The 54,658-nt window shown below is 73.3% G+C and carries 52 protein-coding genes and 1 pseudogene (2 of these 53 only partly in view); 17 read left to right on the forward strand and 36 right to left on the reverse strand.

The annotated features are described in order from the left end of the window. Positions 1-241, forward strand: partial view of a serine/threonine-protein kinase gene (locus tag ABD371_RS30190; RefSeq protein WP_344483864.1) — the 3' portion only. Its footprint begins 971 nt before the window's first position; 241 of the gene's 1,212 nt are visible here — the last part of the coding sequence; its start codon lies beyond the left edge, outside the window; its stop codon occupies positions 239-241. Between the two features lie 53 nt (positions 242-294). On the opposite strand, the gene ABD371_RS30195 is transcribed toward ABD371_RS30190, so the two are convergent. From ABD371_RS30195 to ABD371_RS30230, 8 genes are all read right to left on the reverse strand, one after another. Beyond that, entirely contained in the window at positions 295-1,113 is an 819-nt protein-coding gene (locus ABD371_RS30195; RefSeq protein WP_344483867.1) for a TrmH family RNA methyltransferase, read from the reverse strand. Between the two features lie 79 nt (positions 1,114-1,192). Next, positions 1,193-2,473 carry a uroporphyrinogen-III C-methyltransferase gene (gene cobA, locus ABD371_RS30200; RefSeq protein ID WP_344483869.1) on the reverse strand — a complete coding sequence of 427 codons (1,281 nt, stop codon included), beginning with the start codon at positions 2,471-2,473 and terminating at the stop codon, positions 1,193-1,195. 708 nt (positions 2,474-3,181) lie between these two features. Continuing rightward, positions 3,182-6,757 (reverse strand): nicotinate-nucleotide--dimethylbenzimidazole phosphoribosyltransferase, encoded by a 3,576-nt coding sequence (cobT, locus tag ABD371_RS30205; protein WP_344483872.1) that lies wholly within the window; start codon positions 6,755-6,757, stop codon positions 3,182-3,184. A 320-nt stretch (positions 6,758-7,077) separates the two neighbouring features. Beyond that, the gene (gene cbiE / locus ABD371_RS30210; protein WP_344483875.1) at positions 7,078-8,325 is read right to left on the reverse strand and encodes a precorrin-6y C5,15-methyltransferase (decarboxylating) subunit CbiE; all 1,248 of its coding nucleotides are present in this window, start codon (positions 8,323-8,325) and stop codon (positions 7,078-7,080) included. A gap of 155 nt (positions 8,326-8,480) precedes the next feature. After that, positions 8,481-9,116: a GNAT family N-acetyltransferase gene (locus ABD371_RS30215; RefSeq protein ID WP_344483878.1), complete on the reverse strand. Its 636-nt coding sequence runs from the start codon at positions 9,114-9,116 to the stop codon at positions 8,481-8,483. Between the two features lie 150 nt (positions 9,117-9,266). After that, the gene (locus ABD371_RS30220) at positions 9,267-10,103 is read right to left on the reverse strand and encodes a MetQ/NlpA family ABC transporter substrate-binding protein (protein WP_190124361.1); all 837 of its coding nucleotides are present in this window, start codon (positions 10,101-10,103) and stop codon (positions 9,267-9,269) included. A 54-nt stretch (positions 10,104-10,157) separates the two neighbouring features. Continuing rightward, entirely contained in the window at positions 10,158-10,901 is a 744-nt protein-coding gene (locus ABD371_RS30225; protein WP_344483883.1) for a methionine ABC transporter permease, read from the reverse strand. Next, complete coding sequence (locus ABD371_RS30230) at positions 10,898-11,977, reverse strand: methionine ABC transporter ATP-binding protein (protein ID WP_344483886.1); 1,080 nt, start codon at positions 11,975-11,977, stop codon at positions 10,898-10,900. The genes ABD371_RS30225 and ABD371_RS30230 overlap by 4 nt, the downstream gene beginning before the upstream one ends. Before the next feature lie 577 nt (positions 11,978-12,554). Here ABD371_RS30230 and ABD371_RS30235 point away from each other — a divergent pair. After that, the gene (locus ABD371_RS30235; protein ID WP_344483889.1) at positions 12,555-12,914 is read left to right on the forward strand and encodes a hypothetical protein; all 360 of its coding nucleotides are present in this window, start codon (positions 12,555-12,557) and stop codon (positions 12,912-12,914) included. Positions 12,915-12,916: 2 nt separating this feature from the next. Then, on the forward strand, positions 12,917-13,396 hold the full coding sequence (locus ABD371_RS30240) for a hypothetical protein (protein ID WP_344483892.1): 480 nt from the start codon (positions 12,917-12,919) through the stop codon (positions 13,394-13,396). Positions 13,397-13,436: 40 nt separating this feature from the next. Here the strand turns inward: ABD371_RS30240 and ABD371_RS30245 are convergent, their stop codons facing one another. The 3 genes and pseudogenes from ABD371_RS30245 to ABD371_RS30255 all read right to left on the reverse strand — a co-directional run bounded on the left by ABD371_RS30245 (position 13,437) and on the right by ABD371_RS30255 (position 15,472). Beyond that, positions 13,437-13,943, reverse strand: coding sequence for a GNAT family N-acetyltransferase (locus ABD371_RS30245; RefSeq protein ID WP_344483895.1), 507 nt, complete (start codon positions 13,941-13,943; stop codon positions 13,437-13,439). Positions 13,944-13,983: 40 nt separating this feature from the next. Then, positions 13,984-14,109: pseudogene (locus tag ABD371_RS30250) on the reverse strand (sigma-70 family RNA polymerase sigma factor); the annotation flags it as partial. 151 nt (positions 14,110-14,260) lie between these two features. After that, positions 14,261-15,472 carry a glycerophosphodiester phosphodiesterase gene (locus tag ABD371_RS30255; RefSeq protein ID WP_344483898.1) on the reverse strand — a complete coding sequence of 404 codons (1,212 nt, stop codon included), beginning with the start codon at positions 15,470-15,472 and terminating at the stop codon, positions 14,261-14,263. A 256-nt stretch (positions 15,473-15,728) separates the two neighbouring features. Between ABD371_RS30255 and ABD371_RS30260 the strand changes: the two genes are divergently transcribed. Further along, positions 15,729-16,391, forward strand: coding sequence for a lysophospholipid acyltransferase family protein (locus ABD371_RS30260; protein WP_190124515.1), 663 nt, complete (start codon positions 15,729-15,731; stop codon positions 16,389-16,391). A 51-nt stretch (positions 16,392-16,442) separates the two neighbouring features. Here the strand turns inward: ABD371_RS30260 and ABD371_RS30265 are convergent, their stop codons facing one another. From ABD371_RS30265 to ABD371_RS30280, 4 genes are all read right to left on the reverse strand, one after another. Beyond that, on the reverse strand, positions 16,443-17,981 hold the full coding sequence (locus tag ABD371_RS30265; RefSeq protein ID WP_344483916.1) for an MFS transporter: 1,539 nt from the start codon (positions 17,979-17,981) through the stop codon (positions 16,443-16,445). Next, positions 17,978-18,532: a TetR/AcrR family transcriptional regulator gene (locus ABD371_RS30270; protein WP_344483919.1), complete on the reverse strand. Its 555-nt coding sequence runs from the start codon at positions 18,530-18,532 to the stop codon at positions 17,978-17,980. The genes ABD371_RS30265 and ABD371_RS30270 overlap by 4 nt, the downstream gene beginning before the upstream one ends. A 118-nt stretch (positions 18,533-18,650) precedes the next feature. Next, positions 18,651-20,078: an argininosuccinate lyase gene (gene argH / locus ABD371_RS30275; protein ID WP_344483922.1), complete on the reverse strand. Its 1,428-nt coding sequence runs from the start codon at positions 20,076-20,078 to the stop codon at positions 18,651-18,653. A 111-nt stretch (positions 20,079-20,189) separates the two neighbouring features. After that, the gene (locus ABD371_RS30280; RefSeq protein WP_344483925.1) at positions 20,190-21,383 is read right to left on the reverse strand and encodes an argininosuccinate synthase; all 1,194 of its coding nucleotides are present in this window, start codon (positions 21,381-21,383) and stop codon (positions 20,190-20,192) included. Between the two features lie 154 nt (positions 21,384-21,537). Between ABD371_RS30280 and ABD371_RS30285 the strand changes: the two genes are divergently transcribed. After that, a complete protein-coding gene (locus ABD371_RS30285) occupies positions 21,538-22,125 on the forward strand; it encodes a pyridoxamine 5'-phosphate oxidase family protein (protein ID WP_344483928.1) in 588 nt (195 codons plus the stop codon). Positions 22,126-22,213: 88 nt separating this feature from the next. On the opposite strand, the gene ABD371_RS30290 is transcribed toward ABD371_RS30285, so the two are convergent. From ABD371_RS30290 to ABD371_RS30320, 7 genes are all read right to left on the reverse strand, one after another. After that, positions 22,214-22,750, reverse strand: a complete 537-nt coding sequence (locus ABD371_RS30290) for an arginine repressor (protein ID WP_190124373.1) — start codon at positions 22,748-22,750, stop codon at positions 22,214-22,216. Between the two features lie 7 nt (positions 22,751-22,757). Beyond that, positions 22,758-23,960, reverse strand: coding sequence for an acetylornithine transaminase (locus ABD371_RS30295; RefSeq protein WP_344483933.1), 1,203 nt, complete (start codon positions 23,958-23,960; stop codon positions 22,758-22,760). Further along, positions 23,960-24,883 (reverse strand): acetylglutamate kinase, encoded by a 924-nt coding sequence (gene argB, locus ABD371_RS30300; protein WP_344483936.1) that lies wholly within the window; start codon positions 24,881-24,883, stop codon positions 23,960-23,962. Before argB ends, ABD371_RS30295 begins: the two co-directional genes overlap by 1 nt. After that, on the reverse strand, positions 24,880-26,034 hold the full coding sequence (gene argJ / locus ABD371_RS30305; protein ID WP_344483939.1) for a bifunctional glutamate N-acetyltransferase/amino-acid acetyltransferase ArgJ: 1,155 nt from the start codon (positions 26,032-26,034) through the stop codon (positions 24,880-24,882). Before argJ ends, argB begins: the two co-directional genes overlap by 4 nt. After that, positions 26,031-27,059 carry an N-acetyl-gamma-glutamyl-phosphate reductase gene (argC, locus tag ABD371_RS30310; protein ID WP_344483942.1) on the reverse strand — a complete coding sequence of 343 codons (1,029 nt, stop codon included), beginning with the start codon at positions 27,057-27,059 and terminating at the stop codon, positions 26,031-26,033. Before argC ends, argJ begins: the two co-directional genes overlap by 4 nt. Before the next feature lie 90 nt (positions 27,060-27,149). Then, positions 27,150-28,154, reverse strand: a complete 1,005-nt coding sequence (locus ABD371_RS30315; RefSeq protein WP_344483945.1) for a MerR family transcriptional regulator — start codon at positions 28,152-28,154, stop codon at positions 27,150-27,152. A 7-nt stretch (positions 28,155-28,161) separates the two neighbouring features. Further along, the gene (locus tag ABD371_RS30320) at positions 28,162-28,848 is read right to left on the reverse strand and encodes a HEAT repeat domain-containing protein (RefSeq protein ID WP_344483948.1); all 687 of its coding nucleotides are present in this window, start codon (positions 28,846-28,848) and stop codon (positions 28,162-28,164) included. 139 nt (positions 28,849-28,987) lie between these two features. On the opposite strand from ABD371_RS30320, the gene ABD371_RS30325 reads away from it, so the two are divergent. After that, positions 28,988-29,317: a deoxyxylulose-5-phosphate synthase gene (locus ABD371_RS30325; protein ID WP_344483951.1), complete on the forward strand. Its 330-nt coding sequence runs from the start codon at positions 28,988-28,990 to the stop codon at positions 29,315-29,317. A gap of 169 nt (positions 29,318-29,486) precedes the next feature. Here ABD371_RS30325 and ABD371_RS30330 read toward each other — a convergent pair whose 3' ends face one another. Then, the gene (locus tag ABD371_RS30330; protein WP_344483954.1) at positions 29,487-29,891 is read right to left on the reverse strand and encodes a DUF5997 family protein; all 405 of its coding nucleotides are present in this window, start codon (positions 29,889-29,891) and stop codon (positions 29,487-29,489) included. A gap of 59 nt (positions 29,892-29,950) precedes the next feature. Between ABD371_RS30330 and ABD371_RS30335 the strand changes: the two genes are divergently transcribed. Both ABD371_RS30335 and ABD371_RS30340 read left to right on the forward strand, forming a co-directional pair. Next, positions 29,951-30,760 carry a LysR substrate-binding domain-containing protein gene (locus ABD371_RS30335; RefSeq protein WP_344483957.1) on the forward strand — a complete coding sequence of 270 codons (810 nt, stop codon included), beginning with the start codon at positions 29,951-29,953 and terminating at the stop codon, positions 30,758-30,760. A gap of 151 nt (positions 30,761-30,911) precedes the next feature. Further along, positions 30,912-31,766, forward strand: coding sequence for an isocitrate lyase/PEP mutase family protein (locus ABD371_RS30340; RefSeq protein ID WP_344483959.1), 855 nt, complete (start codon positions 30,912-30,914; stop codon positions 31,764-31,766). Positions 31,767-31,785: 19 nt separating this feature from the next. On the opposite strand, the gene ABD371_RS30345 is transcribed toward ABD371_RS30340, so the two are convergent. After that, positions 31,786-32,049, reverse strand: coding sequence for a DUF6225 family protein (locus ABD371_RS30345; RefSeq protein WP_190124381.1), 264 nt, complete (start codon positions 32,047-32,049; stop codon positions 31,786-31,788). A gap of 235 nt (positions 32,050-32,284) precedes the next feature. On the opposite strand from ABD371_RS30345, the gene ABD371_RS30350 reads away from it, so the two are divergent. Next, positions 32,285-32,641: a YciI family protein gene (locus ABD371_RS30350; protein WP_344483964.1), complete on the forward strand. Its 357-nt coding sequence runs from the start codon at positions 32,285-32,287 to the stop codon at positions 32,639-32,641. Positions 32,642-32,749: 108 nt separating this feature from the next. On the opposite strand, the gene ABD371_RS30355 is transcribed toward ABD371_RS30350, so the two are convergent. Further along, entirely contained in the window at positions 32,750-33,655 is a 906-nt protein-coding gene (locus tag ABD371_RS30355; protein ID WP_344483967.1) for an LLM class F420-dependent oxidoreductase, read from the reverse strand. Positions 33,656-33,903: 248 nt separating this feature from the next. Here ABD371_RS30355 and ABD371_RS30360 point away from each other — a divergent pair, with 248 nt between their 5' ends. The 3 genes from ABD371_RS30360 to ABD371_RS30370 are packed head-to-tail and all read left to right on the forward strand — an operon-like array spanning position 33,904 to position 36,807. Further along, entirely contained in the window at positions 33,904-35,127 is a 1,224-nt protein-coding gene (locus ABD371_RS30360; RefSeq protein WP_344483970.1) for an MAB_1171c family putative transporter, read from the forward strand. Between the two features lie 14 nt (positions 35,128-35,141). Beyond that, positions 35,142-35,357, forward strand: coding sequence for a hypothetical protein (locus ABD371_RS30365; protein WP_344483973.1), 216 nt, complete (start codon positions 35,142-35,144; stop codon positions 35,355-35,357). A gap of 13 nt (positions 35,358-35,370) precedes the next feature. After that, positions 35,371-36,807, forward strand: a complete 1,437-nt coding sequence (locus tag ABD371_RS30370) for an NAD(P)/FAD-dependent oxidoreductase (protein WP_344483976.1) — start codon at positions 35,371-35,373, stop codon at positions 36,805-36,807. A 53-nt stretch (positions 36,808-36,860) separates the two neighbouring features. Here ABD371_RS30370 and ABD371_RS30375 read toward each other — a convergent pair whose 3' ends face one another. The 4 genes from ABD371_RS30375 to ABD371_RS30390 form a co-directional block, all read right to left on the reverse strand. Beyond that, complete coding sequence (locus ABD371_RS30375) at positions 36,861-37,496, reverse strand: NADPH-dependent F420 reductase (protein ID WP_344483978.1); 636 nt, start codon at positions 37,494-37,496, stop codon at positions 36,861-36,863. A 200-nt stretch (positions 37,497-37,696) separates the two neighbouring features. Further along, positions 37,697-39,916, reverse strand: coding sequence for an NADP-dependent isocitrate dehydrogenase (locus tag ABD371_RS30380; RefSeq protein ID WP_344483980.1), 2,220 nt, complete (start codon positions 39,914-39,916; stop codon positions 37,697-37,699). A 156-nt stretch (positions 39,917-40,072) separates the two neighbouring features. Next, positions 40,073-40,501, reverse strand: a complete 429-nt coding sequence (locus tag ABD371_RS30385) for a hypothetical protein (protein ID WP_344483982.1) — start codon at positions 40,499-40,501, stop codon at positions 40,073-40,075. After that, positions 40,488-41,705 (reverse strand): MFS transporter, encoded by a 1,218-nt coding sequence (locus ABD371_RS30390; RefSeq protein ID WP_344483984.1) that lies wholly within the window; start codon positions 41,703-41,705, stop codon positions 40,488-40,490. Before ABD371_RS30390 ends, ABD371_RS30385 begins: the two co-directional genes overlap by 14 nt. A 56-nt stretch (positions 41,706-41,761) precedes the next feature. On the opposite strand from ABD371_RS30390, the gene ABD371_RS30395 reads away from it, so the two are divergent. Further along, entirely contained in the window at positions 41,762-42,406 is a 645-nt protein-coding gene (locus tag ABD371_RS30395; protein ID WP_344483986.1) for a CGNR zinc finger domain-containing protein, read from the forward strand. Between the two features lie 9 nt (positions 42,407-42,415). Further along, the gene (locus tag ABD371_RS30400; RefSeq protein ID WP_344483988.1) at positions 42,416-42,823 is read left to right on the forward strand and encodes a PPOX class F420-dependent oxidoreductase; all 408 of its coding nucleotides are present in this window, start codon (positions 42,416-42,418) and stop codon (positions 42,821-42,823) included. A gap of 23 nt (positions 42,824-42,846) precedes the next feature. Here ABD371_RS30400 and ABD371_RS30405 read toward each other — a convergent pair whose 3' ends face one another. Both ABD371_RS30405 and ABD371_RS30410 read right to left on the reverse strand, forming a co-directional pair. Beyond that, positions 42,847-43,422: a histidine phosphatase family protein gene (locus ABD371_RS30405; RefSeq protein WP_344483991.1), complete on the reverse strand. Its 576-nt coding sequence runs from the start codon at positions 43,420-43,422 to the stop codon at positions 42,847-42,849. Positions 43,423-43,498: 76 nt separating this feature from the next. Then, entirely contained in the window at positions 43,499-44,986 is a 1,488-nt protein-coding gene (locus ABD371_RS30410; protein WP_344483994.1) for an aminotransferase-like domain-containing protein, read from the reverse strand. On the opposite strand from ABD371_RS30410, the gene ABD371_RS30415 reads away from it, so the two are divergent. Together ABD371_RS30415 and ABD371_RS30420 are read left to right on the forward strand one after the other, a co-directional pair. Beyond that, positions 44,985-45,896 (forward strand): DMT family transporter, encoded by a 912-nt coding sequence (locus ABD371_RS30415; protein WP_344483997.1) that lies wholly within the window; start codon positions 44,985-44,987, stop codon positions 45,894-45,896. The genes ABD371_RS30410 and ABD371_RS30415 overlap by 2 nt on opposite strands. Positions 45,897-45,986: 90 nt before the next feature. Continuing rightward, complete coding sequence (locus tag ABD371_RS30420; RefSeq protein WP_190124392.1) at positions 45,987-46,181, forward strand: DUF1918 domain-containing protein; 195 nt, start codon at positions 45,987-45,989, stop codon at positions 46,179-46,181. A gap of 38 nt (positions 46,182-46,219) precedes the next feature. Here ABD371_RS30420 and ABD371_RS30425 read toward each other — a convergent pair whose 3' ends face one another. Beyond that, a complete protein-coding gene (locus ABD371_RS30425; protein WP_344484001.1) occupies positions 46,220-47,470 on the reverse strand; it encodes a glycoside hydrolase family 10-like protein in 1,251 nt (416 codons plus the stop codon). A gap of 172 nt (positions 47,471-47,642) precedes the next feature. Here ABD371_RS30425 and ABD371_RS30430 point away from each other — a divergent pair, with 172 nt between their 5' ends. Further along, positions 47,643-48,503, forward strand: a complete 861-nt coding sequence (locus tag ABD371_RS30430; RefSeq protein ID WP_344484003.1) for a 3-hydroxybutyryl-CoA dehydrogenase — start codon at positions 47,643-47,645, stop codon at positions 48,501-48,503. 51 nt (positions 48,504-48,554) lie between these two features. Here ABD371_RS30430 and ABD371_RS30435 read toward each other — a convergent pair whose 3' ends face one another. From ABD371_RS30435 to pheT, 4 genes are all read right to left on the reverse strand, one after another. After that, the gene (locus tag ABD371_RS30435) at positions 48,555-49,085 is read right to left on the reverse strand and encodes an NUDIX domain-containing protein (protein WP_344484006.1); all 531 of its coding nucleotides are present in this window, start codon (positions 49,083-49,085) and stop codon (positions 48,555-48,557) included. Between the two features lie 120 nt (positions 49,086-49,205). After that, positions 49,206-50,555, reverse strand: a complete 1,350-nt coding sequence (locus ABD371_RS30440) for an NsdA family TPR-like regulatory protein (RefSeq protein WP_344484009.1) — start codon at positions 50,553-50,555, stop codon at positions 49,206-49,208. 287 nt (positions 50,556-50,842) lie between these two features. Continuing rightward, positions 50,843-51,991: a PP2C family protein-serine/threonine phosphatase gene (locus ABD371_RS30445; RefSeq protein ID WP_344484012.1), complete on the reverse strand. Its 1,149-nt coding sequence runs from the start codon at positions 51,989-51,991 to the stop codon at positions 50,843-50,845. A gap of 228 nt (positions 51,992-52,219) precedes the next feature. Beyond that, on the reverse strand, positions 52,220-54,658 hold the 3' portion of the coding sequence (gene pheT / locus ABD371_RS30450) for a phenylalanine--tRNA ligase subunit beta (RefSeq protein ID WP_344484015.1). It continues 90 nt past the right edge of the window; only the last 2,439 of its 2,529 coding nucleotides appear in the window; its start codon lies beyond the right edge, outside the window; the stop codon is at positions 52,220-52,222.

Genomic DNA, 54,658 nt, shown 5'->3' on the forward strand with positions numbered 1-54,658 from the left:
CTCACAGCCCTCGCGGCCCGGTGGGGCGCGTACCGACGGAGGGCGCGCGGGCGGATCGCGGCCGCCCCGGCCGCGTGGGTCCGGCCGGGTGACCGGCCGTCAGGGCCCCGGGTCCGGGGTGCGCACCACCTCGACCGGACGGCGGCCCGCCAACCCCAGGCTGCTGCGGCAGCGGCTCGTCGTCTTCATCGTGGTCACCCTGATCGTGGCGCTGGGGATCGCCGCCGCCCAGCAGCTGTAGCGAGCGCGGGCCCCGGCGGGCCGGGCCGCCGAGCCGCCGGGCAGGGCCCGGGTTCAGGCTCCGGGGCGGCCGGTGGCGACGGCGTAGAAGGCCACGGCTGCGGCAGCGCCCACATTGAGCGAGTCCACACCGTGCGCCATCGGGATCCGGACCCACTCGTCCGCCGCCCGCAGCGCCCGGGTAGAGAGCCCCTCGCCCTCCGCGCCGAGCATCAGCGCGACCCGGTCGAGCCGGTGCGGCCGGGCGTCGTCGATCACGGTGGCCTTCTCGTCCGGGGTGAGGGCGAGCAGCCTGAAGCCCGCCTCCCGTACCGTCTCCAGCCCCTTCGGCCAGCCCTCCAGCCGGGCGTACGGCACGGAGAACACCGCGCCCATCGACACCTTCACCGAACGGCGGTAGAGCGGGTCCGCGCAGTCCGGCGAGAGCAGGACGGCGTCCATGCCCAGCGCGGCGGCGCTGCGGAAGATCGCGCCGATGTTGGTGTGGTCGTTGACCGACTCCATGACGGCGACCCGGCGGGCGGACGTGAGCAGTTCGGCGGCGGTCGGCAGCGGCTTGCGCTGCATCGAGGCGAGCGCGCCCCGGTGCACGTGGTAGCCGGTGACGCGCTCGGCCAGCTCGGGGCTGACCGCGTACACCGGTGCGGGAAGTTCGTCGATGACGTCCCGCATGGTGTCGATCCACTTGGCGGAGAGCAGCATCGACCGCATCGCGTAGCCGGCGTCCCTGGCGCGTCTGATGACCTTCTCGCCCTCGGCGATGAACAGGCCCTCGGCGGGCTCGCGCCTGCGGCGCAGCTCGACGTCGGTGAGACCGGTGTAGTCGCTCAGCCGGGGGTCGTCGGGGTCCTCGACGGTGATGAGATCAGCCACAGGGTGATACTGCCTTCTCCTGGGTGTGGTGCCAACGTCTGGGAGACGGTTGGTTACCGGGGGGTACGGAATTCTGCGGTCACCGGGTTCGCCCGGGGCACCGGGTCACCGGGTCGGCCGTCGGCCGGGCGGCGGCGGCACGGGCTCCCACCTCGACCACCTCGCCGATGACGATGACGGCCGGCGGGCGGACGTCCTCGGCCACGACGGTCTCGGCGACGGTCGCCAGGGTGGCGTCCACCCGGCGCTGGGAGGCGGTGGTGCCCTCCTGGATCAGGGCGACCGGGGTGTGCGGGGCACGGCCGCCCGCGACCAGGGCGCGGGCGATCGCGCCGATCTTGTCCACGCCCATCAGCACCACGAGGGTGCCGCGCAGCCGGGCGAGCGCGTCCCAGTCCACCAGGGAACGCTCGTCCTCGGGGGCCACATGGCCGCTGACCACCGTGAACTCATGGGCGACACCCCGGTGCGTGACGGGGATGCCGGCCGCGCCGGGCACGCTGATGGAGCTGGAGATGCCGGGCACCACGGTGCAGGGGATGCCCGCCTCGGCGAGCGCCTCCAGCTCCTCCATGCCCCGGCCGAAGACATAGGGGTCGCCGCCCTTGAGCCGGACGACGGCCCTGCCCGCCCTGGCGTGCTCGATCAGCGCCGCGTTGATCGCCTCCTGGGCCATGAACCGGCCGTACGGGATCTTCGCCGCGTCGATCACCTCGACGTGCGGGGGGAGTTCCGCGAGGAGGTCGCGGGGGCCCAGCCGGTCCGCGATGACGACATCGGCCTCGGCGAGGAGCCGGCGTCCCCGGACGGTGATCAGGTCCGGGTCGCCGGGGCCGCCGCCGACGAGGGCGACGCCGGGGGTTCTCGTACGGTGGTGGGGGGCCGCGATGGTCCCGTTGTGCAGGCCCTCCACGATGGCGTCGCGGACGGCGGCCGAGCGGCGGGGGTCGCGGCCCTGCGGGCCCGCGGTGAGGACGGCGACGGTGACGCCCTCCGAGCGGCCGGTGGCCGGGGTCCAGGCGGTGGCCGCGTCGGCGTCGTCGGAGCGTACGCACCAGACGCGGGCGCGCTCGGCCTCGGCGGAGGCCCGGGCGTTGGCCTCGGGGTCGGTGGTGGCGATCAGGACGTACCAGGTCTCGGCGAGGTCGCCCTCGGCGTACCGGCGGCGCTCCCAGCGGATCTCCCCGGCGGTGACCATGGCCTCCACGGAGGCGGTCGCGGACGGCGACACCAGTGTGATGTCCGCGCCGGCTGCGATGAGCGCCGGGAGCCGGCGCTGGGCGACCTGTCCTCCGCCGATGACGACGACACGACGCCCGGAGAGACGGAGACCGACGGGGTAGGCGGGGTGATCGACCATGGCGGTGGGGCTCCTCGGGCGGGTACGACGCGCTGCGTGGTGCGGGGTGATGGTGCGGGGTGCGTGCGGCGGGGTGCCGCCGCGTCCGCGAAGCGGCAGGTGGGGACGGGTCTCTGCCTGCCTCGGCAAACTTTACGGTGCGGTCCCCGGGGGCGTGCGGGGGGCTTGGCGCGGGCCGCGCCGCAGGGGGGCGGCCCGCCGTGCCCGGGGCTCCGGGCCGGCCGGGCACCCCGGACCGGCCCGACCGGTGCGTACCGGAACCGTCCCGGCCGCTCGGGTCCGGCGTCCGCCGGGCCCTTTCCGGGCCGATCCCGGGGAGGTCGGGGGCTGTCGACGGATACCGGCGTCCGTCCGTCGGGCGGGGCCGGGGAGTGCCCGAAGGGCGGGGCGAGTGCGGGGCCCGGGGATATTCCCCCTGGCTCCGCCGGGGACTCCGTCCCTCGTTCAAGCCGGGCGATCCCCGTCCCTGACTCCGGCGGAGGTCGCACCGCCCTGACTCCACCGGACAGAACACCGCCCTTGGCCCTGCCTGAGGCAGCACCGCCGGCTCGCCGGGCCCCCCACCGGTGGTGGCGGTGGGGGGTCGTCGTGCACTGGGTGGCATGGGCCGGACAGGCCCCGGGGGCCTGGTGCCGGGCAGGTGTCCGGCACCATGGTTCCCGCGCGGCGGGAGCGGCCCGGGGGCCGGGCCCCGCCGGGCGGGAGGGGCTACTTCTCGGTGACTCCGGCGGAGTCGAAGGTGGCCACCTCGTGCATCGCCCGGGCCGCGCTCTGCACGACCGGGAGTGCCAGCAGCGCGCCCGTCCCCTCCCCCAGCCTCAGGTCCAGGTCCATCAGCGGACGGAGCCCGAGGGTGTTGAGCGCGGCCACGTGGCCCGGCTCCGCGCCCCGGTGCCCGGCGATGCAGGCGGCCAGCGACTCGGGCGCGATCGCGCGCGCCACCAGGGCGGCGGCCCCGGCGGAGACGCCGTCGAGGATCACCGGCGTACGCAGGGAGGCACCGCCGAGGATCAGTCCGACCAGGGCCGCGTGCTCCAGCCCGCCGATCGCGGCGAGCACTCCGATCGGGTCGGTGGTGTCCGGCTTGTGGAGTTCGAGCGCGCGGCGCACGACATCCACCTTGCGGGCGTGCATCTCGTCGTTGATGCCGGTGCCCCGGCCGGTGATCTCCCCCGGGTCCACCCCGGTGAAGACGGAGATCAGCGCGGCGGAGACGGTCGTGTTGGCGATGCCCATCTCACCGGTGAGCAGCGCCTTGTTCCCCGCCGCCACCAGGTCGCGGGCGGTCTCGATGCCGACCTCGATCGCCTGGAGGACCTCCTCGCGGCTGAGGGCGGGACCGGTGGTGAAGTCCGAGGTGCCGGCGCGGACCTTGCGCGGCAGCAGACCGGGGGTGGCGGGCAGGTCGGCGGCGACGCCGACGTCGATGACGCAGACCTCGGCCCCGACCTGGTTGGCGAAGGCGTTGCAGACCGCGCCGCCGCCGAGGAAGTTGGCGACCATCTGGCCGGTAACCTCCTGGGGCCAGGCGGTGACCCCCTGCGCGTGGACCCCGTGGTCCCCGGCGAAGATCGCGACCGCCGCGGGCTCCGGGATCGGCGGCGGGCACATCCGGGAGAGACCGCTGAGCTGCGCGGAGATGATCTCCAGCATGCCGAGCGCCCCGGCGGGCTTGGTCATCCGCTTCTGCCGCTCCCAGGCCTCGCCGAGCGCCTTGGCGTCCAGCGGGCGGATCCCGGCGACGGTCTCCTGGAGCAGGTCGTGCGGCTCCTCGCCGGGCAGCGCGCGGCGGCCGTAGGTCTCCTCGTGGACGACCCAGGCCAGCGGGCGGCGCTGGGACCAGCCCGCCTGCATCAGCTCGGGCTCCTCGGGGAACTCGTCGACGTATCCGACGCACAGATAGGCCACGACCTCCAGGTGCTCCGGGAGTCCGAGCGCGCGGACCATCTCACGCTCGTCGAAGAAGCTGACCCAGCCCACGCCCAGGCCCTCCGCGCGGGCGGCGAGCCAGAGGTTCTCGACGGCCAGCGCCGAGGAGTAGGGGGCCATCTGCGGCTGGCTGTGGCGGCCGAGGGTGTGGCGACCGCCCCGGGTGGGGTCGGCGGTGACGACGATGTTGACCGGGGTGTCGAGGATGGCCTCGATCTTCAGTTCCTTGAACTGCTTCGCCCGGCCCTTCGGCAGCGACTTGGCGTAGGCGTCACGCTGGCGCGTGGCCAGTTCGTGCATGGTCCGCCGGGTCTCGGCGGAGCGGATGACGACGAAGTCCCAGGGCTGGGAGTGGCCGACGCTGGGCGCGGTGTGGGCGGCTTCCAGGACCCGCAGCAGCACCTCGTGCGGGATGGGGTCGGCGCGGAAGCCGTTGCGGATGTCGCGGCGCTCGCGCATCACCCGGAGCACGGCCTCGCGCTCGGCGTCGTCGTACCCGGGGGCGGGCGCGTTCGGCTCGGCGGGGGCCGGCTCCGCCTCGGGTACGGGGGCGGGCTCGGCAGCGGCCTCCGGCTCAGGCTCGGGCTCCTCGGCGACGGCCTCCACGGGGGCGGCCTCAACCGGGGCGACGGGCTCCTCGGCGACGGGCTCGGGGACCGGCTGCGGCTGCGGCTCGGGCGCGGCCTCCGCCGGGGCCTGCTCCTGCTGCTGCTCCTCGACGAGGACGGGAGCGGGCTCGGGCTCGGCGGCGGGCTCGGGCTGCGGCTCGGCCACCACGGCGACGGGCTCGGCCACCGGGGCCTGCTCGGGGACCTGTTCGGCGACCGGGGCGACGGCCGGTACGGCCACGGCCTCCGGCTCGGGTACAACGACGGGCTCGGGTGCGGCGACGGGCTCGGCCGGTGCCTCGGGCTCGGCCGCCGGGGCCGCCTGCTCGGGGGCCTGCTCGGCCGCCGGGGCGGCGGCCGGTACGGCCACGGCCTCCGGCTCCGGTACGACGACGGGCTCGGCCGGCGTCTCGGGAGCGGCCTCGGCGACCGGCTCCGGCGCGGGCTGCGCCACGGGGGCGGGCTCGGGGGCCGCCTGGGGCTCGACGGCGACGACCGGCTCCGGCTCGGGCGCGGGCTCGGCGGCCGGGGCCTCGGCGGCGGGCTCGACGGCTTCGGGGGCGACGGGCTCCGGCTCCACGGCCGCAGCCTCGGCCTCGACGATCACGGGCTCCGCGACCTCCGCGACCTCGGCCGTCTCGACCTCCGGCTCCTCGGCAGGCTGCGCCTCGGGCGCGGGCGGCGCGACGGCTTCCGCCGGGGCGGGGGCGGCGACGGCGGCCTCGGCCGGAGCGGGCTGCTCCGCCTCGGGCTCGACAGCGACCGGCGCGGGCTCGGGCGCGGGCTCGGGGGCGACCTGCTCCGGCTCCGGCTCGGCGACGACCGGCTCGGGCTCGGCCGCGACCGGCACCAGGGCCTCCACCAGTTCGGTCACCAGCACCTCCGGGGGAAGCGCGACGGCTTCCGCCGGGGCCGGGGCGGCGGGCGCGGGGACGGTCGCCGGAGGCTGCGGGTCCCACGGGATCCCGGGCTGCGGCGGGATCTCGCCCAGCTGCGGCCCGGGCAGCACGGTCGCCGCGCTCTCGCGCGGCGTGTCGAGGTACTCCGGTCCGGTGCTCTGCGGCCCCGGGGTGTTCTGCACGGTCAGGGGGTGCGGAGGCGCACCGGCGGGACCCCGGTCGGCGAGCGAGCGGACCACTCCGCCGGAGGTGTCCGGCAGCGGCGGGCCCATGTGCAGCGGCCGGCGGGCGGCCGGCGGGGCCGGGGGGAACGCCGGGGCGGGAGCGGGCTGCTCACCGGCGGCGGGAGCGCCGGGAGCCGGAGGGGCCTCCGGGACGCCGGGAGCGACGGGCGCTTCCCCGGCGGCCGGCGGGGCCATGGTCTGCGCGGGCTGCCCGACGGGCTGCTCCGCCGCCGCGGCTTCCGCGAGCGCCTGTATGCCCGACACCGGGGCAGCCTGCTCGGGCGCGCCGAGGTCCGCCGGAGCGTGGAAGCCGGGCCCGGCGGGAACCGCTCCGGGCACGAACTGCTCCGCGACCGGAGCGCCCACCGGCTGCTGCTGGTGCTGTGGCTGCGGGGGCTGCGGCTGCTGGACCTCCGGCGGGAGGGGCGGCATGGCCAGCGCTCCCTGGGTGTCGCTCCACGCGCCCTGCGCGCCGGGCATCAACAGCAGATCGTCCTCGTCCGGGCCGTGCGCGGAGGGGTCCAGGAAGGTGTAAGCACCGGTGCCGGGCATGCCCGGCTGCTGCTCCGCCACGCCTGCGTTCCCCGGCAGCCCGTCGCCCGGGATCTGGCCGGTGTCAGTCATGCGTACCCCTCGCACATCGATTGTGAGTCCTTCGCCCATCGCCGTGGACGGCCGGTCGCTGTGGTACGGACGCCCGTCCAGGAGAACGAGCGCACGCGCCACGCGGCACGATCGCCCCACGGACTCCAAGCATTCTCGCGGCCGTTCGCGGCCTCGGCAGGGAGATCCGCCAGGGTTCGCTGTGGGCTGCGCCACGTTACGCTTCCCCCGGTCGCGACGTACCACATACCGGAGTCAAAGCGACACTGCTTTTCCGGTACTCCCGGCCGTCCGCGAAGGAAACGGCAGACGTCCAAGGTGCGGTACAACGATCGGCCAGCCTACCTCGCGCCGCTGACAGCGCGGTCCGGCTGCCGTCCCGAGAGCAGGAAGACGACGGATCGCTCCCGCTCCGCCCAGCCTTGGGGATCGAGTTCCACCGACTGGAGCAGCGCGCACTCGACGCTGTATCCGCCGCCCGCCAGGGCCGCGCCGATGGCCTCGGCCCCGTCGCGGGTGGAGGCGTGGGCGACGATGCGTTCGGGCCGGCGGTCGGCGCAGGCGGCGACCACTTCCGCGCCGCCGCCCCCGATCCGTACGACATCGGGTTCGGGCAGCCGCTCCAGTACGTGCGGCGCGCGGCCGTGGACCACCTGGAGCCGGACTCCGGCGCGGCGGGCGGCGGCGTCGGTGCGGGTGCAGGCCGCGGGATCGGCGTCGACGGCGATCACGGCCGCGCCGAAGCGGGCCGCGTCGGCGGCGAACGCCCCGCCGCCGGAGCCGACGTCCCAGACCAGATCGCCGGTCCGGGGTCCGAGCCGGGCCAGCTGGAGGGCGCGCAGCGGCTCCGACTCGCCCTCGTCGGGGGCCTCGGCCCGGGGGTCGTGGGGTCGCTCGGGCAGTGCCCAGCCGCGTATCCCGGGGGGATAGCCGGTGTCGCGCCCGGCGATCCAGCCGCCGCCCGCGGCGGCCGGGTGGCCCCCGGCGACGCCGCCGATCACGATGACGACGTTGGGGTCGCGCCAGACGTGGTCCGCGACCCGGTCGGAGGTGAGGACGGTGACCTGTTCGGCGTCGGTGCCGAGTTCCTCGCAGATGACGAAGGTGCGGTGGACGCCTTCGAGCAGCAGGGCCAGTTCCGCCGGGCCGGCGCCCGGGGAGGTGAGGACGGCGACCTTGGGGTGGGCGCGGCAGACATTGACGGCGCGGCGCAGCGTACGGCGGCCGGCGACGACGATCTGGGCGTCGTCCCAGGGCATTCCGGCGCGGGCGAAGGCGGTGGCGACGGAGGAGACGGCGGGGACGACCTCGACCTCGAGGCCGTGTTCGGGGGCGCGCAGGGTGCGTACGACGCCGAAGAAGCCGGGGTCTCCGTCGGCGAGGACCACGGCGGTGCCCCGGTGGCCGGCGATCCGGCGGGCCGCGAGGTCGACGCTGCCGAGGCGGATCCGTTCGGCGTTGCCGGGGATCTGGGGGAGGGCGAGATGGTGGCCCGCGCCGGCCACGAGGGTCGCGGCGGCGAGGGCGGACGTGGCCGCGGCGGTCAGGGGCGAACCGTCCCAGCCGATCACCGTGACGCGGTCGGCCATCGTCAGTCTCCTGATGTCGTCGCAGGTGGGGCCGGGTTGAACGGGGCGAGCAGGCTGAGACTACCCGGCGCGGGCGTTCAGCCTCGGTTCGGCACCGGTTCGGTGTCGGTTCAATGACCGTCCGGGACAATTCAGTTCGGACCGGTCGGTTCGGGTCAATTCAGTTCGGTGAAGGAGGCGTAGCCGAACTGGGCCATCTGGTCCGTGCCGCCTTCCAGGTCTTCGGGCAGCAGGCTCCAGACGATCAGGTCGGTGCGGGTCTCGGCCCAGCGGCCGTCCTCCGTCTGGGTGCGCGCTATCCACGCGTTGCGCAGTACGCCCTCGCTGATCGCCCCGGCCTTCTGGGCGACCTGCTGGGAGGCGGTGTTGCCGGCGGCGGTGCGCAGCTCCAGCCGTTCGAAGCGCTGGTCGCGGAAGAGCCATTTGGCGGTGGCCAGCAGTGATTCGGTGGCGTACCCCTCGCCGCGCGCCCAGGGCGCGGTGACGTAGGAGGCCTCGGTGGAGCGGGTGCGCCAGTTGGTGGCGCGCAGCAGTACGGCCCCGACGAGCCGCTGGGTGAGGAATTCGGTGACGGCCAGCGCGATGCCCCGGCCCCGGCCGTGCTCGGCGGGGGCGGTCCGGCGGATCCAGTGCTCGGCGTCGGCCCTGGTGTAGGGGTGGGGCGCGGTGGTCCAGGCGGTGACCTGCTCGTCGTTCATCATCTCGGTGTACGCCGGGATGTCGGCCTCCTCGAAGGGGCGCAGCACCAACCGATCCGTGCTGATGGACACGTCCGGGAAGGTGGTAGTCATTGCGCCGCTCCATAACCAGGGGCCTGCCGAAAAACCCAGCATGCAGCATGGGCCCGCCGAACCGCACCACAGGGTGGCGCACTTGGCCCCGGCCACGGCCGGGACGCCCCGGGCCCGCACACCTGTCGGGGTGTGCGGGCCCCGGGGGGATCAGAACGCCGGGATGACGGAGCCGTCGTACTCGTCCTCGATGAACTTCTTCACCTCGGGCGAGGTCAGCAGCTTGGCGAGCTTCACGACCCGCTCGTCCTTCTCGTTGCCCTCCTTGACCGCGAGGAAGTTGCCGTACGGGTTGTCCGTGGCGGATTCGAGGGCGAGGGAGTCGTTCTTGGGGCTCAGGTCGGCCTCGACGGCGTAGTTGCCGTTGATCACGGCGGCGTCGACCTCGCCGAGGGCGCGGGGCACCAGGGCGGCCTCGAGCTCCTTGAACTTGAGCTTCTTGGGGTTCTCGGCGATGTCCTTGGGGGTGGCCTCGTTGCCCGCGCCGTCCTTCAGCTTGATCAGGCCGTTCTCCTGGAGGAGCTTGAGGGCGCGCGCCTCGTTGGTGGTGTCGTTGGGCAGGGCGATGGTCGCGCCGCTCTTGAGGTCGGCCAGCTTCTCGTTCTTCTTGGAGTAGAGGCCGAGCGGCTCCAGGTGAACGGTGGCGACGGGGACGATCGTCGTGCCGTTCTTCTTGTTGAAGTCGTCGAGGTACGGCTTGTGCTGGAAGTAGTTGGCACCCACCTCGCCGCTCTGGGTCGCCGTGTTGGGCGTCACATAGTCGGTGAACTCCTTGACCTCCAGCTTGAGGTCTTCCTTCGCGGCCAGGTTGTCCTTGACGTAGCCGAGGATGGCGGCGTGCGGGACGGAGCTGGCGGCGACGAGGAGCGGCTTGTCGGCGGAGCCCGCTCCGGCGTTGGAGTCGGAGTCCTTGCCGCAGCCGGTGAGTCCGAGGGTGAGGGCTCCGGCGGCCAGGACGGCGGTGGTGATCTTGGCGGTGTTACGCACGAAAAGTGCCTTTCTCCATGAGTGGTGCGGGTGGTGCGCCCCGGGTGGGGTCGGTCAGAGGGTCTTGGTGGGCACCGGTTCCGGTACCGGGTCCTTGGGGACGGCCTTGAGGAGGCGCAGTCTGGGGGCCGGTCCGCCGCGTCCGCGCCGGTGCAGGCCGCGGGCGGCGTAGTCGCCGGCGAACTGGATGAGGGAGATGACGACGGCGAGGATCGCGACCGTGATCCACATCAGTTCGTTCTCGAAGCGCATGTAGCCGTAGCGGATGGCGATGTCGCCGAGGCCGCCCGCGCCGACCGAGCCGGCCATCGCCGAGTAGCCGATGAGCGCGACGACGGTGGTGGTGGCGCCGGCGATGAGCGACGGGAGGGACTCGGGCACGAGCACCTTCCGTACGACGGTCCAGACGCTGCCGCCCATGGACTGGACGGCTTCGACGAGCCCGCCGTCCACCTCGCGGACGGAGGTCTCCACCAGCCGGGCGAAGAAGGGGATGGCCCCGACCGCCAGGGGGACGATCGCCCCGTCGCGGCCGATGGTGGTGCCGGCGATCGCCAGGGTGAACGGCAGCAGCGCGACCATGAGGATGATGAACGGCATGGACCGGGTGATGTTGACGATCTGGCCGATCACCTTGTTGAGCAGCGGGCTGCTCAGCAGTCCGCCCCGGTCGGTGAGGACGAGGAGGATGCCGAGCGGCAGTCCCAGGGCGATGGATATGGCGGTCGACCAGCCGACCATGTAAAGGGTGTCCCAACAGGCCTGCTCCAGCAGCGGGCGCATCTCCGACCAGGTCACTTGGCACCTTCCTTGGCGACGGGGGCGGAGACGGCGGCGGGGCCGGGCACGGTGGTGGCGGCGGGCGCGGGTGCCGTGTCGGCGACCTCGACCTGGAGGCCCCGTTCGCGGAGGAAGCCGATCGGGACGACGTTCTCCTCGAAGCGGCCGGGCAGCTCGATGCGCATCCGGCCGACCTGGAGGCCGCCGACGGTGTCCATCGCCGCGCCGAGGATCGAGATGTCGATGTTGTAGGTGCGGGAGAGCTGGGAGATCACCGGCTGGGTGGCGGCGTCCCCGTGGAAGGTGACGTCGACGACCGTGCGGTCCTCGCCCGAGGCCGCGCCGCTGACCGGGAAGAGGGCGGCGGCGAGTTCCGAGCCGGGGGTGGCGAGGAGTTCGCTGACCGTTCCGGACTCGACGATCCGGCCGTTCTCCATCAGGGCGGCGGAGTCGCAGACCGTCTTGACGACGTCCATCTCATGGGTGATGAGCAGGACGGTGAGGCCGAGGCGGCGGTTGAGGTCGCGCAGCAGCTGGAGGATGGAGCGGGTGGTCTCGGGGTCGAGCGCGCTGGTCGCCTCGTCGGAGAGGAGGACCTTGGGGTCCCCGGCGAGCGCCCGGGCGATGCCGACGCGCTGCTTCTGGCCGCCGGAGAGCTGACTGGGGTAGGACTTGGCCTTGTCGGCGAGGCCCACCAGGTCGAGCAGTTCCAGCGCCTTCCTGGAGCGCTCCCGTCCGGAGTGTCCGAGGATCTCCAGCGGCAGTTCGACGTTGTCCTGCACGGTGCGCGAGGACAGCAGGTTGAAGTGCTGGAAGACCATGCCGATACGGCTGCGGGCCTCCCTGAGCTGTCTGCCCGCGCGCGGTCCGGGCCCGGCGAGTGCGGTGAGGTCCTGGCCGTCCACGGTCACGGTGCCGGAGGTGGGGCGCTCAAGGAGGTTGACGCAGCGGATGAGCGAGGACTTGCCGGCGCCGCTCTGTCCGATGACGCCGTACACCTCGCCTTCCCTGACATGGAGATCGACGCCGTCCAGGGCGGTGATCTCGCGTCCTCGCGAGCGGTAGACCTTGGTGAGGCCCGTTGTGGTGATCACTGGGATGTCCGTCACTGTCGAGTGCGGGGCGAGCGTCCTCGCCGGGGCACGGGGCGTTCGTCTTCTGGGCTTTCTGGTGGGAACGCGGCACGGTCGGAGTCCGGGGGCGCGGGGCACCCGGAGGGGGGACGACTCGTGTGCGGGGCAGCGGCCGTCCACGGGGGACGAGCGGCGGGCGATCTCACTTCGGGGCGCGAGGTACAGGCAGGGGCCCTCAGAAGGCGCACATTCGACACATACAACGAGCACCGGGCGTCGTGATCGCCTCGGTCGCAAGGATGCGGCTGCTCGTCGTGGTCATGTCGGCAAGTAAAGCAGATGGCTTTCCTGCCGGACCAAGGCTGTCCGCATAGCGGACGGTTCATTCGTGCCATGCGGACGGCCCGCCCTCTGGCGCCGATCCCGGTGCTTCCGGGCTGACCTGCACGGATACGTCCGTTTGGCCGGTCGGGGAGGGCCGGTGCCGGGGACCGGGAGAACGGCCGGGTTGTGGCCAAGGCCACGGCCGCCGCCGCGGGCCTCCGGGCGCGCGGGGCCGCGCGCACGGGGACCCGTGGTCCGTAATAGTCTCGGAGCCATGCTTGACGCCCTGACGGTCGCGGTCGGTGTGGCCGCGCTCGCCCTCGCAGCCTGGTGCGGTTTCGCCGCGTACCGCGACCAGCCGACCAAGGACTGGCACTTCATCGGCATGGCCGTGGTGTCGGTGCTGGCGCTGGCACAGCTGGTGGTGGGAATCGTCCAGCTGGCGCGGGGCGAGCGGGCCCACGACGGGACGACGACCTTCGTGGTCTATCTGATCGGGGCGTTCCTCTCGGTGCCGGCCGCCGCCTTCCTGTCGCTGACGGAGCGGACCCGCTGGGGTTCGGCGACCGTCGCGGCGGGCGCGGTGGTGCTCGCGGTGCTGGAAGTCCGGCTCTACGACATCTGGGGAGGCTGACGATGACCGAGCCCGTCACGGCCGGGACGAAGGCCGCCGGGAAGTCCGGGGCCGCCGGGAAGTCCGAGCGCCCGGGGCGGACCAGGCTGGTCGCGGGTCCGGGACTGCTGCTGGTGTGGCTGTACTCGGTGATGTCCGTCGGCGCGGTGTCCCGCTCGGTCTACGAGATCGCGGTCCGCTTCGACACCGCCCCGCTCGCGCACTCGCTCTCCGCCGTCGCGGCCGTGGTGTACGCGTTCATCACCTACACCCTGGTACGCGGCGGGGAGACGGCCCGCCGGGCCGCGCTGGTGTGCTGCGCGGCCGAGCTGGCCGGTGTGCTGATCGTCGGCACCTGGACGGTGCTGGAGCCGTCGGCCTTCCCCGACTCCACCGTCTGGTCGGCGTACGGCATGGGCTATGTCTTCATCCCGGTGCTGCTGCCGGTGACCGGGATGCTCTGGCTGCGCCGCTCGCGCGGCACCGGGCCGGCCGAGGCCTGAACCCGGAACCGCGCGAGGCGGCGGGGAGCCGGACGCCTCCTCAGGCGCTGGCGACGAAGGCCCCGAGCGCGGCGGCCTCCTTCTCCAGGGTGACCAGGGTGAGCCTCGGCCCGACCTCCTCGCGGGCGACCGGCACATAACCCCGGCTGCGGTAGAGCCGGAGATTGCCCTCGCTGCGGTGGCCGGTGAAGAGCCGGTACCGCTGGGCGGGCGAAGCGGCGGCGAAGCGGTCCTCGATCGCGTCGAGGAGCCGGCCGCCGAGGCCGTGCCGCTGGAGCCGGGGATGGACGATCAGTTTGGCGATCCGGGCGATGCCGTCCGGGCCGACGCTGCCCCGTACGGAGGCGACCACTTCGTCGCCGAGCCTGGCCACCAGGGCGTGCCCGCCTGCGATCTCGGCGCACAGGTCGTCGAGCGACTGGGTGAGGGGCTCGATGGCGTAGTCGCCGTACAGCTCCGCCTCGCTCTGGTAGCAGAGATACTGCAGCTTGAGGATGTGCTCGGCATCCTGTGCTGTCGCCGCTGAGATGGTCACGCTCATGCCCATGCGCGCATGCCTCCCGCTCACCTGTTCTCTTACGGTTGTCTTATCGCTCCATTCCCCCATGTTCAGGAGCCGCAACCTCTGTCGGGAGCATTCTGCGCAGGCATCCCAGGCAACGGGAACGCCTGGACCCCAGACTTCCCTGTGATATTCCCAACTCTCCTGCGATTTATCGGCAAGTGGCGGCACTGAACAACAACATCGCAGTCAGCAGCCGGATATGCACTCCGGGTGTACGGGTGGCCGGGCCGCCCGGCCTCCCCCCGCCGGGCTCCGACGACCACCCGTTCGGGGCACGGACCCGTCCCGGGCGGACCCGCTCAGCCGCGGAAGTCGGCCGCCGCGAGCAGCCCGGTGTCCGGGTGGTCGGTGAAGATACCGTCGATCCCGGTGGCGAGGTAGCGGCGGTACGCGCCGAAGACGTCGCCGTACTCGTTCGCCGCGACCGCCGGGGGCAGTCCGTGGTCGAGACGGAAGTCGGCGGGGAGGAAGCTGTTCTCGTTGCGCAGGGTGTAGGGGTGGACGATCAGATCCCTCCGGTGGGCTTCGCGGACCAGCGCCGTCGGCCGGCCGAGCGCCCCGCTCGCGTCCCGGGGGATGACCAGGTCGAGACTGGGCCCGATGCCCTGGGCGAAGGAGGCGATCCACCTCAGCCCCTCGGGGGTGATCAGGTCGGCCACCGTGCGCGGGTCCCCGGCCTCGACGAAGTCCCAGGGCCGGTCGCCCGGGGCGGAGAGCAGCACCACGCGCGGCGAGGAGACCAGCCGGGCCATCCGCCGCATGCTGCCCGGCTCGAAGGACTGGAGGAAGACCGGGGAGTCGGCGCGGTGCCGGCCGTACCGGCGCAGCAGCCGGGCGAGCGGCTCCTCCAGACCGAGCCCCAGCCCCCGGAAGTAGGTGGGGTGCTTGGTCTCGGCGTGGAGCCAGACGGGCCGGCCCCGGCGGCGGCCCTCCCCCTCGGCCCAGCGCAGCACCTCCTCGAAGGTGGGGACGGCCCAGCGGCCGTCGTAGAGGGTGTTCTTGGGGCGGTTGCGCGGGATGCGCTCGCGGGTGCGCAGGGTCTTCAGCTCCGCGAGGGTGAAGTCCTCGGTGAACCAGCCGGTGAGGGTGGTGCCGTCGACCCTCTTGGTCGCCCGCCGGGCGGCGTACTCGGGGCGGTCGGCGACATCGGTGGTGCCGGAGATGTCGTTCTCGTGACGGCATACGAGATGGCCGTCCCGGGTGGGCACCAGATCCTGCTCGATGACATCGGCCCCCATGTCGAGCGCGAGCTGATACGCGCCGATGGTGTGCTCGGGCCGGTAACCGCTGGCTCCCCGGTGGGCGATCACCGCGGGGCGGGGCAGTGAGCGGTACGAGCCCCCGCCGCCGTGCCGCCCGCCCGCCGGGGCCGAGGCCGAGGCCGCCGGGGCGGTCGCGCCCGTGACCCCGAGCACCGCGCCGCCCAGCGCCGCCGCGCCGACGGCCCGCCGCCGCACTCCCCTGTTCTCCGCACCCTGCGCACCTTGCGCACCTTGCGCACCCTGTGTCATCGGCATTCCTCCTGTGCTCTGCGGTGACGCCCCGTGACATCCCGGGCCCGGCGGCCGTTTCCGACGCTAGGGAGCGAGCTCTGCCGGCGGGAGGACCCGGGGCGAACGTGGCGCGAACAGATGTCAACAGCCCGTATCCAGAACGTGAACCCGATGTGCGATCGGACGCGATCCGCGAGTATCGTCCTCACCTGCGCAGAACCAGGCTGCCCACGGCCGCCGTCCGCCCATGACACCGGAGGACCCGTTGTCCCGCTTGTCGATCATCAAGGCCGTTCTAGGACCTTTCCTGCGCTTGATGTTCCGTCCCCGGGTGGAAGGCGTGGAGAACATCCCGGGCTCCGGCCCGGTCATTCTGGCCGGAAACCATCTCACCTTCATCGACTCGATGATCATGCCGCTGTCGTGCTCGCGCCCGGTGTACTTCATCGGCAAGGACGAGTACGTCACCGGGAAGGGCCTCAAGGGCCGCGCGATGGCCTGGTTCTTCACCGGCGTCGGCATGATCCCGGTGGACCGCGACGGCGCGAACGGCGGAGTGGCGGCGCTGATGACGGGCCGTCGGGTGCTGGAGGAGGGCAAGGTCTTCGGCATCTACCCCGAGGGCACCCGCTCCCCCGACGGCCGGCTCTACCGGGGCCGTACCGGAATCGCCCGGCTGACCCTGATGACCGGCGCGCCCGTCGTCCCGTTCGCCGTGATCGGCACGGACAAGCTCCAGCCCGGCGGCGCGGGCCTGCCGCGCCCCGGCAAGGTGACGCTGCGCTTCGGCGAGCCGATGGAGTTCTCCCGGTACGAGGGCATGGACCGCGACCGCTATGTGCTGCGCGCGGTCACCGACTCGGTGATGACCGAGGTGATGCGGCTGTCCGGCCAGGAGTACGTGGACATGTACGCCACCAAGGCGAAGGCCGCCTGAGAAACGGGGAAAGGGCCGGACCCCGAGCGGGGGTCCGGCCCTTCTTCCTGTCTAAGGGTGCTCGACGCCGTCCTCCAGCTTCTGGCCCTTCAGCAGGAACCAGGAGGCGAGGGCCGTGAGCAGCAGCACCGCCGAGCCGACCGCGCCGGCCACGTGGAAGCCGTCGGCGAAGGCGTCCCGCGCCGAGGAGAGCAGGGCCGCGCCCTGCTCCTGGGGGAGCCCCTGGACGGCCTGCGCCGCACCGCCGAGGGAGTCCCGGGCCTCCGCCGCGACCTCGGCCGGCACCCCGTCGGGGACGGTGAAGTTCCGGTAGACGCCGGTGACCACCGAGCCCAGCAGCGCGATACCGAGCGCCGCGCCGAGTTCGTAGGCCGTCTCGGAGACCGCCGAGGCCGCGCCCGCCTCCTCCTTCGGGACGCTGGAGAGGATGACGTCGGCGGTCACCGTGAAGGCGAGACCCGCGCCGAGGCCGCCCAGGAAGAGCGCGAACCCCATGGCGAGCGGCCCGGTCTCGGCGGTCAGCAGCACACAGGAGCCGAGCGCGATCCCGACCGCCGCCAGTCCGCCGGAGACGGCGCTGCGCACCGAGGCCCGGCGGGCCAGATGTCCGGCGAGCAGACCGGAGCCGACCGCGCCGATCGCGGCGGGCAGTTCGATCAGCCCGGCCTCCAGCGGGGAGCGCCCCTGGACGAGCTGGAGGAACTGGGAGAGGAAGAAGACCAGCCCGGAGAGGCCGAGGATGGTCAGCAGGTCCGCCAGCACCGCGCCGGAGAAGCCCCGGTTGTGGAAGAGCCGGACATTGAGCAGCGGCGAGGGCAGGGTGAGCTGCCTCCGTACGAACCAGATCAGCGCGCTGATGCCGATCACCGCCGAGCCCGCCGATGCCAGGCTCGGGCCGTGCACCGCCGTCTCCTTGATGGCGTAGACGACGGCGACCATGCCGATCAGCGACAGGGCGACGCTGATGAGGTCCCAGGGGCCCGGGTCGGGGTTGCGCGACTCGGGGAGCAGCTTGAGGCCGACGAGGACCAGGACCGCCATGACGGGCAGGTTGATCAGGAAGACCGAGCCCCACCAGAAGTGCTCCAGCAGCACACCGCCGACGACCGGGCCGACGGCCGCGCCGGCGGAGGCGGCGGCGCCCCAGATGCCGACCGCGATGCTGCGTTCCTTGGGGTCGTGGAAGAGGTTGCGGATCAGGGCGAGCGTGGACGGCATCAGGGTCGCGCCGGCGACGCCGAGCAGTGCGCGGGCCACGATCATGGCCTCGGGGCTGGTGGCGTAGGCGTTGAGCACGGAGACCGCGCCGAAGGCGACGGCACCGATCAGCAGGAGTTTCTTGCGGCCGATGCGGTCGCCGAGGCTGCCCATGGAGATCAGCAGACCGGCGATGACGAAGGAGTAGACGTCGCCGATCCAGAGGAGCTGGGTGCCGGACGGCTGGAGGTCCTCGCTCAGATACGGGGTGGCCAGGCCGAGCACGGTGGCGTCCACCGCGACCAGCAGTACGGCCAGTACGAGCACGGCGAGCGCGAGCCAGCGGCCGGGCGCGCGCACCGCCTCCCGGGCCTTGAGGTCGGTGCCGTTCATTCCTTCACGCTCCGTCTGGTGCAGCCGCCGAGCAGCAGCTCGGTGGTCATGTACTGGTAGTCGTTGGCGGCCAGCCGGCCGGAGTGGACCGACCAGGCTCCCGCGCTGATCAGTCCGTAGAGGGCTTCGGCGAGCCAGCTCGCGCTGAGGTCGACGCGGAAGCCGCCCTCCTCCTGGCCGCGCCGGAAGAGCGCGGCGATGCGGGCGTCGAGCCGGTCCCAGCCCTCGTTGACGTGCTCGCCCTCGAAGAGCTGGTTCTCGGAGATCAGGAAGCCGAGCAGACCGGTGGCCGGGGTGGAGGCGGTGACGAGCCGGCGCAGCGCGTCGGCCGGGTCGCCCTCGTGGAGCCTGGCCGATTCGACGGCGGCCTCGAACTCGCGCAGCCCGAGCTCCTCCAGCGCCCGGACCAGCGCGTCCCGCCCGGCGAAGTGCCGGTGCAGGGTGGCGCGGCCGATGCCGGCGGCCTTGGCCACCTCGTCCATCGTGGCGGTGGCCTTGTGGGAGAGAAGGGTGGCGGCGCTTCTGAGCACCTGCTCGCGATCCACGGTCATGAGACAACCATAACCCAAATGAGACATGAATGTCTCACCGCTGCTCCCGGAGCCACCCCGTGAACGACGCAGCGCCGCCGCCCGTGACGGGCGGCGGCGCTGCGAGGGGAGGAGGGGACTACCGCTTGGCGGCGGCCCAGGTGTGCTGCACGGCCAGATCCGCCCTGACCTCGGCGAGCTGGACCGCCACGGCGGACGGGGCGGTGCCGCCCCGGCCGTTGCGGGAGGCCAGCGCGCCCGGGACGTTGAGCACCGTGCGGACCTCGGGGGTCAGATGCTCGGAGATCTTGGCGAACTCCTCGTCCGAGAGCTGGTCCAGCTCGATGCCCCGGCCCTCGCACTCCTTGACGCACTCGCCCGCGACCTCGTGGGCGACCCGGAACGGCACCCCCTGCCGGACCAGCCACTCGGCGATGTCGGTGGCGAGCGAGAAGCCGGCCGGGGCCAGCTCCTCCATCCGCTCCCGGTGCACGGTGAGGGTGGCCATCATCCCGGTGAAGGCGGGCAGCAGGACCTCCAGCTGGTCGCAGGAGTCGAAGACCGGCTCCTTGTCCTCCTGGAGATCCCGGTTGTACGCCAGCGGCAGCGCCTTCAGGGTCGCCAGCAGACCCGTGAGATTGCCGATGAGCCGGCCGGACTTGCCGCGCGCCAGCTCCGCGATGTCCGGGTTCTTCTTCTGCGGCATGATCGAGGAGCCGGTGGAGAAGGCGTCGTGGAGGGTGACGAAGGAGAACTCCTTCGTGTTCCAGATGATGATCTCCTCCGCGATCCGGGAGAGGTTCACCCCGATCATCGCGGTGATGAAGGCGAACTCCGCCACGAAGTCGCGCGAGGCCGTGCCGTCGATCGAGTTGCCCGCCGAACCGCCCTCGAAGCCCAGGTCGGCCGCGACCGCCTCGGGGTCGAGCCCCAGCGAGGAGCCCGCGAGCGCCCCGGAGCCGTACGGCGAGACCGCCGTGCGCGCGTCCCACTGGCGCAGCCGCTCGGCGTCCCGGGAGAAGGCCTGGACATGGGCGAGCACATGGTGGGCGAAGAGGACCGGCTGCGCGTGCTGAAGATGCGTACGGCCGGGCATGGCCACGTCGGGGTGCGCCTCGGCGAGTCCCACCAGCGCGTCCTGGAGCTCGGCGATCAGCCCGCCGATGATCCGCGCGTGGTCGCGCAGATACATCCGGAAGAGCGTGGCGACCTGGTCGTTGCGGGAGCGGCCGGCCCGCAGCTTGCCCCCGAGGTCGGGGCTGAGACGCTCCAGCAGCCCGCGCTCCAGGGCGGTGTGGACGTCCTCGTCGGCGACGGTCCCCACGAAGTCGCCGGAGGCGACGTCGGCCTCCAGCAGATCGAGCCCGGCGATCATCCGGGTCAGTTCGTCCTCGGTGAGCAGCCCCGCCGTGCGCAGCACCCGGGCGTGGGCGCGGGAGCCGGCGATGTCGTACGGCGCGAGACGCCAGTCGAAGTGGACGGAGGCGGAGAGCGCCGCCAGCGCCTTCGCGGGACCGTCGGCGAACCGTCCGCCCCAGAGCCGGACGTCACCGCTGTTGCTGCTCACTGCTGAAGCTCCTCGGATGAGTGGATGTACTGCCGCTCCCCGGGCCCACGCCCGGCCCGGGGCCGCCGGCCGCCCCGGGTGGGCGGGGCGGCGGCGGTGTGACGGCGGGTGTCAGGCGAGGTCGCGCCTGGCGGCGATCTTCGAGGAGAGGCCGAAGATCTCGATGAAGCCCTGGGCCTTGGACTGGTCGAAGGTGTCGCCGGTGTCGTAGGTGGCGAGGTTGAAGTCGTAGAGCGACTCGTCCGACTTGCGGCCGGTGACGACGGCGCGCCCGCCGTGCAGGGTCATCCGGATGTCACCGGTGACGTGCTGGTTGGCCTCGTTGATGAAGCCGTCCAGGGCGCGCTTGAGCGGGGAGAACCACAGGCCGTCGTAGACCAGCTCGCCCCAGCGCTGCTCGACCTGCCGCTTGTAGCGGGCCAGCTCGCGCTCGACCGTGACGTTCTCCAGCTCCTGGTGGGCGGTGATCAGCGCGATCGCGCCGGGGGCCTCGTACACCTCGCGGGACTTGATGCCCACGAGACGGTCCTCGACGATGTCGATCCGGCCGATGCCCTGGGCGCCGGCCCGCTCGTTGAGCTGCTGGATCGCCTGGAGGACGGTGACGGGCCTGCCGTCGATGGCGACCGGGACGCCCGCCTTGAAGGAGATGACGACCTCGTCGGCCTCGCGGGGCTCGGCCGGGTTGGAGGTGTACTCGTAGACGTCCTCGATCGGCGCGTTCCAGATGTCCTCCAGGAAGCCGGTCTCCACGGCCCGCCCGAAGACGTTCTGGTCGATGGAGTACGGCGACTTCTTGGTGGTGACGATCGGGAGCTGCTTCTCCTCGCAGAAGGCGATCGCCTTGTCCCGGGTCATCGCGTAGTCGCGGACCGGGGCGATGCACTTCAGGTCGGGGCCGAGGGCGGAGATGCCGGCCTCGAAGCGGACCTGGTCGTTGCCCTTGCCGGTGCAGCCGTGGGCGACGATGCCGGCGTTGTGCTTCTTCGCGGCGGCGACCAGGTGCTTGACGATCGTGGGCCGGGAGAGCGCGGAGACCAGCGGGTAGCGGTCCATGTAGAGGGCGTTGGCCTTGATCGCCGGGAGGCAGTACTCGTCGGCGAACTCGTCCCTGGCGTCGGCGACCTCGGCCTCCACCGCACCGCAGGCGAGGGCGCGCTTGCGGATGACGTCCAGGTCCTCGCCGCCCTGGCCGACGTCCACGGCGACGGCGATGACCTCGGCGCCCGTCTCCTCGGCGATCCAGCCGATGGCGACAGAGGTGTCCAGACCGCCCGAGTAGGCGAGTACGACGCGCTCGGTCACGGGATTCTCCTTACGGTGCATTCGGTGATGGAATAAGTATGCAAGCTCCCGCATGATTCGTCAACGTCCCTCCGGGTGGCGCGGCCCGCACCCCGCGCTCTCAAGGGGTGAAATGGCCGGTCCGGAGCGCGGAATCGGGCCGATAATCGACTTCATGGGACAGCGCTATGAACGCATAGAAGGCCGTATCCGGACATTCATCGAGCAACAGCCCGTCTTCTTCACCGCGACCGCCCCGCTGAGCGGCGACGGCCATGTCAACCTCTCCCCCAAGGGCCGCAGCGGCACCCTCGTCGTCATCGACGGGCTGACCCTGGCCTATCTGGACTTCGGAGGCAGCAGCGCGGAGACCGTCGCCCATCTCCGCGAGGAGGGGAACGGCAGGATCACCCTGATGTGGTGCGCCTTCTCCGGGCCGCCCAAGGTGCTGCGGGTGCACGGCCAGGGCGAGGCGGTCTTCCGGGACGATCCGCGCTGGGCGGAGCTGATCGGGCACTTCGCCGAGGTGGACGGGCCGAGCGCGCGGGCGATCGTGCTGGTGCGCGCCCGCCGGATCAGCGACGCCTGCGGCTTCGCGGTGCCGTTCATGACGTACGACGAGGAGCGGACGCAGCACGCCGAGCACTTCGCGCGGAAGACGGACGAGGAGTTCGCCGCGTACTGCGAGAAGAAGGAGCATCTGGGGGTGAGCCTGGACGGGCTGCCCGCGCTCCCGCTGCCGCTCCCGGCGCGCACCGTCTGACCGGACCCGGGCGCGCGTTCGGCCCGCACCCCGGAGCGGGGTGCGGGCCGAACGGCGTACGCGGACGCGGTCGCGTCGCGGTCGCGGGCTAGCGGTCCTTCTGGGCCAGCCCCAGCAGATGGTCGGCGAGCGCCTGCCCGCCGGTGGGGCCCCGGCTGATCAGCAGCAGGGTGTCGTCGCCCGCGATGGTGCCGAGGATGTCGTGCAGTTCGGCCTGGTCGATGGCCGAGGCGAGGAACTGCGCCGCCCCGGGGGGCGTACGCAGCACCACCAGATTGGCGGAGGCCTCCGCGGAGATCAGCAGCTCCCCGGAGAGCCGGCGCATCCGTTCCTCCTTCGCCGACTCGCCGAGAGGGGCCTGCGGGGTGCGGAAGCCGCCCTCGCTGGGCACCGCGTAGATCAGCTCGCCACCGGTGTTGCGGATCTTCACCGCGCCCAGCTCGTCGAGGTCCCGGGAGAGCGTCGCCTGGGTGACGTTCAGCCCGTTGTCCGCGAGGAGTTTCGCCAGCTGGCTCTGTGAGCGGACCGGCTGCCGGTTGAGGATGTCCACGATCCGACGGTGGCGGGCCATACGGGTCTGCGGTACCGCGGGCCCACCCTGCTCGGAGTCCTGCGCCTCGGTCATCGTCGTCTCATTCTCCGGTTAGTCCTGTCCCGTTCCGCTCGTAGACCGTGTCGAGAACCCCGGGCAGGGCCTGGAGAAACGCGTCCACGTCCGCCTCACCAATGATCAGCGGCGGCATCAGCCGTACGACATCGGGGGCCGGGGCGTTCACCAGGAAGCCGGCGTTCTGAGCCGCGAGCTGCACCTGAGGCGCGAGGGGCTCGTTGAGCACGATACCCAGCAACAGGCCGGCGCCGCGGACATGGGAGACCAGCTCGTGTCCGAGAGATTCCACTCCGTCCCGGATCTTCTCCCCCAGTCGTTTGACCTGGTCGAGCAGTCCACCGGCGGCGAGAGTGTCCAGAACGGCCAGTCCGGCGGCGCAGGCGACGGGGTTGCCGCCGAAGGTGGAGCCGTGGTGGCCGGGCTTCAGCAGCTCGGCGGCCGGGCCGAAGGCGAGCACCGCGCCGAGCGGCAGCCCGCCGCCCAGCCCCTTGGCGAGGGTGACCACATCGGCCTCGACGCCCTCGGCCTGGGCGGCGAACCAGTGGCCCGTCCGGCCGATGCCGGTCTGGACCTCGTCCAGGACCAGCAGGGTGCCGGTGGCCCGGGTGATCTCCCTGGCCGCCTCCAGATAGCCGGGGTCCGGGACGACCACACCGTTCTCGCCCTGGATCGGCTCCAGGATCACCAGCGCCGTCTCGGTGGTGACGGCGGCGCGCAGGGCCTCGGCGTCCCCGTAGGGAACATGGGTGACCTCGCCGGGCAGCGGCAGGAACGGATCCCGCTTGGCGGGCTGGCCGGTGAGGGCGAGCGCCCCCATGGTCCGGCCGTGGAAGCCCCCGGAGGTGGCGACCATGTGCGGACGCCCGGTCAGCCGGCCGATCTTGAAGGCGGCCTCATTGGCCTCCGCGCCCGAGTTGCAGAAGTAGGCCCGCCCCGGCCGGCCGGCCAGCTGGATCAGCCGCTCGGCGAGGGCGAGGGGCGGCTCGGCGGCGTACAGATTGGAGACATGGCCGAGGGAGGCGATCTGCCGGGAGACGGCCTCCACCACGGCGGGGTGGCCGTGGCCCAGCGCGTTCACGGCGATGCCGCCGACGAAATCGGTGTACGTGACACCGTCGGCGTCCCGGACGCGGGCGCCCTCGCCGCCGACCAGGGTGAGCGACGGGGTGCCGTAGTTGTCGGCCATCACTCCGCGCCAGCGCTGGGCGAACTCCTGGTTGCTCATCATTTCCCCTCGGTGACGGACCGGTCGTCGGGCACGACCATGGTGCCGATGCCCTCGTCGGTGAAGATCTCCAGCAGGATCGAGTGCGGCACCCGGCCGTCGATCACCCTGGCGGTGTTGACCCCGTTGCGGACGGCGAAGAGACAGCCCTCCATCTTGGGGACCATCCCGCTGGAGAGATCCGGAAGCAGCTTCTCCAGCTGGGTGGCGGTGAGCCTGCTGATCACCTCGTCGCTGTGGGGCCAGTCCTCGTAGAGGCCCTCGACATCGGTGAGCACCATCAGGGTCTCCGCGCCAAGCGCCGCAGCGAGAGCCGCAGCCGCCGTATCAGCATTGACGTTGTAGACATGGCCGTCGTCCTCCGCACGGGCGATGGAGGAGATGACCGGGATCCGGCCGTCCTCCAGCAGCGCCTTCACGGCGCCGGTGTCGATCCTGGTCACCTCGCCGACCCGGCCGATGTCGACCGGCACGCCGTCGATGAGCGGCTGGTGCTTGGTCGCGGTGATGGTGTGGGCGTCCTCGCCGGTGAGACCGACGGCGAGCGGCCCGTGCTGGTTGAGCAGCCCGACCAGCTCGCGCTGGACCTGTCCGGCCAGCACCATCCGTACGACGTCCATCGCCTCGGGCGTGGTGACCCGAAGCCCCGCCTTGAACTCGCTGACCAGGCCCTGCTTGTCGAGCTGGGCGCTGATCTGCGGGCCGCCGCCGTGGACGACGACCGGCTTGAGGCCGGCGTGGTGGAGAAAGACGACGTCCTGGGCGAAGGCCGCCTTCAGATCCTCGTCGATCATGGCGTTGCCGCCGAACTTCACCACCACGGTCTTGCCCTGGTGACGGGTCAGCCAGGGCAGCGCCTCGATGAGGATCCGGGCCTTCGGCAGCGCGGTGTGCTTGCGCGCGGGGGTCTGGGGGCCGCTCATGAGCTGTACGCGCTGTTCTCGTGGACGTAGTCGGCGGTGAGGTCGTTGGCCCAGATGACGGCGGAGGCGGAGCCGGCCGAGAGGTCCGCGGTGATCCGCACCTCGCGGTAGCGCATGTCCACCAGGTCCCGGTCCTCGCCGACGCTGCCCGCGCGGCAGACCCACACATCGTTGATCGCGACATTGAGCCGGTCGGGCTCGAAGACGGCCTTGGTGGTGCCGATGGCGGAGAGCACCCGGCCCCAGTTGGGGTCCTCCCCGTGGATCGCGCACTTGAGGAGGTTGTTGCGGGCGATCGAGCGGCCGACCTCGACGGCGTCGTCCTCGGTGGCCGCGCCCACGACCTCGATGCGGATGTCCTTGGACGCGCCCTCGGCGTCGCCGATGAGCTGACGGGCGAGATCGTCGCAGACGGCCCGGACGGCCTCGGCGAACGCGGCCTCCTCGGGGACCGTCCCGGACGCGCCGGAGGCGAGCAGCAGCACGGTGTCGTTGGTGGACATGCAGCCGTCGGAGTCCACCCGGTCGAAGGTGGTGCGGGTGGCCTCGCGCAGCGCCCGGTCCAGGGCGGGGCTGTCGACATCGGCGTCGGTGGTGAGCACGACGAGCATGGTGGCGAGCCCGGGGGCGAGCATTCCGGCCCCCTTGGCCATGCCGCCGACGGTCCAGCCCTCGCCCTGGCGGACGGCGGTCTTGTGAACGGTGTCGGTGGTCTTGATGGCGATGGCGGCCTTCTCGCCGCCGTACGGGGAGAGCTCGCCCGCCGCCTTCTCGATGCCCGGCAGCAGCTTGTCCATGGGGAGGAGCAGGCCGATGAGACCGGTGGAGGCGACGGCGATCTCGCCCGCGCTGTGGTCCCCCAGGACCTCGGCGGCCTTCTCGGCGGTGGCGTGGGTGTCCTGGAAGCCCTGCGGGCCGGTGCAGGCGTTGGCCCCGCCGGAGTTCAGGACGACGGCGCCGACCGTGCCGCCCTTGAGGACCTGCTCGGACCAGAGGACCGGGGCCGCCTTGACGCGGTTGGAGGTGAAGACGCCCGCGGCGGCGCGGCGGGGACCGTTGTTGACCACGAGGGCCAGGTCCGGGTTGCCGTTCTCCTTGATTCCGGCGGCGATGCCCGCCGCCGTGAATCCTTGCGCTGCCGTGACGCTCACGGTGCCACTCCGATCGTTGAGAGTCCTGTGGTCTCGTCGAGGCCCAGGGCGATGTTCATGCTCTGCACCGCGCCGCCGGCGGTGCCCTTGGTCAGGTTGTCGATGGCGCTGATCGCGATGATCCGGCGGGCGCTCTCGTCGTACGCGACCTGGATCTGCGCGGCGTTGGAGCCGTACACGGACGCGGTCGCGGGCCACTGCCCCTCGGGGAGCAGCCGGACGAAGGGCTCGTCGGCGAGGGCCTTCTCATAGGCGGCCCGTACGTCCGCCGCCGTGACGCCCGGCCTCGCCCTCGCGGAGCAGGTGGCGAGGATGCCGCGCGCCATGGGGGCGAGGGTCGGGGTGAAGGAGACCGTGACCCGCTCCCCCGCCACCGCGCTCAGGTTCTGGATCATCTCGGGGGTGTGCCGGTGGCCGCCGCCCACGCCGTACGGGCTCATCGAACCCATCACCTCGGAGCCCAGCAGATGCGCCTTGGGCGTCTTGCCCGCGCCGGAGGTGCCGGAGGCGGCCGTGATCACGGCCTCGGGCTCGGCGATGTCCGCCGCGTACGCCGGGAAGAGCGCCAGCGAGACGGCGGTCGGGTAGCACCCGGGCACCGCGATCCGCCTGGACCCCGCCAGCGCGCCCCGCGCGCCCGGCAGCTCGGGGAGGCCGTAAGGCCAGGTCCCCGCGTGCTCCGAGCCGTAGAACCTCTCCCAGTCCGCGGCGTCCGCCAGCCGGAAGTCCGCCCCCATGTCGATGACGAGGACATCCTCGCCGAGCCGCTCGGCCACGGCGGCCGACTGCCCGTGCGGCAGCGCGAGAAACACGACGTCGTGCCCCGCCAGCACCTCGGCCTCGGTGGGCTCCAGCACCCGGCCGGCCAGCGGCGTCAGATGCGGCTGAAGTCCGCCGAGCGCCTGCCCGGCGTTTGAATGGCCGGTGAGCGCGCCGATCTCGACCCCGGGATGCCCCAGAAGCAGCCGGAGCACCTCCCCGCCCGCATAGCCGCTCGCGCCCGCCACTGCTGCTCGTACCGCCATCGAACCCTCCTTGTCGACGGCATGACTATACGCAGCACCGCACTTTTATGCAATGGAGTCCTGAGGGGACCGCGGACCGGGGAGGATCCGTCATCGCGCGTCGCGCAGCTGAAGAAGGTACGCCGCGGTCAGCGCGACGGCACGGTCCGCGTCCCGCGACAGCTCCACGAGGGCGTCCGACGCCCTCACCCCGGGGATGTCCCCCAGCGCCTGGGTCAGCCGTCCGCGCGCGGGCGCCTTGGCGGTGTCGTGGGCGAGGCGGTCGACGAGCCCCGCCGCGATCCGGTCCGCCGTCGCGGTGTCGCCCGCCAGCACGCTCAGCGCATCGGCCGCACCGGTGTCGTTCCCGCCCTCCACGATCATGTCGATGAGCGTCGGGACCGCATCGGCCGCACCACGCGCCCCGAGCACCAGAGCCGCATGCCCGCGGACCGTGAGGTCGTCGTGGGCGAGGGCGTCCCGCAGGTGCGCGGCGGCCTCGTCGCCGGGCATCTCGGCGAGGGACTGGACGGCGCGCTCCCGCACCGCGGCCACCGGTGAGCCGAGGCCCTTGGCCAGCAGTGCCGTGCCGCGGTCGCCCGAGCGCGCCAGCGCCCAGCGAAGGGCCCCGGCGACATTGGGCTCCTTCTCGGTCAGTACCGCCTCGACCAGGGCCTCCACCGGGACCGGAACCTCGTCGACCGAGGAGAGGGCCGCGCGCTGGCGCACATCGGCGCTCTTCGACCCCAGCGCCTGGAGGAGCGAGACGACCTGGAGGGCGCCCTCCCAGTCGGCGGGGTCAGCGGCATCGATCCGGCGCAGCCGCGTGAGCAGCTCGGTCTCCGCCGCGATGCGTTCGCGCGTCTGCCGGATGAGGTCGTCGACGAGCGCCGAGGGCGTGAAACCGGGATCGTCGAGCGCGCGCCCGGCCTCGCGCAGCGACAGCCCCAGCGAGCGCAGGCTCTCGATGTGGAAGATCCGCCGGATGTCCTCCCCGGAGTACTCCCGGTAGCCGGAGCCGGAACGGCCCGAAGGCCGCACCAGGCCGAGCGACTCGTAATGCCGGAGCATGCGGGCACTGACCCCGGACCGTCGCGCCACCTCACCGATCAACACGTCCCGATCATCCCTCCTGACCCCATCCGTCGAGGGCCACTACGCGCTTCGCCTCCTCGATCGCGGACTCGAATCCGGTGTCCGGGTCGCGCAGCAGCCGCTGTGTCGCCAGCGCATGCGCGCGGGTGCCCGGGCCGGGAGCCGTCGTCGCGGCGAGAAGAGCCGGCGCGATCACTTCCCCCAGCCCGACCAGCGCCCGGCTGAGACTCAGCTGCGTCTCCCGCCCGCCGCGCCCGAGCTGCGTCGCCAGCACCGCCGCCAGCGCGACCTCCTCGCCCTCCGGCACCAGCACGACCACGGCCCGCCAGGCGCTCCGCGCCACCTCGTCGTCGGCGTCGGACAGCAGCGCCCCCGTGACCGCCGGCCACGCCCGCCGGTCCCCGATCTTGGACAGCGTGTGCAGCGCCTGGCTCCGCGCCTGCACCCGCTCCGAGCGGACCTCGCGGAGCAGCTCGGGAAGCGTCAAGGACACCGGATGGCGGGTGAGCGCCCAGGTCAGCATGTCGCGGACGAAGAACTCCGGCTCGACCGCGCACCGCTCGACCAGCTTGCCGACGAAGCCCGGGTCGGGCGTCGTGCCGACCGCCAGCGCGGCCCGCAGCCGCACGGACGGACGACCGTCCTCCAGCCCCCGAAGCGCCGCTCGTACCGCATCCGCTCGTACCGCGTCCGTGTCCTGTCGCGTGGCCGTCATCGAAACCACCTCCTCGGCAAGGAGTGAAGACCCTGTCATCGTGTCAAGGTCAAGCGGCTTCGCCGTGCCGCCCGCCGACCGATCCCCGGGCGCGGAAAATGCCGCTGCCGCCGCCCGGAACGATCTCTAGGCTGAGCGCATGAGCCATGGGAAAACCTCGTACGTCTGTCTCCCCTGCCGGGCCTCGTACAAGCAGCCCCACGACCCCGCGAGAGCGCGGACGTGCCCGCGCTGCGCGGAACCGATGATCCACGCGGGTTCGGCGTTCGCCACGCCCCGGCGACGGGACACCGCGGCATGGCGGAGCCTCACCGTGCTGCTGAACGCCGGCGTGGGCTTCCACAAGAGCTGCTGCGGCGGCCCCGGGTACCGGCCCCGGACGCCGCGCGAGGTGCGCGAGCGGCTGACGTACGCGCGGCGCGGCGGCGAGCCGGCCGCCAAGGCGCTGGTGCGGTGGGACGTGCCATGACGGAGCGGTGACCGCGGGCCGCCGCGCCGGACCCCGCGAGGCTGCCCGAGAACGACGGAGGCCGGGCCGCCGGCGGTCCTCACCGAGGTGGTGGGGACCGCCCGCGGTCCGGCCGGTGTCGTACGGGGAGTACGGGAGGTGCGGGAGGCGCTGGGGCGCTTCCGGTGGATCAGGAGCGCGGGGTGCGGGACTGCTCGGCCCGCTCGGCGTTCTTCTCCTTGATGCGGACCGCTTCCTTGCGGACCTCGGCCTGGGTGGCGCGCTCCTTCTGGAGCCACTCGGGGCTGTCCTTCTTCAGCGCGTCGATCTGTTCCGTGGTGAGGGGCTCGGTGACGCCGCCGCGGGCGAGACCCGCGATGGAGACGCCGAGCTTGGCCGCGACGACCGGGCGGGGGTGCGGGCCGGTGCGGCGCAGCTCCTGGAGCCACTCGGGCGGGTCGGTCTGCAGCGCGTTCAGCTCGCTGCGCGAGACGACGCCCTCCTGGAACTCGGCGGGGGTGGCCTCAAGGTACACACCCAGCTTCTTCGCCGCGGTGGCGGGCTTCATCGTCTGGGCGGTCTGGTGCGACTTCATGCTGTCAAGGGTATCGAGCGTGTGCGCCGCCGCCGACCACGACCGGTTAACCTGGCGGGGTGACAGGCTCGGAAACATCCCCTTCGTTCCGGCTGGCGTATGTCCCGGGGGTCACGCCCACGAAGTGGGTGCGGATCTGGAACGAGCGGCGGCCCGACGTCCCCCTGATCCTCACCGCGGTGACCGCGGCCGAGTCCTTCGGCGTGCTGAGGAGCGGCGGCGCGGACGCCGGTTTCGTACGGATGCCGGTCGACCGGGACGATCTCAGCGCGATCCCGCTGTACACCGAGACGACGGTGGTCGTGGTCCCGAAGGACCACGTCGTGGCGGCGGTGGAGGAGATCGCGGCCGAGGATCTGGCCGAGGAGATCGTGCTGCACCCCCTCGACGACACCCTCGGCTGGGAGCGGCTGCCCGGAAAGCCCGCGCTGGAGCGCCCCGCCACCACGGCGGACGCCGTCGAGCTGGTGGCGGCGGGCATCGGCGTGCTCGTCGTGCCGCAGTCGCTGGCCCGGCTGCACCACCGCAAGGACCTCACCTACCGGCCGGTCTCCGGCACCCCCGAATCGCGGATCGCGCTGTCCTGGCCGCAGGAGGCGACCACCGAGCTGGTGGAGGACTTCATCGGGATCGTCCGGGGGCGGACCGTCAACAGCTCCCGCGGCCGGCCGACCCCGCCGCAGCCGAAGGACAAGCGCGCGGAGAAGACCGGCGGCCGGGGCAGGCCCGGATCCGGCGGCAAGAGCGCCGGGGGCAAGAACCCGCGCGGCGGCGCGGGCGGCGGTGCCAAGGGCGGCAAGGGTGTCCGGGGCGGCTCCGGCGGGGCCAAGGCCGCCGCCAAGCGCGGAAAGCCCCGCCGCAGGCCCTAGGTTCGTACTCCTCACCGGGGCCGTCGGCGACCGCCGGCCACACCACAGCGGTACGCGTGACCCGGCGGCGGATGTCCGCCGAGCCGGGACCCAGCACGGGGAGCAGGGCCGCTGTCGGCGGCGGGCTTCCCGCCGGCAGAAAGAGATCAGCGTGACCTCCCTTCGCGATCAGGCCCTTCTGTTCCGCTCGCTGCATGTGCCCGGCACACCGCTGGTGCTGCCCAATGTCTGGGACGCGGCCGGCGCGCGCCTCGTGGCGGAGGCCGGGGCCGCCGCGGTGGCCACCACGAGTGCGGGGGTCGCGTGGTCCCTGGGGGCCGCCGACGGCGATGCGCTGGAGCGTGGGGACGCGCTCGCTCTCATCGCCCGTGTCGCCGCCTCGGTGAGCCTTCCGGTCACCGCCGACATCGAGAGCGGTTTCGGCGCGACGCCCGAGGAACTGGCGGACACCGTCCGCGGGGTGCTCGCCGCCGGAGCCGTCGGCATCAATCTGGAGGACTCCCTCCGCGAGGGCCCGCTCCCCCTGCGTACGGCCGCCGGCCAGGCCGCCCGGATCGCCGTCGTACGGGCCGTCGCGGACGCGGCGGACGTGCCGCTCTTCGTCAACGCGCGGATCGACACCCACCGGGTACGGGCCGAAAGGCCCGATTCCTGGCTCGCGGAGACCCTCGACCGGGCGCGGGCCTACGCGGACGCGGGCGCGGACGGGGTGTTCGTGCTCGGGAACCTCGACCGGGCGACCGTCGCCGCGCTGGTCGAGGGGGTGCCGCTGCCGCTGAATCTGGCCACCGGGCCGGGCGCGCTCCCGGTGCCCGCGCTGGCGGAACTCGGCGTGGCGCGGGTCAGCGCCGGCTCCACGATCGCCGAGGCCGCCTACGCCCTGGTCGCGCGCGCCGCACGGGAACTGCTCACGTCCGGCACCGCCACCGCGCTCGCCGGCGGCCTCGACTACGGCTCGTTCAACTCCACGATGGCCGGCCGCCCGGGCGGACCCGGGCGGGCCTAGGGCCTGCCGTTCGTTCGGATCAGGCGGGGTCGGGGTGGTAGCTGCCCGCCTTGTAGTCGGCGAAGAGGGTGTACTCCACGGTGGCGGGGGCGCCGGTCCTCCCGGTGGCGTCCTTCTCCACCGGTTCGAGGTTCACCAGGGCGTACTCGCTGTAGCCGTCGAAGTCACCGGGACCGTCGGCGACTCCGATGTGGATGGGCGTGTCGTCCGGCAGGTTCACGAGGGCTTCCCGGAGCCGCCCCGCAGTCCACACCGCGGGGGCGTGGTCGAAAGTGTCAGCCATGGCGCGAGGCTACCGACGACCCGGCCGGGAAGCGCGCTCCCGCGCCGGTCGCCGCCGACCCCTGACGAAGTCACCCGTGTGCCCGTGCGCGGTCGCCGGAGGATTTCAAGGATTCCCGGAAAAAGTTTCCGGCGGCTGTCGATCCGGCCCTCTCCCGTTCGACATACCCGTGAGAGGCGGGGAGAGGCCCCGCCCGAGGAACCCGAGCACCCCGAGCACCCCAAGGAGAGTCACCGTGCCGCGCTTTCTGACGATGATCCGTGTCGACGAGACGAACACCACCGAGGAGGGCCTCAGCCCCGAGTGCACCGAGCGCATGGGGGTGCTGCTGGAGGAGATCACCAAGGCCGGGGTGATGCTGGACACCGCGGCGCTCACCCCCTCCGCCGAGGGGACCAGGGTGACCTGGTCCGGGGGCCGGATCAGCCACACCGACGGGCCCTTCACCGAGGCGAAGGAGGTCGTCGGCGGCTACTCGATCATCCAGGCCGAGAACAAGGCCGAGGCCGTGAAGTGGGCCAGGCGGTTCCTTGAGGTGCACGACGAGCACCTGACCGTCACCGCCGAGGTCCGCGAGATCGCCGAAGGCTGATCCGGCGGGGTCAGGACCGGATCCGGCGGGATCCGGACCCGACCCGAACCGGCTCGCCCGACCCGGCCCCCGCCCCGCGCGCACCGCGCCCGGGGCAGGGGGGCGCGGTCAGCCGTTGAGGAGCGGGGCCAGCCGCTCCCAGTCGGCGAGGGGGAAGCCCGCCTGCGTCTCGCCGCGGCGGAAGGACGCGAGGGTGTCCCCGTCCCACATCTGCACCGCGAGCTGGTCCGCCCCGGCGTCCCGGAAGGCCTGGAGCCGGGCGGCTATCGTCTCGTCGTCGCCCCAGGCCACCAGCTCGTCGACCAGCCGGTCGCTGCCGCCCCCGGCCACGTCGTCCTCGGTGAACCCGGAACGCAGCCAGTTGTTCACATAGTTGGGCAGGGTGAGATAGAACGCCAGCCCGGCCCGGGCTATCTCCCTGGCCCTGCCGGGGTCGCTCTCCGCCACCACGCTCACCTCCGGCACCAGCAGCCGGTCCGCGCCCAGCGCCGCACGGGCGGCACGGGTGTGCTCGGGCGTCACCAGATACGAGTGCGCTCCCGCCGTACGCTCCCTGGCCAGGTCCAGCATCCGGGGCCCGAGGGCGGCGAGCAGCCGCTTCCCGGCGGGCACCGGCGGCGAGGCGGCGTCGAGACCGTCGAGGAACTCCGCCGTCCGGGCGACCGGCCTGGCGTAGACGCCGGCCCCGGCGCCCTCCACGACCGGCGCGTGGCTGACCCCGATGCCGAGGAGCAGCCGCCCGTCGTGGGCGGCGGTCAGCTCCGCGTACCGCTCGGCGACCGTCTTCGGGTCGTTCATCCAGAGATTGAGGATCCCGGTGGCCACGGTGATCCGGCCGGTCGCGGAGAGCAGCGCCGACAGCCGGTCGAAGAGGCCCTTCCCGTCCACGTCGGGCAGCCAGACCGAGGCGTAGCCCAACTCCTCCGCGCGTACCGCCGCCGCCACGGCCTCGTCCGTCCCAGCGAACCGAAGTCCCGAACTCCACAGTCCCGTACCGCCTGTTGACATCGTCATGACCGTCAGCCTAATCGTGATCGGCAGCGGTTCCCGGGGGCTCGGCCGTTCACCGGCCGGCGGAATGTCCGAGTACTAGTGTTCCGATGGCCGGGCCGGGCGGCGGAGAGAGGGGAGCGGGAAATGGTGTCCCAAGGAGGCACGGGGCGGTGGGCCGGCGGCGGACCGGTTCGGGGGCGGGGGCGGGGGCGGGGCCGAGGTCGGGTTCGGGTTCGGGTTCGGGGTTTCCGAGGGGCGCGGGGCTGAGGATGTCCGATCTCGGTTTCTACGGACCCGCGGTGCTGGGCGGTCTCGCGTTCCTCCTCCGATTACCCGGTCTGCTCAGAGCGCCCCGGGATCCGCTGCTGCGCGCGGTCGCGGCGCTGCTGCTGACGGGGTGGGGGGTGTTCTTCTTCGGCGCGATACCGACGATCTCGACGGTCAACGATCTCACCGGGGTGCCGAACTTCTCCGCGCCGCTGGTCTATACGATCCTGACCGCCTTCAGCGGCTCGTGCATCGTCCTGATCATCAACTGGCGGGGCGGCCCGCCGGAGCGGATCAGACGGGCCACCTACTGGTGCGTCGGGGTCTACTCCCTGGTCTGTGTGGCGCTGTTCGTGCTCTTCGCGCTGGGCAGCGCGCCCGTCGAGCGGCTGCGCGACCTGGACACGTACTACGCCACCACGCCGTACATCCGCGAGATGATCGTGCTCTATCTGGTGGCGCACACCGTGTCGGCGATCATCATGACGCTGCTGTGCCGGCGCTGGTCCCGCGATGTGAGCGGGGTGCTGCGCGCGGGGCTCTTCCTGATGGTCGCCGGGTATCTGCTCACGCTGGTGTACGACGTGTGCAAGTTCGCCGCCGTCGGGGCCAGATGGGCGGGCCTCGACTGGGACGGTCTGAGCACGGACGTGGCCCGGCCGCTGGCGTCGGCCGCCTCCTTCCTGATCGCGACCGGCCTGGGGCTGCCGCTGGTGGTGCAGCGGCTGGTCGGGCCGTGGCGGGACTGGCGTCGCCATCGACGGCTGGGGCCGCTGTGGCGGCTGTTGAGCGGGGTGAGCGCGGCGCGGCCCAGTGTGGTGATCTCCCCGCTCTCCTCGGTGGGGGTACGGCTGCTCCAGCGGGAGTCCGACATCCACGACGGGCTGCTCACGCTCAATCCGTACTTCGACCCGGACGTCCGGGCCCGGGCGCTCGGCAGGGCGCTGGCCCGCGGGGCCCGTCCGGCGGAGGCGGAGGCCGAGGGCGGGGCGGCCATGGTGGTCGCCGCGCTCGGGGCGCTGCGCGCCGACCCCGAGCAGCTCGTCATCGCCGATTCCCGGGGCGGCCAGGAGGGCGCGGGGTACGAGCCGCTCGATCTGGTGCGCGTCTCCCGGGCGCTGCTCCGCGCCGGCACGGCGGCGGGCCCGGGGGCGGAGCGGGGCACGGGCCGGGGAGCGGTGCGGAGAGCGGGCGGCGGGCGGCCCGACCGGCTGCCGGAGGGCTGAGCGATCATGGACCGATGATTGTTGATCTTCGCTCGGCCCGGGGCCCGGCCGCCGGGTCGCACGCCGTTGAACCGTACGCCGCCGAACCGCCGTTCACCGGGATGCCATCCGCCCGGCCGAGGACGGCCACCGCCACCGCCACCGCCCCCGTACCCGACCCCGTACCGGTTTCCCTCTCCGTCACCCGACCATCCCCCGCCGAAGAAGCCCGCCCCCGGGCGGCCTGGTAGAGAGCAGGCACACATGACCGACCTCAAGAGAGTTTGTGCGGACGCGCGCGGTCGCCGGGCAGTCGTCATCGGCGGCGGGCTGGCGGGCATGCTGACGGCGGCGGCGCTGCGCGGTCTGGTGGACGAGATCCGTGTGATCGAGAGCGATGAGCTGCCGGACGGTCCGCTCCCCCGCCGGGGGCTGCCCCAGGCCGGCCATGTGCATCTGCTGTGGAGCGGCGGGGTCCGCGCGGCGGAGGAGCTGCTGCCCGGGGTGACCCGCAGATGGCTGGCCGCGGGCGCGCGGCGGATACCCGTCCCGACCGGGATGGTCGGTCTCAGTCCGCAGGGCTGGTACCGCCGCTGGCGGCGCGAGACCCACTTCCTGATCGCGTGCAGCCGCGATCTGCTGGACGCGGTGGTGCGCGAACAGGTGCTGGAGGACCGGGCGGTACAGGTGGTGCAGCGCACCCGGGCGGAGGGTCTCGTCGGCACGGCGACACGTGTCACCGGTGTCCGGGTACGGGGAGCCGACGGCGTACGGAGGGTGCTGGAGGCCGACTTCGTGGTGGACGCGAGCGGGCGCGGCTCCCGGGCCCCGCAGTTCCTGGCGGAGCTGGGGGTGGGCCCCCCGGCCGGGCGGACGGTCGATCTGGGGCTGGTGTACGCGAGCCGTGTCTTCCGCGCGCCCCCGGGGGCGGAGGAGTTCCCCGTGGTCAGTGTGCAGGCCGACGCGCGGGCCGGCCGCCCGGGGCGGAGCGCGGCGATCCTGCCCATCGAGGGGGGCCGCTGGCTGGTGACCAACTCCGGGACCCGGGGCGGTGAGCCCACCGACCGCGCCGAGGACTTCGAGGGCTTCGCCCGGAGTCTGCGCCACCCGGTGGTCGGGGAGCTGATCTCGCATCTGGAGCCGCTGGGCGGGGTGACGATCAACCGCAGCACCCGCAATCGGCGTCAGTTCTTCGAGAAGGTCAAGGAGTGGCCGGAGCGGTTCGTCGTGATCGGCGACGCGGTGGCGACCTTCAACCCGGTGTACGGGCACGGCATGTCGGTGGCCGCCCAGAGCGCGGCCGCCCTGCGCGAGCACGCCTCTGAGCACGGTCTCGCCGCGCCCCGGCTCGCCCGGCGGGTGCAGCACTCGGTGGCCCGGCGGGTCTCGGCGGCCTGGGATCTGGCGACGGGCCAGGACGTCTTCTTCCCCGGCGTGCGGGGCGGCTCCCCCAGCCGGACCGACCGGGTGCTCGCGCGGTATGTGGACCGGCTGGTCAAGACGTCCACCGGGAGCTTCCTGATGACGAAGGAGTTCACCGACGTCACCTCGCTGGAGGCCCCGCTGCGCACCCTCGTCAAGCCCCGGGTGCTGCTGGCCGCCGCGGTCGGTCCCCGGCATCCACCGCTGGACGGGCCGCCGCTGACCGAGGAGGAACTCGCCGCCGTCACCGCGGCCGGCGCGGGCCGGGCCGGGGGGTGAGGCCGGGCGCGCCGGGAGTGGGGGGCCGGGCGGTGCGGGGCCGCGCGGCGGGTTCAGAGCAGGCTCTTCGCGTCCTCGGCGGAGGGGACCGTGCCGAGGCTGAACTCGTGCAGATCGCCGAAGACCTCGATCCTTCGCGACTGGTCGATGCCGCCCACGGAGAGCGGCTCGAAGCCCGCCGCCCGGACGAGACGGGCCACCGCCCTGCCGGCGGCCTCGTCGTCGGTCGCGTAGAAGCCCACCGCGCGGTCCGGGGTGCGGTGGGAGAGCTTGTCGAGGGATTCCGCGCCGAGGGTGCCGAAGGCCTTGACCAGCCGGGCCCCTTCGGGGAGCAGGGCGGCGACGACGCTTCCGGAGGACTGGTCCTCGGGGATCGTCTTGACGAATCCGCCCTTGCCGTCGGGGGCGATCGGGTTCGAGGGGTCGACAATGATCCGGCCGTTCAGCCGCTCGCCGTACTCCGCGATCAACTCCTTGATCGTCTCGAACCAGACGGCGAGGACGAGGACGTCCGCGCCGGCCACCGCCCGGTCGGTGGTGACCGGGGTCGCCCCGGTGCCGAGCCGGGCGGCCAGCTCGCGCGCTTTGGCCTCGTCGCGGCCCGCCACGAGGACGGGCTCGCCTCCCCGGGTCAGATTCGCGGCCAGCCGCGAGCCGATGTTCCCGGTGCCCACAATCGCTGTCGTCATGGCTCCAGTGGAACAACCCGGCGGATCCCGGGCGCGGCGGGCACGCCATCCGGGTGAGGGCCCCTCGCGTACCCCCCCCCCGGCCCGGCACGGGCGGCCCGGCACACGGGCGCGCCCCGGCCGGTGGGTTCACCGGCCGGGGCGCGCTTCGCTGCTCCGTGCTCACGCGGGGCGGCTCACCGCCCCGGGGCCCGCTCGATTCAGCCGAGCGAGGCGATGGCCTGGTTGAAGGCCGCCGACGGGCGCATGACGGCCGCGGCCTTGGCCGGGTCGGGCTGGTAGTAGCCGCCGATGTCGACCGGGGAGCCCTGGACCGCGATCAGCTCGGCCACGATGGTCTCCTCCTGCTCGGAGAGCGTCTTGGCGAGCGCCGCGAACGCCTCCGCGAGCTGGGCGTCGTCGCTCTGCCCGGCCAGCTCCTGCGCCCAGTACAGCGCGAGGTAGAAGTGGCTGCCGCGGTTGTCGATGCCACCGAGGCGACGGCTGGGCGACTTGTCCTCGTTGAGGAAGGTGGCCGTGGCCCGGTCCAGGGTGTCCGCGAGGACCTGGGCGCGCGCGTTGCCCGTGGTCTGGGCGAGGTGCTCGAAGCTGACCGCGAGGGCGAGGAACTCGCCCAGGCTGTCCCAGCGCAGGTAGTTCTCCTTGACCAGCTGCTGGACGTGCTTGGGCGCGGAGCCTCCCGCGCCGGTCTCGAAGAGGCCGCCGCCGTTCATCAGCGGGACGACGGAGAGCATCTTGGCGCTGGTGCCCAGCTCCAGGATGGGGAAGAGGTCGGTGAGGTAGTCACGCAGCACATTGCCGGTGACCGAGATGGTGTCCTCGCCGCGGCGGATCCGCTCCAGGGAGAAGTTGATCGCGTCGACCGGGGCCTTGATCTCGATCTGGAGACCCTCGGTGTCGTGCTCGGGCAGGTACTCCCGGACCTTGGCGATGAGGCTCGCGTCGTGGGCGCGGCCCTCGTCCAGCCAGAAGACGGCCGGGACGCCGGTCGCGCGGGCGCGGGTCACGGCGAGCTTGACCCAGTCCTTGATCGGGGCGTCCTTGGTCTGGCACATGCGCCAGATGTCGCCCTCGCCCACCGCGTGCTCCAGCACGGTCTCGCCCGCGCCGTTCAGGACGCGCACGGTGCCGGCGGCGGGGATCTCGAAGGTCTTGTCGTGGCTGCCGTACTCCTCGGCCTTCTGCGCCATCAGACCGACGTTGGGGACCGAGCCCATGGTGGCGGGGTCGTACGCGCCGTTCGCGCGGCAGTCCTCGATGGCGGCCTGGTAGATGCCGGCGTAGCTGCTGTCGGGGATGACGGCGAGGGTGTCGGCCTCCTTGCCGTCGGGGCCCCACATGTGGCCGGAGGTGCGGATCATCGCCGGCATGGAGGCGTCGACGATGACATCGCTCGGCACGTGCAGGTTGGTGATGCCGCGGTCCGAGTCGACCATCGCGAGCGCGGGGCCCTCGGCCAGCTCGGCCTCGAAGGACGCCTTGACGGCCGCGCCCTCGGGGAGGGAGTCCAGGCCCTTGAGGATGCCGCCGAGCCCGTCGTTGGGGCTGAGGCCGGCGGCGGCGAGCGCGGCGCCGTGCGCGGCGAAGGTCTTCGGGAAGAAGACGCGCACCACATGGCCGAAGATGATCGGGTCGGAGACCTTCATCATCGTGGCCTTGAGGTGGACGGAGAAGAGCACGCCCTCGTCCTTGGCGCGGGCCACCTGGGCCGCCAGGAACTCGCGCAGCGCGGCGACGCGCAGCACGGAGGCGTCCACGACCTCGCCCGCGAGGACGGGGACCGACTCGCGCAGCACGGTGGTGGTGCCGTCGGCGGCGGTCAGCTCGATGCGGAGCGAGTCCGCCCCGGCGAGGACGGCCGACTGCTCGGTGGAGCGGAAGTCGTCGGCGGTCATGTGGGCGACGTTGGTCTTGGACTCGGGGGTCCAGGCGCCCATGCGGTGCGGGTGGGTCTTGGCGTAGTTCTTGACCGACGCGGGGGCGCGGCGGTCGGAGTTGCCCTCGCGCAGCACCGGGTTGACGGCGCTGCCCTTGACCTTGTCGTAGCGGGCGCGAACGTCGCGGTCCTCGTCGGTCTTCGGGTCGTCCGGGTAGTCCGGCAGCGCGTAACCCTGCTCCTGGAGTTCCGCGACGGCGGCCTTCAGCTGCGGGATCGAGGCCGAGATGTTCGGCAGCTTGATGATGTTGGCGCCGGGGGTCTTGGCCAGCTCGCCCAGCTCGGCGAGTGCGTCCTCGATGCGCTGGCTCTCCTCGAGGTACTCGGGGAAGCCGGCGATGATCCGTCCCGCGAGGGAGATGTCACGGCTCTCCACCGTGACCCCGGCCGTCGAGGCGTAGGCCTCGACCACGGGCAGGAACGAGTGCGTGGCCAGCGCTGGGGCCTCGTCGGTGTGCGTGTAGATGATGGTCGAGTCAGTCACCGGGTGCTCCGCTCCACGTCTGCAACATTGCTCGACATCAAGATATCTCGTCCGCACCCCCCTCTCGAAAGGGCCCTCCCTCCCGGGGGCTCCCGACCGCCCCCGCCCGGGCGCGGCGGGGGCGGTCGGGCCGGCGGCCGGGTCGGTCGGGGCCGGTCAGGCCTCCACGGTGACCTTCTCCGGGGTGAGACCGGCGGTGAAGTGGACGGCGGGCCAGTAGCCGTCGAGGAAGTGCTCCTCGTCGACCTCCTCGTAGTGGAGCGCGAAGGCTCCCGAGGGGCCGATCACCACGGTGGTCGGGTTCATCGAGGCCAGGAAGGCGGCGGCCTCCTCGGCGCTCTCGTCGCCCTCGGCCCCCCACGCCCACAGGAACGCGGTCGCCTCCTCGCTCAGCCGGGCGAAGGCCGCGAGCACCGCCCGGGCCTGCGGCAGCAGCGCCGCGACCGTCTCGCGGTCGGCGTCCTCGAAGCTCAGGGACACCTGCCGGCCGGCCGCCGGGACGGTCACGTACCGCTGTCGCAGGATGTCGTCCACGCCGAAGCCCGCGACGGTCCGCCCCGCCCCGGTGTTCTCACGGTCGTTCATCTGTGCCGGCTCCTCGCTCTCGCCGTCTTCTCGCGGCCTCTCGCGCGCAGGGTGTCACACCGGGGAGCGCGGCCAGCAGCTGGACGGCGGCGGCGGTGAGCAGCGCGCCCGGCAGCGACCACAGGGCGAGGGGCCCGGCGAGGGCCGCGCCGGCGGCGAAGCCGGTGAGCTTGAGGCTCGCGCCCGTGGTGAAGACCTGGCCGCGCAGACGGGCGGGGGCCTCCCGGTGGCGTATCGCGAACAGGGCGGTGAGCTGGGTTCCCTGGCCGATCCCGGCGAGCGGCACGGCCACCGCCAGGGACACGGGGTCTCCGGTCGCGGCGAGCGCCGTCGCGGCGGCCAGCAGGAGGGCGCTCACGGGGACGACCGTGTCGGGGCTCGGGTGGACGGGGCGGCGGACGGACAGGGCGCCCGCGGCGAGGGCGACCGCGGCGATCCCGGCGAGCAGGAGGGCTCCGTGGCCCGCGCCGCCGAGGGCGCGCTCCCCGAGCAGCGGGGCACAGGCGACGAGCATGCCCTCGCCCGCGCAGGAGATCGTGGTGACGGCGGTGGCCCGGGCGAGCGGCGGGACGCGGGCGACGGCGCGGAACCCGGCGGCGATCTCGGCGGCCAAGGGGTACGGGGGTGCTCCCGCCGTGCGCCGGGGCAGCCGCAGGGCGGCGGGCAGCGCCAGGCAGATCAGGGCGGCGGAGACCGCGACCCCGGCGGGGGCCCCGGCGAGCCGCGCGGTCCCGCCGGCCAGCGCGGGGCCCGCCAGCGCGGCGGCGTTGAAGGTCAGCGCGTCGAGCGCGCCCGCGCGGGGCAGCGCCGAGGCAGGGACCACGCTCGGCAGCCGGGCGCTCCAGCCGCCCGAGAGAGCGGGGGCGAGGAGTCCCGCGCCGGCCGCGATCAGGACGGTCCAGCCGAGCGGGACCCGGCCGAGGCAGCCGAGGACGGCGGTCAGCGCGAGGGCGTGTCCGGCGAGCGCCGCCGCGAGAAGGCGGCCCGGGGCGGGCGAGCGGTCCAGGAGTACGCCGACGAGCGGGCCGCCCACGGCCGCCGCGGCCGTGGCCCCGGCGAGCAGGGCCGAGGCCGAGGCGGGCGAGCCGGTGGCGGCGAGGCCCGCGAGGAGGAGGGCGGGGCCGGACATCTCGTCGCCGGTGCGGGCGGCGGCGGCACCGGCCGTCCAGCTCCACAGTCGATGCCGTTGGTAACGCTTTTCCATCTTGGGCACGTTACTCAGGTAACTCAGATATCCGCCAGATGCGTTACATTCGCCGGATGGTGACATCCGGCGGCGGCACCTGGTCCGCCCGACACGCGGTGGAGGCCGCCGCCCGGCGGACGGCGGCCCTGGTCAACGCACTGACGAACGCACCGACGACGGGGGAGGCCCCTTCGGCGGCGGCCGTCGTCGCGGTGCTGCGCGAGCACGGCGAGCCGGGAGAGCTCGATCTCTCCGAGCGCGACACCGCCGAGATGCGCGCGGCGGCCCTGCGGCTGCGCGAGGTCTTCGCCGCGCCCGGGGCGGCCGAGGCGGCGGCGCGGCTCAACGGGCTGCTGGCGCTCACCACCGGGTCGCTGCGGCTCACCTCGCACCGGGGCGCGTCCCCCTGGCACCCCCATGTCGACAGCCATGACGACGCGCCCTGGGGCGAGTGGCTGCTCGCCTCCTCCGCCCTGGCCCTGACCGTCCTCGTGTGGGACCGGCAGTGTCCGCCCGGCGGCGTCTGCGCCTCGGCGAGCTGCGGAAACGTCTTTCTCACCCAGGGGGGCGGGCCGCCGCGCCGCTACTGCTCCCGGCGGTGCGCCACCCGTGAGCGGGTCGCGGCCCACCGTCGGGCCAAAGCCTCCGACGGGCGACAACCGGCCGATGACATGGATCAAGTACCGATTCCCCGGCGTGATATGACGCCTCCGGACTAGGCTCCCGGCATGACTTTCGCCTTCAGCGACTCCGCGCGCCGGATTCTCGACGAGCCGCATCTCGCCACCCTCGCCACCCTCTTCCCCGACGGCAGCCCGCAGACCTCGGTCGTCTGGCTCGGCGTCGAGGGCGAAGAGGTGATCATCTCCTCCCAGCGGGGCAGGCAGAAGGTCAAGAACATCGAGGCCGATCCCCGGGTCAGCCTGAGCGTCTGCGACCCCCGGCAGCCGGACCGCTACATCGAGGTGCGCGGCACGGCGACGGTGGTCGAGGACACCGGCCGCCGCACGGCGGTGCTGCTGGCGGAGAAGTACGACGGGCCCGGCGGGGGCGTGCCCTTTCTGGAGATGCCGCCGGAGAACGTCCGGGTCGTGCTGCGGATCGCTCCCAGCCGGGTGACGGGCTACGGCGCGTGAGCCGTCGAGGGGTGTGAGCCCGCTCAGGCGGCGGACTGGAGGCACAGGCTCCAGCACCGGGCCCGGCCGGTGAGGAGCAGGGTGGAGAGCGGGCGCACGTCCACGCTCCAGTAGGCGTGGGGCGGCGCGTTGAGCGCGTACACCAGCGCCGCCCGTACGACGGAGGGCTCGGCGACGGCGACGACGGAGCCGTCGTCCCCGGCCGGGCGGGTGTCCAGCCAGCCGCCGATCCGCCCGATGAAGGCGAGGAGCGACTCGCCGCCGTGGGGCGCGGAGCGCGGGTCGCCGAGCCAGCAGTCGACCGCGCCCGGCTCCACGGCGGTCACCTCGGCGAGGGTACGGCCGCGCCAGCGCCCCATGTCGCAGTCGCGCAGACCGGGCTGGGCCATCGGCGCGAAGCCGAGCGCCTGGGCGGTGGCGCGGCTGCGCGGGCTCGGTGAGCAGTAGCGCAGTTCGGCGGCGTTGAGCGGCACCAGGGCGTGCGCGGCGAGCCGCACCTCGTCCCAGCCCGCGCCGTCGAGCGGCCGGTCGTCGTCGAAACGCTCCGCGAGCAGGGCGGAGCTGCGAGCGGCAGCCACCAGCGTGATCCGGACACTCATGGCGAGATGGTGTGCCTGAAGCCCCGGAGCGGTCAAGGGGACAGAACGGTCCACTCCGGTACGGGCGGGCCAGGGTTCACCCGGTGTTCCCGCTCCCGTCACCCTCCTCCGGGCCCGGTCCCGGCCTCGGTCCCAGCACTTCACCGGCCGCCGTGCGGAGCCTGCGCACCCCCTCGGCGATCTCCTGGCCGCCCGCCACTCCGGCGAAGCTGAGCCGGACCCGCCCGGCCGGCGGCTCCGCGCAGAAGTAGGGGCGGCCCGGGGCGAGCGCGACGCCCGCGCGCAGCGCCGCGGCGAGCAGCAGGGTGTCGTCCGCGCCGTCGGGCAGCCGGAGCCAGAGGTGATGGCCCCCGGACGGGAGGTGCGGAAGGGTGAGTTCGGGCAGTTGGCGGCGGAGGGCGGCGGCCATGGTGTCGCGGCGGGTCCTCAGTTCGACGGCCAGGGCGCGCAGATGGCGGCTCCAGCCGGGCGCGCCGACCAGTTCGAGGGCGGCCTCCTGGAGCGGCCGGGGGACGAAGAAGTTGTCCACGACATGGATGGCGCGCAGCCGTTCGAACACCGGTCCGCGCGCGGCGAGCATCCCGACCCGCAGGCTGGGCGAGGTGACCTTGGTCAGCGAGCTGACATGGACCACCACGCCGTCGGGGTCGTCGGCGGCGAGCGGGCCCGGCGGCCGGCCCGCGTCGTCGTGGGCCAGCCGGCGCGCGAAGTCGTCCTCGACGACGAAGGCCCCGGCCGCGCGGGCGATGCGCAGCACCTCGGGGCGGCGCGCGGGCGAGAGCACCGCGCCGGTCGGGTTCTGGAAGAGCGGCTGGCAGACGAAGACCCGGGCCCCGGTGGCCCGGAAGGCGGCTTCGAGCAGTTCGGGGCGGACGCCCTCGGCGTCGAGCGGGACGGGTACGGGCCGCAGCCCGGCCGCGCGGGCGATGGCGAGCATGCCGGGGTAGGTGGGGGATTCGACGAGCACGGGCGCGCCGGGCGGGGCGAGCGCGCGCAGCGCGGTGGTCAGGGCGGACTGGCCGCCCGCCGTGACCAGTACATCGGCGGCGGCGACGGTGGGGCCGAGCCCCTGGGCGAACCATTCGCGCAGCTCGGGCAGGCCTTCGGAGGGCGGTCGGCCCCAGGCTCCGGGGCGGCGGCCGGCGCGGGCCAGCGCCGCCGCCATGGCCCGCTCGGGCTGGAGCGAGTGGTGCAGATAGCCGCCGTTGAACTCGATCACGCCGGGCGGCGGCGCGGCGAGGGTGACCAGCACCCCGGAGGCGTCGACGGTGCGCGGCACGGCGTCGGCCGAGGCGTCGGCGCTGAGGGCGACCTCCTGCCAGGAGGTGTCCCCGGCGTCCGCCGTCCGGGCGCGGGGCTCGGCACGGAACGCGCCCGCGCCGGGGCGGGTGACGACCAGCCCCTCGGCGGTGAGCCGGGCGAGGGCGCGGGAGACGGTGACCGGGGAGACCCGGTGGCGTTCCACCAGTGCCCGACTGGACGGCAGCTTCTCACCCGATGAGTAGCGGTTGAACTCCTGACGCAGGATTCTGGCCAGTTCGGTGACACTGCTACGCTCGTGCATGAGAGTAAAGAATAGCGCTACCGTCACCGTACCGATAGCGGTCACCGCCCCGGCCACCGGCGGCGGCACCCTGCTCGCCGTGCTGGGTGTGGTGGCCTTCTCCCTCACCTTCCCGGCCACGGTCTGGGGCCTGGAGTCCTTCGGCCCCTGGTCGCTGGTGACGGTCCGCGGCGCGCTCGCGGCGCTGATCGCGGGCGGTTTTCTGCTGGCGCTGCGGGTCGCCCCGCCCGAGCGCCGCCACTGGGGGTCGCTCGCGGTGGTGGCCGCCGGTGTGGTGGTGGGATATCCGCTGCTGACCACGCTCGCCCTCCAGACTTCCAGCAGTTCGCACGCCGCCGTGGTGGTGGGGCTGCTGCCGCTGACCACCGCCTGCTACGCGGCGGTGCGCGAGGGCCGGCGGCCCTCCCGCGCCTTCTGGCTGGCGGCGACCGCCGGAGCGGCCGTGGTGATCGTCTTCACCGTGTCGCAGAGCGGGGGCTCGCTCCGGGGCGGCGATCTGTATCTCTTCGGCGCGCTGCTGGTGTGCGCCGCCGGTTACACCGAGGGCGGCCGGCTGGCCCGCGAGATGCCCGGCTGGCAGGTGATCGGCTGGGCCCTGGTCCTGTGTCTGCCGCTCATGCTGGCGGGCGCGGCGGCGGCGCTGGCCGTGGAGCCGGTGCGGCTGACGGTCCAGGGGGTGACCGGACTGCTCTGGGCCGCCGCCGGATCGTCGTTCCTCGGGCTGTACGTCTGGTACCGGGGCATGGCCGCGATCGGCATCGCCCGGGCGAGCCAGCTCCAGCTGGCGCAGCCCCTGCTCACCCTGGTCTGGTCGGTGGCGCTGCTGGGCGAGAGGCTGACCCCCGCCGCCCCGCTCGCGGCCGTGGCGGTCCTGGTCTGCATCGCGGTCACCCAGCGGGCCAGGAGCTGACCGTCACGGGCGGGGTCCGGGGGCCCGCCGTAGACTCGACAGTACGGATCGCCGGACGGATCACCGCCCTTGCGAGGAGGTCGCTTTCCGATGCATGCGAGCGTGGGCGACAAGCTGCTGGTGCACGGCAGGACCGTGGGTGTGCACGACAGGGTCGCCGAAGTCGTCGAAGTGCTGGGCCCCGAGGGCTCTCCCCCGTACCGCGTCCGTTTCGAGGACGGGCACGAGACCGTGATGTCCCCCGGCCCCGACTGTGTGGTCAGGCCGCACGAGCACGCCCTCTGACCGACCGGCCGGGGACGCACCCCGGCCGGGGCACGGTGTCAGCCGGGTGGGGGGACCCTGCTCGGATAGTGGTCCGCCACCACCCTGGCCATCGCGCCGTTGCGGTCCGCCCCGACCTCCTTGGCCGAGAAGAAGAAGTGCCCGCGCACCTCCTCGTACTCGCGCGCCAGGGTCAGATGGCGGGAGAGTTCGGCCGGGTCCTGCCAGGCGGCCGGCTGCGCCGGGTCGCCCGCCTTGTAGAGCGCCTCGCCGATGCAGAGATCGACGCCCGTCCCCCGTACCACCTCGCTCCACCAGGGCAGCAGTTTGGCGTAGTCCGCCGCCGCGAAGCCGATGTTCCAGTAGACCTGCGGTACGACATGGTCGATCCAGCCCCGCCGGACCCAGGTACGGGTGTCGGCGTACAGATCGTCGTACGTCTGCACCCCGGCCCTGGTGTCCGAGCCGCGCGGGTCGGTCGCCGCGTTGCGCCAGACGGCGAAGGGGCTGATGCCGAACCGTACGCCCGGCCGGGCCGCCCGGATCCGCGCGGACATCTCCCGCACCAGCCGGTCGATGTTGTCGCGCCGCCAGGCCGCCCGGTCGGCGAAGCCCGTGCCGTACCGCGCGTAGGTCTCGTCGTCGCCGAAGGTCTGGCCGGCGACCGGATACGGATAGAAGTAGTCGTCGAAGTGGACCGCGTCGATCTCGTAGCGGCTCACCGCGTCGATCATGGCGTCCTGGACGAAGGCCCGGACCTCGGGGATCCCCGGGTTGTAGTAGAGCTTCCCGCCGTACGGCAGGACCCACTCCGGATGCCGGCGCGCCGGGTGCTCCGGCACCAGCCGCGAGGGGTCGGTGTGCGTCGCGACCCGGTAGGGGTTGAACCAGGCGTGCAGCTCCAGGCCCCTGCGGTGGGCCTCGGCCACGGCGGTGCCGAGCGGGTCCCAGCCGGGGTCCCGGCCCTGGACGCCGGTCAGATACTGCGACCACGGCTCGTGGGGCGAGGGCCACAGCGCGTCGGCGGTCGGTCTGACCTGGAGGACGACGGTGTTCAGCCGGCGCGCCACGGCGGTGTCGAGATGCGCGGTCAGCTCCTCTCGCTGCCGCTCCGCGCTCAGCCCCGCCCGGGACGGCCAGTCCCGGTTGGTGACGGTCGCCAGCCACATGCCCCGGAACTCGGGGTGCGCGCTGTGCCGTCCCCCACCCGCCGGACGCGGCACGGCCGCCGCGTCACCGGCCGTCCCCAGGGCGGCCAGCGCCCCGGCCGCCGCGCTCGCCACGAAGCCCCGTCTCCCGATCCGCGCCATGCGCCACCTCGCGTCCCTCGGTCTCTGCCAGCAGCATGCCCGCCCCCAGGGTCTGTCTCACCCCCCTGCGCGGAGTAACGTCGAGGGGTCGCGGCGGCTGGACGGAGACCCTGGACGGCCGTGCGACACGGACCAGCACTGGATCAGCGAAAGGCACGAGGTGACGGACTCAATGGCCGACATTGCACGCGTCGGAGTGGTGGGCTGTGGCCAGATGGGCGCGGGCATCGCGGAGGTGTGCGCGCGCAGCGGGCTGGAGGTGAAGGTCGCGGAGACCACGGGCGAGGCCCTGGAGATCGGCCGGACCCGGCTGTACAACTCGCTCGCCAAGGCCGCGGAGCGGGGCAAGATCACCGAGGCGGAGCGGGACGCCACGCTGGAGCGGCTCAGCTTCACCACCGACCTCGGGGAGTTCGCCGACCGCGATCTCGTCATCGAGGCCGTCGTGGAGAACGAGCAGGTCAAGACCGAGATCTTCCGGGTGCTCGACCAGGTGGTGACCCGGCAGGACGCGATCCTCGCCTCGAACACCTCCTCCATCCCGCTGGTGAAACTGGCGGTCGCGACCTCGCGCCCCGACCAGGTCGTCGGGATCCACTTCTTCAATCCCGCCCCGGTCCAGAAGCTGGTGGAGCTGATCCCCGCGCTGACCACCTCCGAGGAGACGATCCTCCGCGCGGAGGCCGTGGTCGAGAAGGTGCTCGGGAAGCACGCCATCCGGGCCCAGGACCGCTCGGGCTTCGTGGTGAACGCGCTGCTCATCCCGTATCTGCTCGCCGCGGTCCGGATGTTCGAATCGGGCCTGGCCAGCCGTGAGGACATCGACAACGGCATGGAGCTGGGCTGCGCCCATCCGATGGGACCGCTGAAGCTCGCGGATCTGATCGGTCTGGACACCGTCGCCTCGGTGGCGGACTCGATGTATGCGGAGTTCAAGGAGCCGCTGTACGCCGCTCCCCCGCTGCTCCAGCGGATGGTGGACGCGGGACGCCTCGGCCGTAAGACGGGCTCGGGCTTCTACCCGTACTCCTGACCCGCTCGCGACCCCGCCGCCGAGACGTCCGGCGTGAGCCGGGGGCAGGCTCTAACCGAGCCTGAGGTGGTGGAGCATCAGCAGCCCGGCCGCCATGTTGGCGGCCGGGACCTCACCCCGGGCGATCAGGTCGGGGATCAGCTTGAGCGGGATCCACTCCCGCCGGGAGGACTCGAAGTCGTCCTGGGGGTGGCCCGTGTAGGTGGCGCTCTCGGACCAGTAGAGATGGTGGCGGGCGTCGGTGAGGCCATTGGACGGCTCAACGCTCAGCAGCGGATGGAGGGGGCCCGGACGCCAGCCGGTCTCCTCCTCCATCTCGCGGGCCGCCGCCGCCTCGATGTCCTCGCCGTCCTCGACGACGCCGGCGGCCAGCTCCCAGCCCCAGCTGTCGGTGATGAAACGGTGCCGCCACAGCAGCAGCACCTCATTGGCCTCGTTGACCGCCGTCGCGACGGCGACCGGGCGCATCCGGATCACATAGTGGTCCAGATGCCGGCCGTCCGGGAGAGCCACATCCGCGAGATTCACCCGGAACCAGCGGTTCTCGTACACATTTCGTTCGCTTAAGTTCGTCCACTGCATGGTTCGTGCCACCTTTCGACCAGTAGGTGGCCACATCGCTAGCAGCGCCCGGTGAGGCCGAAAAGGCGTCGGCCGGGCAACGGAAACGCGTCACCCCGGCCGGACGAGGACCGCGGACGGCTACAGCGGGACGCGGAGCGCCTCGTCGATGAGTTCCGCGACCTCCTTGGCCCGGGACGAGCCGCTGGCCATCAGATGCTCGCGCACCTCCCGCAGCCGGTCCCGCAGCCGCTGCGACTCCATGCCGCGCACCTGCGCCGCCATCTCGGCGGCCCGGTCGGCCGCCCGGTCCGCCTCGCCCTGCCGCAGCTCGATCTGGCAGAGCATGGCGAGCCGGTGCACCCGGCCCCGGTCGTGCGCGGGGGAGCCGACGGCCGCCGCCGCGTGCCCATGGGCGGCCGGCAGATCCCCCAGACTCAGCAGCGCCTCCGCGACCTGCACATTGACCAGCCCCGGCTGGACATAGCCGGTCTCGTCCGGCTCGTACCCCCGCTGAATGCGCTCCGCCTCCCGCTCGGCGCGGCGGATGCAGCCCAGCGCGGCGGCGGCGTCGCCGAGATGCGCGTACGCCTTGGCCTGCATGGCGTGCAGATCGGAGACGAGCGCCGGGGTGATCCGGCCGCCGCAGGCCCGCAGCGCGGCCTCCGCGAAGGCCACCGCCTGCCGGTACTCGGCCATGTACAGCGACTGATTGACCAGCAGCGCGACCGCGTAGGCGCCGAGGCCCCGGTCGCCGCTGGCCTTCGCCAGGCGCAGCGCCTGGTGGAAGTAGCGCTGGGCGAGTCCATGGGCGTCGGAGTCGTACGCGCAGATCCCGGCGACCGCGACCAGTCCGCCGGTCGCCCGGTGCAGCCGGCGGCCGAGCGCGTCGCTGTAGGAGCCGCGCAGCAGCGGGGCGGTCCGGGTGTTGAGGAATCCTACGATCCGGGCGCGGGTCACCATGCCGCCGGCCCGGCGGTACATCAGCTCGTAGTGCGCCCTGGCCGCCCGGAGCACGGCGATGTCGGCCGGGGAGACACCGGCCCGGCCGGAGCGGGAGACATCGGCGTCCTCCGGCGGGTTCTCCCACTCCCAGACGGGCATCACGGCGGGGGTTCCGGTGACGGCGGGGGCGTCGATGATGTGACGCCGCTGCTGTTCGTCGGAGCGCCAGAGCGCGGCGGCCCGCTCCACGAAGCCGGAGAGCGGGGAGCCGGGCCCGTCCGCCGTCTCCCCGTGGCCCCCGCCGCCCCCCAGCCCGATGTCGCCGAGGGTCAGGGCGCGGCCCAGCCGGGCGGCGAACACCTCGCAGATGAGGTCGGGCACCTGGCCGCGCGGGCGCTGGCCCTTGAGCCAGCGGGCGACGGCGGTGTGCTCGTACCGCAGGGAGAGCCCCTTGGCGCGGCCGGCCCGGTTGACCCGGGCGGCGAGGCCCGCGTGGGAGAAACCGGCCTCGTCCAGCAGGGCGTCGAGCAGGGTGTTGGGCTGCATGGCCTCTCCGGGGACGAGTGCGTTTCAGCGTAGTGGAAGGGGATTCACACGGGGTGTGAAGCGAGTGCCCCGATCCGTGCCGCACACGCGCTGCCGCCCCGCGGGGCACCCGTGTTGACTGAGCGGCCTCTCACAGTGGCGGCCGGACCACCGGGCTCCCCCTCGTTCGCGCGGTGGTCGCCGTGAGCGTCGTCCGTCCCGCCGAACTGCCCGGCACTCCGCGGCGGGGCGGGCGGCACAGGCCGCGGGACGATCCTTCGTCCGCCTCCCGGCGCCGACCCACGCGGTCAGCGGGCGGAGGGTTGTCTCCGGGTCCGGCGCGGTGTTTCCCCACACCGCGCCGGCACCCGTGCGCGGTCGTCGTGGAGCGCGAGGAACGCCACATCGTCGGTGAGCCGTCCGCCGGTGTGGCGCAGCAGCTGGGAGCCGACGGAGGCGATCAGCTCGGTGGGGCCCCCAGCGGGGCGGGGTCCGGTGACCGCTTCGGCGAGTACGGCCTCCAGCGGGAAGAAACGGCCTTCCGGGTCACGGGCGTCGGCCGCGCCGTCGGTGTGCAGAAAGAGCGTCTCGCCGGGGCGGAGCCGGGCACAGCGGCGGACGCCAAGCTCCGGGGGGAGCGGGAAGAGGCCGAGCGGCGGCAGGGGTTCGGCGGTGGACAGGGGCCGTACGCCGCCGTCGCCGCCGATCCGGTAGGGCCAGGGGTGGCCGCAGTTGAGCGCGAGTACGCAGCCGTCCGCGCCGATCTGGAGCAGCAGCACGGTCACGAACTCCTCGCCGTCGTCGGCCGGCCGGTGCTCGGGCTCGCGCAGATGCCGCTGTACGGAGCGCTCCAGCCGGCGCAGTACGCCGCCGAGGCCCGGTTCGTCGTGGGCGGCCTCCCGGAAGCCGCCGAGGACGGCGGCGACGGTGGAGACGGCGGGCAGTCCGTGGCCCCGGACGTCGCCTATGACGACGCGGGTGCCGTACGGGGTGGCCACGGCCGCGTACAGGTCGCCGCCGGCGGAGAGCCGGGTGGCGGCGAGGGCGAGGCCGCCGAGCCTGGGCGGCAGCGGGCGCAGCAGCGCCTGCTGGGTGGCGTCGGCGACGGCGCGGACGCGGCGCAGCTCGCGGTGGAGGTGGAGGCGGGCCCCGACGACGAGGCCGCTGCCGACGGCGATCAGGAGGACGCCGGCGAGGATGCGTTCGCCGAGGCTCTCGGGGTGTTCGTCGGGGAGTCCGATCCGCCAGGTGAGGGCGGCGGCTCCGCAGGCGACGGGGACTCCGAGGGGCAGTATCCGCCGCAGTCGGCGGGTGCGCGCGGGGTCCGGCCATCGCTCGCGGCGCGGGACGCGGGGTCCGGCCGGGCCGCTCGGCCGGGCCGGAGCTTTCTCAGGCGCGGGGGCCGTGCCCGCTCTGCGCACGGCCGGGAAGGGGCGTATTCCCCTGATACGAATCATGCCGTGGTCCCCTCATAGGCCCTCTCCGGCGTAATCGGCCGCCCGGGCGGCCGGGTCGATTCTGTCGACCGAATGGGGGAAGCAGGAGCAACCCTTCCGATTCTCACCCGAATGAGTGATTCGAGTGGCGTTCGACTCTCCCCGGGACGGCTGTGGCCTCCCGGCGTGGAAAAGCCGCAGGGGCGCGTCCGGATACGGATGCGCCCCTGCGGCCGGGTGGCGGGAGGGTCAGGCTCCCCGGAGCACCGCCCCGGTCCGCTCGGCCGCGTGGGCGACCGCCGCGTCACGGGCGGCGGAGGCCTCCTCGACGGTGAGCGTGCGGTCGGCGGCGCGGAACCGCAGCGCGTACGCCAGCGACTTCTTGCCCTCGCCGAGCTGCTCGCCGGTGAAGGTGTCGAACAGCCGGATGGACTCCAGCAGCTCGCCCGCGCCGAGCGTCAGCGCGTGCTCGACCGCGGCGGCGGGGACGCCCGCGTCCACGACGAGCGCCACGTCCTGGGTGGCCACCGGGAAGGCGGAGATCCGGGGCGCGGTCAGCTCGCCCTCGCCCGCCCGCCCCACCAGGTCCAGGTTCAGCTCCATGGCGCAGGTGCGCTCGGGCAGCCCCAGGGCCTTGACGACCCGGGGGTGCAGCTCTCCGGCGTGTCCGACGGGCGTCTTCACGCCGTCGAGGACGACGGACAGCTCGGCGCAGCGGCCGGGGTGCCAGGGGCCGTACTGCGCCTGGTCGACGGCGAGTTCGGCGCCGGACTCATGGGCGACGAGCCGGGCGGCCTCGATCGCGTCCGCCCAGTTCGCCGGGTGTCCGCCGCCCCACCAGCCGGAGCGCTCGCGGGCTCCGGCGAGGACCACGGCGGCGTGCCGGGGCTGCACCGGCAGCGCGGCGTCCAGTACGGCGATCTCCGCGTCGGTGGGCCTGCGGTCGACGGGCAGCGACAGCGCGGCGGCCTGCTCGGCGGCCGGGTGGAAGACCAGCCCGGTCTCGAAGAGCGCGAGGTCGTGGCTGCCGCGTCCGGTGTTGCGGCGCAGCGCGCCGAGCAGTCCGGGCAGCAGGGTGCTGCGGAGCGAGGGCTCCTCGTCGGAGAGCGGGTTGACGAGCGTGACCAGCCGGCGGGCGGGGTCGTCCGCCGGGAGGTCGAGCTGGTCGAGGACGCGTGCGCCGATGAAGGGGTAGTTCGGCGCTTCCACATAGCCCGCTCCGGCGAGCGCCCGGCCGACCCTGCGGTGCAGCCGCTGGCGTCCGGTCAGCCCGCGTCCGGCCGGCGGCCTGGGCAGCGTGGCGGGGAGGTTCTCGTACCCCTCCAGCCGGATGACCTCTTCGGCGAGGTCGTTGGGCGCGGTGAGGTCGGGACGCCAGGAGGGGACGGTGACGACCAGCTCGTCCTGCCCGTAGACGTCGCAGCCGACCTCCTGGAGGCGGCGTACGACGGTCTCCCGGCCGTACTCGACGCCGGCGACCCGGTCGGGGTGGTCGGCCGCCATCGAGACCGTGCGCGGCGCGGACGGCGAGACGATGTGGGTGACGCCGGCCTCGGCGGTCCCGCCGGCGAGCAGCACCAGCAGATCGACGGTGCGCTGTGCGGCGGCGGCCCCGGCCTGCGGGTCCACTCCGCGCTCGAAGCGCTTGGACGCCTCGGAGGAGAGCTTGTGGCGGCGCGCGGTCCGGGCGATGGCGACCGGGTCGAAGTGCGCGGCCTCGATGACGACCTCGGTGGTGCCCCGGACCGCTCCGGTCTCCGGGTCGGGCGCGGCGTCGGCGATCTCGGTGTCGGCTCCGCCCATCACGCCCGCGAGGCCGATCGGCCCCCGGTCGTCGGTGATGACGAGGTCCTGGGCGTCCAGGGTGCGGACGACTCCGTCGAGGGTGGTGAGCTTCTCGCCGGCCTCGGCGCGGCGGACGCCGATGGGGCCCTCGACACGGGTGCGGTCGTAGGCGTGCAGCGGCTGGCCCAGCTCCAGCATCACGTAGTTGGTGATGTCGACGGCGAGCGAGATCGGGCGCATGCCCGCCTTCTGGAGGCGGCGCCGGAGCCAGATCGGGGAGCGCGCCTCGGGGTCGAGCCCGGTGACGGTGCGCGCGGTGAAGCGGTCGCAGCCGATCGGGTCCGAGACCTTGACGGGGTGGCCGTACGCGTTGGGGCCGGGGACGTCCAGCAGCGCGGGGTCGCGCAGCGGCAGCCCGTAGGCGGTGGCGGTCTCGCGGGCGACGCCGCGCAGCGAGAGGCAGTAGCCGCGGTCGGGGGTGACGGCGATGTCGAGGACCTCGTCGTACAGCCCCAGCAGCTCGATGGCGTCGGTGCCGGTCTCGTGCTCGGGCGGCAGGACGATGATGCCCTTGGTGCCGTCGTCGCCCATGCCCAGTTCGTCGGTGGAGCAGATCATGCCCCGGGACATCCGGCCGTACGTCTTGCGCTCGGCGATCCGGAAGTCGCCGGGCAGGACCGCGCCGGGGAGCGCCACGACGACCTTGTCGCCGACGGCGAAGTTCCGCGCGCCGCAGATGATCTCCTGCGGCTCGCCCGTGCCATTGGCATCAGCGACATCCACCAGGCAGTGGCGGATGGGCTTCTTGAACTCGGTGAGTTCCTCGATGGCGGCGACGCGGCCGACGACCAGGGGGCCGGTGAGGCCGGCGCCGAGCTGCTCGACGGCCTCGACCTCGAGGCC

Origin of the sequence: Streptomyces amakusaensis (assembly GCF_039532665.1) — a bacterium.
GTDB lineage: Bacteria > Actinomycetota > Actinomycetes > Streptomycetales > Streptomycetaceae > Streptomyces > Streptomyces amakusaensis.

Excerpts from the sequence above, each read along its gene's own strand:
- ABD371_RS30385 (WP_344483982.1), bottom strand. The coding sequence starts at position 40,501 with ATGAACGACCGTGAGAACACCGGGGCGGGGCGGACCGTCGCGGGCTTC.
- ABD371_RS30360 (WP_344483970.1), top strand. The coding sequence starts at position 33,904 with ATGTCCGATCTCGGTTTCTACGGACCCGCGGTGCTGGGCGGTCTCGCG.
- ABD371_RS30290 (WP_190124373.1), bottom strand. The coding sequence starts at position 22,750 with ATGACCGAGGCGCAGGACTCCGAGCAGGGTGGGCCCGCGGTACCGCAG.
- ABD371_RS30400 (WP_344483988.1), top strand. The coding sequence starts at position 42,416 with ATGACTTTCGCCTTCAGCGACTCCGCGCGCCGGATTCTCGACGAGCCG.
- ABD371_RS30330 (WP_344483954.1), bottom strand. The coding sequence starts at position 29,891 with ATGAAGTCGCACCAGACCGCCCAGACGATGAAGCCCGCCACCGCGGCG.
- cobA (WP_344483869.1), bottom strand. The coding sequence starts at position 2,473 with ATGGTCGATCACCCCGCCTACCCCGTCGGTCTCCGTCTCTCCGGGCGT.
- ABD371_RS30415 (WP_344483997.1), top strand. The coding sequence starts at position 44,985 with ATGAGAGTAAAGAATAGCGCTACCGTCACCGTACCGATAGCGGTCACC.
- ABD371_RS30270 (WP_344483919.1), bottom strand. The coding sequence starts at position 18,532 with ATGACCGTGGATCGCGAGCAGGTGCTCAGAAGCGCCGCCACCCTTCTC.
- ABD371_RS30435 (WP_344484006.1), bottom strand. The coding sequence starts at position 49,085 with ATGCAGTGGACGAACTTAAGCGAACGAAATGTGTACGAGAACCGCTGG.
- ABD371_RS30410 (WP_344483994.1), bottom strand. The coding sequence starts at position 44,986 with ATGCACGAGCGTAGCAGTGTCACCGAACTGGCCAGAATCCTGCGTCAG.
- ABD371_RS30240 (WP_344483892.1), top strand. The coding sequence starts at position 12,917 with ATGACCGAGCCCGTCACGGCCGGGACGAAGGCCGCCGGGAAGTCCGGG.
- ABD371_RS30425 (WP_344484001.1), bottom strand. The coding sequence starts at position 47,470 with ATGGCGCGGATCGGGAGACGGGGCTTCGTGGCGAGCGCGGCGGCCGGG.
- ABD371_RS30430 (WP_344484003.1), top strand. The coding sequence starts at position 47,643 with ATGGCCGACATTGCACGCGTCGGAGTGGTGGGCTGTGGCCAGATGGGC.
- ABD371_RS30245 (WP_344483895.1), bottom strand. The coding sequence starts at position 13,943 with ATGGGCATGAGCGTGACCATCTCAGCGGCGACAGCACAGGATGCCGAG.
- ABD371_RS30265 (WP_344483916.1), bottom strand. The coding sequence starts at position 17,981 with ATGAACGGCACCGACCTCAAGGCCCGGGAGGCGGTGCGCGCGCCCGGC.
- ABD371_RS30420 (WP_190124392.1), top strand. The coding sequence starts at position 45,987 with ATGCATGCGAGCGTGGGCGACAAGCTGCTGGTGCACGGCAGGACCGTG.
- ABD371_RS30215 (WP_344483878.1), bottom strand. The coding sequence starts at position 9,116 with ATGACTACCACCTTCCCGGACGTGTCCATCAGCACGGATCGGTTGGTG.
- ABD371_RS30320 (WP_344483948.1), bottom strand. The coding sequence starts at position 28,848 with ATGACGGCCACGCGACAGGACACGGACGCGGTACGAGCGGATGCGGTA.
- ABD371_RS30405 (WP_344483991.1), bottom strand. The coding sequence starts at position 43,422 with ATGAGTGTCCGGATCACGCTGGTGGCTGCCGCTCGCAGCTCCGCCCTG.
- ABD371_RS30365 (WP_344483973.1), top strand. The coding sequence starts at position 35,142 with ATGATTGTTGATCTTCGCTCGGCCCGGGGCCCGGCCGCCGGGTCGCAC.
- ABD371_RS30235 (WP_344483889.1), top strand. The coding sequence starts at position 12,555 with ATGCTTGACGCCCTGACGGTCGCGGTCGGTGTGGCCGCGCTCGCCCTC.
- cobT (WP_344483872.1), bottom strand. The coding sequence starts at position 6,757 with ATGACTGACACCGGCCAGATCCCGGGCGACGGGCTGCCGGGGAACGCA.
- ABD371_RS30395 (WP_344483986.1), top strand. The coding sequence starts at position 41,762 with ATGGTGACATCCGGCGGCGGCACCTGGTCCGCCCGACACGCGGTGGAG.
- ABD371_RS30255 (WP_344483898.1), bottom strand. The coding sequence starts at position 15,472 with ATGACACAGGGTGCGCAAGGTGCGCAAGGTGCGCAGGGTGCGGAGAAC.
- ABD371_RS30355 (WP_344483967.1), bottom strand. The coding sequence starts at position 33,655 with ATGACGATGTCAACAGGCGGTACGGGACTGTGGAGTTCGGGACTTCGG.
- ABD371_RS30345 (WP_190124381.1), bottom strand. The coding sequence starts at position 32,049 with ATGGCTGACACTTTCGACCACGCCCCCGCGGTGTGGACTGCGGGGCGG.
- ABD371_RS30375 (WP_344483978.1), bottom strand. The coding sequence starts at position 37,496 with ATGACGACAGCGATTGTGGGCACCGGGAACATCGGCTCGCGGCTGGCC.
- argB (WP_344483936.1), bottom strand. The coding sequence starts at position 24,883 with ATGAGCGGCCCCCAGACCCCCGCGCGCAAGCACACCGCGCTGCCGAAG.
- cbiE (WP_344483875.1), bottom strand. The coding sequence starts at position 8,325 with ATGGCCGACCGCGTCACGGTGATCGGCTGGGACGGTTCGCCCCTGACC.
- argC (WP_344483942.1), bottom strand. The coding sequence starts at position 27,059 with ATGGCGGTACGAGCAGCAGTGGCGGGCGCGAGCGGCTATGCGGGCGGG.
- ABD371_RS30370 (WP_344483976.1), top strand. The coding sequence starts at position 35,371 with ATGACCGACCTCAAGAGAGTTTGTGCGGACGCGCGCGGTCGCCGGGCA.
- ABD371_RS30285 (WP_344483928.1), top strand. The coding sequence starts at position 21,538 with ATGGGACAGCGCTATGAACGCATAGAAGGCCGTATCCGGACATTCATC.
- ABD371_RS30295 (WP_344483933.1), bottom strand. The coding sequence starts at position 23,960 with ATGAGCAACCAGGAGTTCGCCCAGCGCTGGCGCGGAGTGATGGCCGAC.
- ABD371_RS30390 (WP_344483984.1), bottom strand. The coding sequence starts at position 41,705 with ATGGAAAAGCGTTACCAACGGCATCGACTGTGGAGCTGGACGGCCGGT.
- ABD371_RS30325 (WP_344483951.1), top strand. The coding sequence starts at position 28,988 with ATGAGCCATGGGAAAACCTCGTACGTCTGTCTCCCCTGCCGGGCCTCG.
- ABD371_RS30440 (WP_344484009.1), bottom strand. The coding sequence starts at position 50,555 with ATGCAGCCCAACACCCTGCTCGACGCCCTGCTGGACGAGGCCGGTTTC.
- ABD371_RS30445 (WP_344484012.1), bottom strand. The coding sequence starts at position 51,991 with ATGATTCGTATCAGGGGAATACGCCCCTTCCCGGCCGTGCGCAGAGCG.